This is a genomic window from Cutibacterium avidum ATCC 25577 (assembly GCF_000227295.1).
Lineage (GTDB): Bacteria > Actinomycetota > Actinomycetes > Propionibacteriales > Propionibacteriaceae > Cutibacterium > Cutibacterium avidum.
This window is the reverse complement of record NZ_JH165054.1, coordinates 388,269-445,274: the sequence shown is the minus strand read 5'-3', so window position 1 is coordinate 445,274 and position 57,006 is coordinate 388,269. Positions and strand designations below refer to the sequence as shown.

The window sequence follows — 57,006 nt, the reverse complement described above, 5'->3', positions numbered from 1 at the left end:
GACGTCCTGCGCGTGGGCGTCATCCCGACCCCGGCCGCGGCCTACCTCGTCAACGAGTACCGCACCGACCTCGGCGTCATGCTGTCGGCCTCTCACAACCCGATGCCTGACAACGGCATCAAGTTCTTCTCCCGCGGCGGTGTGAAGCTCCCCGACGATCTCGAGGACGCCATCGAGCAGCGCATGGGGGAGCCGTGGGCCCGACCCGTCGGCGACAAGGTCGGACGCATCCGTTACACCCCGCAAGCCGTCGACACCTACGTCGACCACTTGGTGCGTTCCCTGAGACAGCAGGACACCCTCAAGGGTCTGAAGATCGTCCTCGACACCGCCAACGGTGCCTCCTACTACACCGCCTCGGCCGCCTTCAAGGCCCAGAGTGCGGAGGTCGTTGCGATCCACGACCAGCCTGACGGCCTCAATATCAACGAGCGCTGCGGTTCCACTCACCCGGAGAAGTTGCAGGCCAAGGTTGTCGAGGTCGGGGCCGATATGGGCCTGGCCTTCGACGGCGATGCCGACCGCTGCCTGGCCGTCGACCACGATGGCAACATCATCGACGGCGACCACATCATCGCCATCCTCGCCCTGGCTCTGCAGGAGGACCATCGCTTGGCCTCCAACACCGTCGTCGCGACGATCATGAGCAACCTCGGCCTCATCCTGGCGATGCGTGAGCACGACATTCACGTCGACCAGACCAAGGTCGGTGACCGCTACGTCCTTGAGTCGATGAATGCGAACGGGTTCTCGCTTGGCGGCGAGCAGTCCGGTCACGTCATCATGAGCGAGTTCGCCACCACTGGTGACGGCGTCCTCACTGGTCTGCATCTGGCAGCCCGCGTCGCCCGCACCGGCAAGACCCTCAAGGAGCTCGCCTCGGTGATGACTCGTCTGCCGCAGGCCCTCGTCAACGTGCGCGGGGTCGACAAGCTGCGTGCCGGTATCGACCCTGACGTCAACAAGGCGGTTGCCGATGCCAACCAGAAGCTCGGTGACACCGGGCGCGTCGTGCTGCGCCCGTCGGGCACCGAGCCAGTCGTGCGCGTCATGGTCGAGGCCGCCACCCAGGAGGAGGCTGACCAGATCTGCTCCGAACTGGCCGAGACCGTCAAGAGCTGCCTGGCCCTGTGAGGCTCTGATCATGGCATTGTTCCGTCGCCGCCCTGATGCCGACCTACCCGGTCTGGACGTCGGGGCGGCGAGCCGTCTGCGTGGCATGGTCGAGGAGTCCTTGTCGGCCATGGGAATCGACGCGAGGGTCGAGGGTGATCATGCCGTGACCTCTGTTGGTGACATCCCCCTGGTTCCCATGGTCGACGAGCTCGACGGTCATGATCGCGGGGACTGGCAGCTGGTCGTCGACGAGCTCGTCACCCGCATGGTGCGCTCCCTCCTCGACGGGGCGACCCGTCTGACCGACGCCACCCTCGCTGGCTACGTCGTCGTGAGGATCCTGGGAGACCGGGAGCGAGCCGGACGCAGTTTCGACTACGCGCGTCCCCTGGTGTCCACCGCGACGGGGTCTCCTATCCCCGGACTTGTCGTCGCCCTGGCGTGGTTGGACGACGAGGTCGAGCTTCTCAACGACGCGGCTCTGGCTGAGATTGACGATCTGGACGCCGCTTACCGTCGCGGCTCGGAGAGGTTGGCGACCGTATTGGCCGACGGTCTCGACGTCACCCGTGAGGGGAACCTCGTCACCGTCAAAGGGTCGTCCTGGCTGGTGTCCTCCTGGCCTCTCGTGCCGGGGTTGGGGCAGCCCATCGTCGATGAAGTGGGAAATGACGTCCTCGTCGGGATTGAGTCCCCGGACAAGGTCTTCGTGTCGGCGATCGGCCACGCACACGAGCTGGATTGTGCCTTGTCGCCGTCACGGGTCGCAGACCCCTTCGCCTGGCGCATCGGCTGAACAGTCGTTCCGGTGGACCGTGGCCACGCGGTGTTGCTCAGACCTTCCGAATCCACACGTTGCGGACCTCGTGGTCGGGGCCCTTGTGGAGGATCGCGGTGGCGCGCCCGCGGGTGGGCAGCACGTTCTGCACCAGGTTCGGGCCGTTGATGGTGTCCCAGATCTCCGTGGCCACGGAGATGGCCTCGTCGTCGGGCATGCGCGCGTAGTCGCCGAAGAAGGAATCCGGATCGGTGAATGCGGTCTGACGTAGGGTCAGGAACCTGTTGATGTACCACCGAATGATGTCGGTCTCCTCGGCGTCGACGTACACCGAGAAGTCGAAGAAGTCGCTCAGCGCCAGCCCCATCGTCCCGCTGCTGCGGCGACGTGGTGGCTGCAGGACGTTGAGGCCCTCGATGATGAGGACGTCAGGCTGGCGGACGACGAGCTGCTGGCCAGGGACGATGTCATAGGTGACATGGGAGTACACCGGGGCAGTGACCTCGGGCATCCCGGACTTCACGTCGACGACGAATTTCAGCAGCGCCTTGCGGTCGTAGGACTCCGGGAACCCCTTTCGCGACAGTAAACCACGCTCTTCGAGGATCTTGTTGGGGTAGAGGAACCCGTCGGTCGTCACCAGATCGACGACCGGGCGACGGGGGGAGCGCCCCATCAATTCCTGCAGCAGACGGGCCACGGTCGACTTGCCTACCGCAACCGACCCCGCGATCCCGATGATGAACGGGGTACGTCGCATGCCATGGCGGGTGAGCTGTAGGAAGTTGTAGGAGGCGTCGAAAAGGGCGCCGGTGTGCATGCAGTACAGATGGATGAGCTGAGTCAGCGGCCGGTACACCTCGACGACGTCACGGTGGCTCGTGGGGTCGCCGAGACCACGGATGCGATCCAGGGTGGCCTCATCAATGTCGATCTCGGTGGAATCGGCAAGGGCGGCCCAGGACTCCCGCGATAACTCGATGAACGGACCGGGTTCGGTGTTGTCGTCGTCTGCGGGGGCGGGCGGGGTGAGATTCACGGTGGACACCTCATCGTGGCTGTACATGACGTCGAATGACTGTACTCATCTGAGGGCACCCTGCACAGCTGAATGCGCTGACGGCGCAGCCCCGCAGGGCCGCGCCGTCAGTGTTGAGGACGGACACGATTAGCCGAGGAAGGGCTGGGGGACGCAGACCACTGGCTTCGCCTGGTCAGGATCCAGGGCGTTGACGGCCATCTGGTACACGTTGGTGTCGTAGGTGAAGTTGACATGGCTGGCGTGGTCAGAGTGGCAGATGTTCTGAACGAGGATGTTCTTGACACCGGGCTCGTACAGGAAGGCGTTGGTGAACGGCACCACGACGTCGTCGTAGCGGCCTTCGATGACTGTGTACTTGACGCCGGGGCGGGTCACCGGGCCGTTGCCGTACAGTTCCTTCATGAAGCGGGAGGAACCGAGCTGTTGCTCGTAGCTGGCGATGTGGGCCTTGTTGAAGGCATCCTCGATCTGCTCGTGAGTGGCCTCGTCAACGGCCTTGTTGACGAACTTGGAGACGGCCTTCGGACCGACGCCGTGGTTCGAAGGGGCGAGGGCGATGAGTTTGTCGACCTTCTTGTCCCCGCCGAGCTTGGTGATGTAGTAGTTCGGCAGTGGGCCGCCACCCTGGGACCACCCGATGAGGTCGACCTTCTTGGATCCGGTGGCTGTGAGGACGCGGTCGACGAAGCCGGAGACGGCCTTGGCGGAGACTCGGATGTCACCGGTGTAGGCGAAGTTCGGCAGCAGCTTCAGCCCGTTGAAGTTCGGGGAGAAGACGCAGTACCCGGCCTTGGTGAGCTTCGGGGAGTACATCGACCAGGATGCGTAGGCGTCGGAGTTCGTGCCGGGCAGCAGGACGACGGGGTTATGCCCCTCACGCGGTTTGCAGCTGAAGTTGTTGGCTCCCTGGGGATTGGTACCAGGGTGGGCCAGGGCGTAGATGGAGGCCGGGTAGGTGAACAGCTTGCGGGGTCCGTCGCCAGCAGACGGAATGCCATCCGGGCTGCCGGGCATGGTGATCTCGGGTGGAACCGAGGTATCGGTTTCGACGGCATGTGCCGGGGCAGCCGAAATGGCCGCGAAGGCAGTGGCCACGACGGTGGTCAGGGAGGTCAGGACTGCTGCGAACTTTTTTGATCTCATGCTTTTCCTCAATCTTGACGTCGGTGCATGATGTGAGAGAATCTATGAATCGGCAGGGTCATGATGGGCTGTACATCCGTGAAATCAGGCCTTTCGTGCAGGTGGCATTGTCGTTGAGTGTTCAAATGGTCAGGCGTTTCGGTTCGCTAGAACGCTCATGATTCATGTACGTTTCTTGTCATGTGCGGAATTGTTGGGTATTGCGGCCATCGACAGGCTGAACGTGTCATCATCGACGGGCTGCGACGTCTTGAGTACCGAGGATATGACTCAGCTGGACTGGCGGTCATGGCGGATGGAAGCCTGCATCGGGCCAAGAAATCAGGCAAGTTGACCAATCTTGAGGAGGAGCTCGCTGCTCATCCGCTCCCTGAGTCCAACCAGGGCATCGGCCACACCCGCTGGGCGACCCACGGTGCCCCGACCGACGAGAACGCCCACCCCCACCTGTCCTTCGACGGCCGGGTCGCGGTCGTCCACAATGGCATCATCGAGAACTTCGCCTCCCTGCGCGCCGAGCTCGAGGGGCATGGCGTCACCTTCGCCTCGGAGACGGACAGCGAGACTGCCGCTCACATGCTTGCCTTGCAGATGCAGCAGGGTTCCTCGTTGGCCGAGGCCATGGGTGCCGTTGCCTCTCGTCTCGAGGGCGCCTTCACCCTCGTGGCCGTCAGCGCCGACGCCCCTGACACCGTCGTGGCAGCTCGTCGTAACTCCCCGCTGGTCGTCGGCCTGGGGCAGGGGGAGAACTTCCTCGCCTCCGACGTCGCCGCTTTCATCGAGCACACCCGTGAGGCCCTCGAGCTGGGTCAGGACCAGGTCGTCGTGCTGACGTCCGAGGACGTCACCGTCACCGACTTCGAGGGCAACCCCAGCCAGGCTCGCCCGTACCACGTCGACTGGGACCTGTCGGCGGCCGAGAAACAGGGCCACGACTGGTTCATGCGCAAGGAGATCTTCGAGCAGCCGCGTGCGGTCGCCGACACCCTGTTGGGTCGCTGGTCCGACCGTGGAGAATTGGTCCTCGACGAGATTCGCATCTCCCCGGAAGACCTGCGACGCATCACCAAGATCGTCGTAGTGGCCTGTGGATCGTCCTACTACGCCGGGATGGTCGCCAAGTACGCCATCGAGCACTGGACCCGAGTGGCCTGCGAGGTCGATTTGGCCAGCGAGTTCCGCTACCGCGACCCGATCATCGACCCGACGACCCTGATCGTGACGATCTCCCAGTCCGGCGAGACCGCCGACACCCTCATGGCCATTCGGCACGCCCGGGAGCAGCACGCCAAGGTCATCGCGATTTGCAACACCAATGGTGCGACGATTCCGCGCGAGTCCGACGCCGTCATCTACACCCATGCCGGCCCGGAGATCGGCGTCGCGTCGACCAAGGGATTCCTCACCCAGGTCGTCGCCTGCTACCTGCTGGGCCTCTACCTGGCCCAGGTGCGTGGCATGAAGTACGGCGACGAGATCCGTAGTGTCATGTCCGAGCTGGATCAGATGCCGAGCAAGATCCAGGAGGTCCTCGACGAGATCGAGCCGGTCTACGAGTTGGCGCGAGTCATGGCCAAGGAGGAGGAAGCCGTTTTCTTCCTCGGACGCCACGTCGGTTACCCGGTGGCTCTGGAGGGTGCCCTCAAGCTCAAGGAGATCGCCTACATGCACGCCGAGGGCTTCGCCGCCGGCGAGCTCAAGCACGGCCCGATTGCCGTCATCGAGGAGGACACCCCGGTCTTCGTCGTCGTGCCTCCGAAGGGTCGCGATCAGCTCCACGACAAGGTGGTTTCCAACATTCAGGAGATCCGGGCTCGTGGCGCCAAGACGATCGTGTTGGCCGAGAGGGGGGACGAGGACGTCAGGCCGTTCGCCGACACCTTCATCGGTCTGCCGCCGTGCTCGACCCTGCTGCAGCCCCTGGTGGCAGCGGTCCCGCTGCAGGCCTTCGCCTGTGAGCTGGCCACCGCCAAGGGTCACGACGTCGACCAGCCGCGCAATCTGGCCAAGTCCGTCACGGTGGAGTGATTTCTGCACGATTTCGCCCCCGGAATCCGAGGATTCCGGGGGCAATGCGCGTTCGGCGTCAGGGGTCAGTGGGATGACTGCTGCTGGTGATCGGCCTCGTCGAAGTTGAAGATCTGCAGGAAGGTCTTGGCGCGCTCGCTCGTCGGGTTCGTGAAGAACTGGTCCGGTTCCGAGATCTCGACGATCTGTCCGGCGTCCATGAAGACGATCCGGTCGGCGATCGCCCGTGCGAAATCCATCTCGTGGGTGACGAGGACGAGGGTCATGCCGTCCCGGGCGAGCTCGAGGACGACGTCGAGGACTTCACGGACCATCTCGGGATCGAGGGATGCCGTCACCTCATCGAGAAGGACGACTTCTGGCTCCATCATGAGTGCTCGCACGATGGCCGCGCGCTGCTTCTGGCCGCCCGAGAGCTGACGGGGCAGGGCGGAAGCTCGGTTGAGCAGCCCGACGCGGTCAAGTAGTCGACGGGCGCGTTCCCGCGAGACCTCGTTGGGTTCGTGCTTGACGAGCCGCGGGGCCAGCAGCAGGTTGTCCTCGACGCTCAGATGCGGGAACAGTTCGTAATTCTGGAAGACCATGCCGACTCGTTCGCGCATCTGGCGCAGTCCTGACGGGGTGTACTCGAGGGCCTTGCCGTCGAAGGTGATGGTGCCCGAGTCGATCGTCTCGAGGCCGTTGATGGTACGCAGCAGGGTGGACTTGCCACAGCCAGAAGGGCCGACGATCACGACGACCTCGGACCGGGCGACGTTGAGGGAGACATCGCGCAGGGCCGTCACACCGTTGGGATAGGTCTTGGTGACCCCCTCGAGGGTCAGGTGATGATCTGTCATGACAGCGTCATCCTCCTTTCGAGGTGACGGGAGTACAGGGAAATGACGAAGCAGACGATGAAGTACAGGCAGAAGACCGTCCCGTAGATCCACAGCGCGGCGTCCGGGTGGTCGAAGCGATTGCGGTCGATGATCGCCTGGGCCACCTTGAGGATCTCGACGACACCGATGAGGGAGACGAGGGCGGTCGTCTTGATCATGCGGGTGACGAGATTGACCGTCAGTGGCACGAGCTGGCGAAGTGCCAGCGGCATGACGATGTGTCGTCGTACCGCACGGTCGGACATGCCCAGGGCCTGGGCACTGACGATCTGGTGGTGGGGTACGGTCGCGATGGCTCCACGCACGAGGTCTCCCATCTCCGCAGTGCCCCACAGGGTGAAGACGATGATCGCAGCTGCCTCGCCACTGACATCGAGGCCGGCCACTTGCGCCATGTCAAAGTAGACGACGAAGAGCAGCACGAGTTGTGGAAGAAGTCTCAACGTCTCGACGTAACCGCGAGTCAGAATTCGCACCCACAGACGCCGGGAGTCCATGACGAGGCCGAGTGGGATCGCGAGCACGATGGACAACACCATCGAGACGAGGGCGATACGTACCGAGACCCACAGTCCCTGCAGCAGCAGGATCCAGGTCTGGGGATCAAGCAGTGGCTGCATGACGACGCGTCCTCCTTTCCAAGTACCGGCCCAGCAGGGCGACCGGGATGAGGATGAGCAGGTAGAACACGACGAGGAGGAAGAGCGCCTCGGTCGTCGTGTAGGAGTTGCCGATCTGTTCCTTGGCTCGATAAACGAGGTCGGGCAGGGCGACGACGGACACCATCGAGGTCTCCTTGATGAGAAAGATGGTGTTGGCGGTGAGAGCCGGCATCGCGGTGGCCACGCCCTGGGGGACCAGGACGTGGATGAAGGTCTGGCGACGGTTCAGTCCGAGGGCTGCGGCGCTCATGCGATGGATCTGGGGAATCTCGTCGAGCCCGGAGCGCAGCGCCTCCGCCATGTAGGAACCGTCCAGGAAGGTCAGCCCGATGATGGCGCAGGTCTCGCCGGACATGATGACGCCGACCTTGGGCAGGCCGTAAAACAGGAAGAACAACTGGACCAGCAGTGGGGTGTTGCGCGACAACTCGACGTACCCGGTGACGATCTGGCGTACCACCGGGATACGGAAGTACTGCACAGCCGCGCAGAGTGCGCCGAGGACGAGTGACGCGAGGACACCGATGATGCCGATGCGAGCAGTGAGGGCGGCCGCCTCCGCGTAGAGCGGAAGCGACCGTCCGATGACGTCGAAATCCATGCGATCTGACGTAGGGGTGAGCCCTACTTCCTTCCACCTTCGATGACGAGCTGGTCGGGCTTGATGGTGTCGCCGTAGACCGGTTCCAGGGTTTTCCTGAAGTTCTGGTGGAAGAAATCTTCCTTGCCAAGCTTGACGAGGTCGTCGTTGATCCAGGTGCGCAGCGGGTCATTGCCCTTGTGGACGGCAGGAGCGATGGTCGCCTTGTCACCGAAGGAGGTGATTCCGGTGATGAACTTCTTGTTCTGGCGCGTGAACGCCACGGCCTCGGTGTTGTCGGTGATCCAAACGTCGCCGCGACCGTCGGCCAGGGCGCTGGTGACCTCGGCGTATTCCTCGAACTTCGTCACCTTCCACTCGGGATGGTGCTCCTGGATCCAGGCGTCCTGGCTGGTGCCCTTGACGACGAGGATCTTGGCGTGGTCGAGGTCGGAGACCTTCTTGACTGGATGGTCCGTCGGGGAGACGGCGCCGAAAGCCACCTGCATGTACGGGTTTGCGAAGTCGACCTTCTTGGCGCGGTCCTTGGTGACGGTGAAGTTGGCAAGGATGATGTCGACCTTGCCCGACTCGAGGAACTCGACCCGGGATGCGGCGTCGACGGGCACCCATTCGAGCTTGACGCCCATGTCCTTGGCGAGACGCTCACCGTAGGTGATGTCGTAGCCCTTGTAGCTGTTCTTGCCGGTGAGGGATCCGAAGGGAGCCTTGTCGGCGAAGGTGCCGATGTGAATGGTGCCGTCCTTCTTGATCTGCTCGGGGGTGCGAGTGCCGACGTTGCTTGCGGTCTCTGCGGAACCTCCGGAGTCGCCTCCCACGTCGGGGGATCCACACCCGGCAGTGGCGCTTACGGTCATCAGTCCGCAGAGCATGGCAGCGACGACTGCCTTGGTGCGGGACCTGAGAGCGATGCGCGGGCTCGTGGCCCGGCCGTGACGCGTGATGCGGGACATGGGAATCTCCTGTTGTTGATGTGTCCTCCGTGCTTGGAATATCACATCGGTCTCGGGTGACGCCGTCGTTGTTTACGGCGTGAAGTTTGCGTATGAGCGCGCCGCGAAGCCAAAATCTGGGCCCTGGTGGCCTTAGGGAATTTTTTGAAAGTGTCTTCTATGGCGATATGGCGTCTCAAACACTGAGAACACGCGGACCGTGGTTCAGCGTCAGAAGCTGCTCGATGCAACGGTGTGCAGCGTGGAACGCATACCCTTGACGGGTGATCAAGGGAATCGGGGTCGACGTCTGTGATGTCTCCAGGTGGGAGGCCGCCGTTCGGCGTCATCCGGGGATGGTTCGCAAGGTTTTGACCGAGGCCGAAGCTGCGACGCCGTCACGCTCCCAAGCTGCCCGATTTGCCGCCAAGGAAGCCTTGTACAAGGCATTGGGCGGGAGGGACGGGCTGTCCTGGCAAGACTGCGAAGTGGTCTCCGATAGCGGGGTCCCACGGTTTGAATTGCGCGGATCCTTGGCGCGACGGGCCTCGGAACACGGGGTGGCGCAGGTGCACCTTTCTCTCAGTCACGACGCTGGGGTTGCAGTGGCCATGGTGGTCTGCGAGGGGTGAGAGGGGCGGCCGTGCATCCGCGACCACCTGAGTTCGGTGGGGTCCCGGTCGCTGTCCCAGCGGTCTCTGCGTCGCAACGTGCGACCTCCCGGATGCGCCTTGTCGGCTCAGCCGTCCCACCGTGGTTGAATGAGAGTCAGTCCGCAGCGAGAACCCCATCGGGGTTGGAGGGATCGTCATGGCAATTGTCTGCACCGCCGGGGCCATCCGAGCCGCTGAGCAGAGGTGGTTCGACGCCCACCCCGGACAGGACCTCATGAACGTCGCCGCCCACGCCGTCGCACACAAGGCCCAAGAACTGCTCCTGGGTGGAGCCGTCGGTGACGTCGTACCGGACTGGGCGGCGACACAGTGTGTCCTCGTGCTCGTCGGCGGGGGAAACAACGGCGGTGACGGACTCTTTGCGGCCGCTGCGCTGGCCCAGCGAGGCTGGCGGGTCGAATTGGTCCAGGTCATGGGCCGCCCTCATGAAGCCGGCATGGAAGCCGCTCTCGCCGCTGGTTGTATTCGTACTCCGCTCGGGGAGGTCACCAGTCACTCCTACGATCTCGCCATCGACGCCGTCCTCGGAATCGGTGGACGCCCCGGCATCCCGCAGTCCCTGGAGAGGATCGACGGCTGGCTCCGCGAGCGTCAGGTCCCGGTGCTTGCGGTTGACCTCCCGTCAGGCCTGGATGCCAACTCCGGCGAGGTGGAGTCCTGTGTCCACGCCACTCACACCCTGACCTTCTCCAGCCTCAAGTGGTGTCACATCGCGTATCCGGCCGCGAAGTTCTGCGGTGAGTTGGAGGTTCATGACATCGGTCTGGATCTCGTCGATGACGAGGGAAAGACACTCAACGGGGTCGACGAGTACTGCGATCTGGCCGAGATGGCCGCGCTCTGGCCGGTACCAGGTGCCCTCGACGACAAGTACTCCCGCGGAGTCGTCGGTGTCGACACCGGTTCCGAACGATTCCCCGGGGCGGCGGTGCTGGGCGTCCTCGGAGCGCTGCGCAGTGGCCCGGGGATGGTGCGATTCGCCGGACCGGCCGCGATCATGGCCTTCATCCTCAGTCGGGCCCCGTCGGTCGTCGTTGGGGAAGGGCGCGTCCAGGCTTGGGTGCTGGGCTCTGGCTGGGGCCCCGACGACGGCAACGTCGGCCGGTTCATCCAACGAGCCTCCGACGGCGTTCCCATGGTCATCGACGCCGACGCCCTGGGCCTGTTGCCTGCTGAATTGCCGGAAGGATGTCTGCTCACCCCGCACGCCGGTGAACTGGCCCGGATGCTGCGGATTGAGCGCAGCCAGGTGGAGGCTGACCCGCAGGCGGCAGCCGTCCGCGCGGCTCAGCGTTTCGGTGCCACGGTCCTGTTGAAGGGTTCGATCCAGTGGGTCGCGCATCCCGACGGGACCGTCCGGGCTGCGCTACCGGGCCCGGCATGGACGGCTCAGGCAGGTTCCGGTGACGTGCTGGCAGGGATGTGCGGCACTCTCTTGGCTGCGGGGCTGAGTGCTGCCGACGCGGCTGTGTGCGCTGCCGGGATGCAGGCTGCCACGGCGATTTCCATGCCTGGCCCGTACGCTCCCGACCAGATTGCCGAGTTGCTCCCTGGCGTCGTGACGACAGTCGTGGGCCGCTGACCAGACGCGCTGCGCGGGCAACTCCCCGAGGAGTTCCAGGGCGCTGGACTCCTCCGGGCAGGATCTCTTCTCAGAGGGCGGCGCGAGCTCTCGTGGAGTGTCCGGACAGCCGGATGGCGTCCTCATAGTGCTCGACGAGTTCGCTGCACAGGTTCTCCCAGGTGCGGTTCTCGATCGAGGCTCGGGCGGCCACACCCATGGCGCGCCTCTTGTAGTCGTCACCAACGAGGTCGACGACTCGAGAGCGGAAGTCGGCCATGTCGCCGGGTTCGTAGAGCCATCCGGTATGTGACGGGTCAATGAGGTCGATCGGCCCGCCCTTGCGGGGGCTGATGACCGGGACGCCGCAAGCCTTGGCCTCCTGGACGGCCTGGCAGAAGGTTTCCAGCTCTCCGGTGGAGCAGAAAACGTCCATGCTGGCGACCGCGCGTGGAAGATCCTCTCCCCCCAGACCACCGGTGAAGATGGCGTCGGGAAGTTGCTTCTCCAGCTCGGATCGGGCGGGACCATTTCCGACGATGACGAGTTTGGTGTTGGGGATGTCCGCGAGGTGAGCCATGTCGGCGACGCGCTTCTCGGCGGCGAGCCGCCCCATGTATCCGACGACGACCTCACCGTTGGGGGCCCACTCGTCATGGAGTTCCTGGGAGCGCTTGGATGGGTTGAAACGCACCTTGTCGACCCCACGGCCCCAGATGCCGACTCGCGGCACCCCGTGCCTGACGAGTTGATCGCGGGAGAAAGTGGACGGGGCGTAGGTCGCCACGGCCAAGGAGTGGATCTGACGGACGCGGTACCAACCGTAGAACTCCAGCTTGCCGAGGCCATAACGTCCGGCGTAGGAGGGGATGTCGGTCTGGTAGATCGCCACGACAGGGACGCCGAGGGAGGCTGCAGCGAGTGCGCCCTTGTATCCGATCATGAAGGGGCCGGCCAGGTGGACGACGTCAGGCTCGAACTCGGCGAGGTAGCGCTCCATGGCCCACTGGGGGCTGGTGGAGACGCGGACGTCCTGGTAGCCCGGCCAGTGCAGGGAGGCCAGCGGAATGACGGGGAATCCGGCGTACTCGCGGGGGGTCTGAGCATCGCCAGGAGCAAGCACGAGGGCGTCGTGGCCGTTGTCGCGCAGGTGCTCCAGGACTCGCAAGACCGAGTTCGTCACTCCATTGACGAGGGGCAGGAATGACTCCGTGATGATCGCAACGCGCACAAATCAATAGTAACCGGGGTATGTGACGAGTCAGCAGGGCCGCGTTGTCGAGGTGGTGAACAAGAGGTGACGGCGTTCCCATCTCGATTTTCGTCACCGTGGCGATCTCGGGTAGAGTGCGCGTGTTGGCAACGGCCCGACTCGCTTGGGCCCATGATGCGTTTCAGTTGCTCGATGTGCCCCCGGGGCACGGCGGAGCCATCGGCTCCGGGATTGACTCACTGCATTCACCTGCACAGCAGCTATTCGCCCGGCCATCGAGACAGACAAGAAACCCAGGATTCCATCACCGAGACCCGCTGGGTCCGGTGCGTCGTGGCCAGATCCCGCGACCCCGTGCAGTGACGCCGCGCCTTCATGCGCGGTGACGTGGGCCGCCCGCGCCCGAGGAGTCCGCCCATCGTGAGGGATGACGCCATTGAGCAACAAGAAACACAACCCCAAGTCGTTCAAGGCCGACGGCACCCCGAAGCGTCGCTGGACGGCCGCCGAGCGCGCCGCTCGCGGCCACAAGCCGCGCACCAGGGGAGGGGCCCGGGACGGTCGCACCGATTCGCAAGGCCGCAACTTCGAGGCGTGGACTCCCCGGGAGAACTCGCGTCGTGACGAGGGTGGGGCTGGCAAGGACCGTCGCTACTCCCAGGATCGACGCGGCCGTGGCGAGTGGTCCGATCGTCGTGACGACCGCCGCTACGACCGTCGGGACGGCGACCGACGTCGTGACAACCGCTGGGATCGTCGCGATGACCGTCGGTGGTCTGACGATGGCGAGTTCCGCCCCCACAAGTCCCGTCGCCCCAACAACCACGCCAGTCGTGACTGGAAGCGTGACGATCGTCGCGGCTCGAAGTGGGATCGTGACGACTGGCGCGATGACCGTCGTGGTCAGCGTCGCAATGACCGCTGGGATCGCCGTGATGGCAGCCGTGACTTCGATCGTCGCGAGTCCCGGGATTGGCGAGAAGATCGCAATGACTGGCGCGACGACCGTCGTCGCGATGACCGTGGGGATCACGGAAAGCGCGATGATCGCGGCTACCGCAGCGACCGTGACCGTCGGGACTTCCAGAAGAACCGCGACTTCCGCGAGGACCGTCGCCGCGACGACCGCTGGTCCGATCGCCGTGACGATCGTCGTCGCGAGGACCGCAGCGACTGGCACGCCGATCACGACGACGCCGACAACATGAACTGGAAGGCCACTGAGCTGACCGATCTGGACGTCTCCGGTATCGATCACGAGGGTGGATTCTCGGCCCTCGGTGTTCCTGACGAGATCGTCGCCGCCCTGGCCGCCACGGGCATCACCGAGCCCTTCCGGATCCAGATTGCCGCCATCCCGGACGCCATCGCCGGGCGTGACGTGCTGGGTCGTGCGTCGACGGGTTCGGGCAAGACCCTGGCCTTCGGTGTTCCGCTGCTGTCGCGTCTGTCCACCGAGCCGCGCGAGGACAAGCGTCCGCGCGCCCTCATCCTCTCGCCCACCCGCGAGCTGGCCATGCAGATCGCCGACGTGCTGTCGCCGCTGGCCTCGTCAATGGGTCTGTCAACCATCCTCATCGCCGGTGGCATGAGCTACGGCCCGCAGACCAAGGCCTTCAAGAAGGGTGTTGACCTCGTCGTCGCCACCCCGGGTCGCCTCGTAGACCTGCTCGAGACCGGCGACGCTGACCTGTCCGGCGTCACCGTGACGGTCCTCGACGAGGCCGATCACATGGCCGACCTGGGATTCATGGAGGCGGTCGGGGCGATCCTCGACGCCGTCCCCTCCGAGGGCCAGCGCCTGCTGTTCTCGGCAACCCTCGACGGTGCCGTCAACAAGCTGGTTAAGCGCTACATGCACGACCCGGTCACCCATGAGATCGACCCCGACAAGGGATCGGTCTCGACGATGACCCACCACGCCTTCCAGATCAAGCCGCACGAGAAGGTTGGGCTCATGTGCGAGATCACCAACCGCGACGGTCACACCATCGTCTTCGCCCGCACTCAGCGGGGCGCATCCCGGATGGCCGAGCAGATGCGTGAGGCCGGCGTCATGGCCGGTGCCCTGCACGGTGGTCTGACCCAGGGGGCCCGTGCCCGCGTGCTGGCGGCCTTCAAGGACGGCTCCCTGCCGGTCCTGGTCGCCACTGACGTCGCGGCTCGAGGGATTGACGTCGACGACGTCACCCTGGTGCTGCAGGTTGACCCGCCGATGAACTCCAAGGACTACCTGCACCGTTCCGGTCGTACTGCTCGCGCCGGGCACGACGGCGCCGTCGTCTCGCTCATCCTGCCGCATCAGCGCCGCAGCATGTCGCGTCTGTACCGTCAGGCCGGTGTCAAGCCGGTCGAGGCCCAGGTCATGATTGGTGACGACCACGTCGCCGAGGTCGCCGGTTGCAGCCCGACCCTGGGCGCGCCGATCGACGAGAAGGACTACGAGGCCCTCGTCGCCCCCAAGCAGCAGCGCGGCAAGAAGTCCCGTGACGGCAGGCCGGGGCGCGGCAAGGGCGGACGCAACCGCGGTGGTCGCGGTTACGACCGGGATCGTCGTGGTCACGGCCATGATCGTGGACACGATTCTCGCGGTCACAATTCCCGTGGACATGACGGACGTCGTCGCGACATCGAGACCAGGTACGGCCGCTCCGGCAACGACACCTGGTGATCCGACGCCTGGCGAGTCGAGGCGGAATCACCTCGCGGGCAACGGCTGGTTCGGGCACGTCGACAGTGCCCGAACCATCGCGTTGCGTTCCGCCGAGGTGACCCACAGGCGATACTTCTTCTTCACCGCGATCTGACGAGACACGTAGTCACAGCGGTAGGACTTGTTCGGCGGTAGCCACGTCGCCGCATCCCCGGCTCCTTTCTGCTGGTTGGCCCCTCCCTCGACGGCCAGCAGGTTGAGGGGGTCGTTCGCCAGCGCCTGACGTCGGTCCATCGGCAACTGTTGGGCCCCGGTGACCCAGGCGTTTCCCAGTGCGACGACGTGGTCGATCTGTACGACGGCCGATGTTTCGCGCCCACGTTTCCACCTGATCGTCCGGCCGGTGTAGGGATCGTGCAATTCCCCGGAGACCACGCGGCACCGGCTGCCGGATTTCAGCTTCGCCCCGACGAGGTCGCGGGCCAGGGCGTCATCCCGGGTGCCGCAGCCGTTGTGCCCCCACGGGCTCGTCAGGACGGGGTCGGAGTTGTCGCTCCATGCCTGTCCGAACTGTTCGCGGGAGTACCCCGTCATGGGCGCGCGCCCTTTGACGGGAAGCTGTCCGAGAACTTCGGCTGCCTGTCCGTAGGCCGTCGATCCCTCGTGAGGAGCGGCCCGGCGATAGACGCCGATGAGGACCAATGATGCGACGATGATCAGCACCAACCAAAGCCACCGTCGACGTGTCCGCGTCGCCATGTCATCACCCTCGCAATCCCGACAGCCGCCCCACTCCCACCAAGGGACGGGGCCTGACAGTACTCCCGACCACAGACTCGGCAGAAGGGTTGAGGCGAACACGTTTGCCACGCCTGTGGAGCGGCGCTGGGATGACGAAGACCGAGCGCGTTTCGGGGACTATCCTGATCCCTTGTGGATGAACAGACGAGCCCGCAGGACGTGACCCCGGAACTCGCGGTCGCAGCTCCCGAGGAAGCCGCTGACCTGGCGCGCGCTCTCGACCTTGACGAGACGACCGTGTCCACCTGGTTGACCCGGGGCATCGGAATTACGGCACGCCGTGGCGCCGCGACCGCCGGCCTGGCCCATCTCGTCGACGACGGTGGTCATGCCGAGGTCGCTGATCTCGTCCTGGCCGTTCCCGACGACGACATCGCCGCGGCCCTCGTCCAGGGAGCCGAGCAGATCGCCACCGACCTGGAGTCGCGCATCCTCGTCGTCTCCTGCATGCAGTCCGCTCCCAGCCCCGCCTATCAGCGTGACGGTGACGACTGGGTGCGTGTGCTGCCCACCCGCCTCGTCGTCTCCACCGCCGAGGCCATGCACTCCCTCGGAGCCACGCTGGCCACCGAGCTCCACGCCGGTGACATCGTGTTGGCCTCCGGAGACCTTGGAGCCGGCAAGACCACCCTGGCCCAGGGAATCGGTCTGGGCCTGGGGGTGGAGGGTCCGGTCATTTCCCCGACCTTCGTGCTGGCCCGACGCCACGCCGGAGTCGACGGGCGCCCGGGACTTGTCCACGTTGACGCCTACCGACTCGGTTCGGCGGCAGAACTGGTTGACCTGGACCTCGACGAGACCATGGACCGGGCCGTCACCTTGATCGAGTGGGGAGCCGGTATCGCCGAGGACCTCGGCGGCTCTCACCTCGACATCGACATTCGTCGCAGCGGGGATCCCGCCGACGAGACCCGCGTGGTCTACCTGGAAGGTTTCGGCCCCCGCTGGCAGGACGTCGACCTGTCGCCACTGTCCGAACTTCTCCTTGGCGCCACCCCCGACGAGACCGGAGACAACAACTGATGAACACAATCGTTCTGGGAATCGACACCTCGACGGCCGTCAGCGTCGGTCTGGCGCGCGGGTCCGAGGTGCTCGTCAGCCTGCACCACGACGACCCCCGCGCCCATGCCGAACAGCTCATGCCGCTCATCCATCAGGCCTGCGATCAGGCCGGGATCGCCCTGACAGACATCGGCGAAGTGGTCATTGGGGTCGGCCCCGGCCCCTACACCGGACTGCGCGTCGGGGTGGCCACCGGGCGGGTACTCGCCCACCTGGCCGACCTCACCCCGCACCCGGTCTGCTCCCTCGACGTCCTGGCCCGCCAGTGGGCTGACGACGGCGTCGACGGCGAGTTCTTGGTGTGCACCGACGCTCGTCGCCACGAGCTGTACTGGGCTCGTTACGACGCCTCCGGCAACCGTCTCGACGGCCCCAACGTCACCCGGCCCGAGGAACTGCCCGAGGGTATTCCGGTCGGCGGTCCGGGATGCCCGGTTCGCGGTCTGACGCCCACCCCCGGATCCCCGGAGCGTCTGGACGCCGGGGTGCTCGCCGCGTCCTGGCAGACCATGCCCGACGTCGGTCTGGAGCCGCTCTACCTGCGCGACCCCGACGCCACCGTCCCGACGACGCGCAAGGCCACCCTGACCCCGACTCGCCTGACCCTGCCCGGCATTAAGCGATGACCAGAGTCGCCAGCCCGGCCGATCTCGATGCCGTCATGGCCGTTGAGCAGGCCAGCTTCGACACGTCCCGGCAGTGGTCCCGGACCTCCTGGGCCGAGGAGATATCGCCGGCCGACCACCGCCTCACGCTGGTCGCCGGGGAGGACGAGGTCGCGGCCGTCGCCACCTTTCACGGCTTCGACGTCGCCGACTTGGACCGGATCATGGTCACGCCCGCGGCACGAGGGCATGGACTGGCCGTCGAACTGCTCTCCCGTGGCATCGACTGGGCACGCTCCCGGGGATGCCACACCATGATGCTCGAGGTGCGCCGCGACAATGACCCGGCCATCTCCCTGTACCGACGCTTCGGATTCGAGACGATTTCCCAGCGACCCAACTACTACGGCGGCGGGGTTGACGCCCTCGTCATGTCCGTGACCACAACCGAGGAGAACCATGTCTGAACCGCTCATCCTGGGCATCGAGTCGTCCTGCGACGAGACCGGAGTCGGCATCGTCTGTGGCAATGACCTGCTCGCCAACGAGGTCGCTTCCTCGATGGAGCAGCACGTGCGCTTCGGCGGGGTCGTCCCTGAGGTGGCGTCACGGGCTCACCTGGAGGTGATCGTCCCGGTGCTGGAGAAGGCCACTGACACCGCGGGGGTGGACCTGTCCGAGCTCGACGGCATCGCAGTGACGGCTGGTCCAGGTCTGGCCGGGGCTCTGGTCGTCGGTCTGTCGGCTGCCAAGGCGCTGGCAAGCTGGCTCAACAAGCCGTTCTACGGCGTCAACCACCTGGCCGGACACGTCGCCGTCGACCTTCTCGAGCACGGGGACCTGCCGATGCCCTGTGGCGCTCTGCTGGTCTCGGGCGGCCACACCAGCCTGTTGCGGGTCAATGGCATCGCGACCGACGTCGTCGAGGTGGGTTCGACGATTGACGACGCCGCTGGCGAGGCCTACGACAAGGTTGCGCGAGTGCTCGGCCTGCCGTACCCGGGAGGTCCGGTCATCGACAAGGCCGCTGCCAAGGGAGATCCCAGGGCCATCCGGTTCCCGCGCGGACTGACGGCCCGTCACGACATGGTCGAGCACCGCTTCGACTACTCCTTCTCCGGCCTCAAGACGGCGGTGAGTCGTTGGGTCGAGACCCAGCAGCGTGACGGGGTCGCGTTCCGGGTGGAGGACGTCGCCGCCAGCTTCCAGGAGGCCGTTGCCGACGTGCTGACCGCCAAGGCCGTCGACATGTGCCAGGAGTACGACCTCAAGCACTTCCTCATCGGTGGGGGAGTGGCGGCCAACTCGCGGCTGCGCACCCTGCTCGCCGAGCGGATGGAGGCTGCTGGAGTCGAGCTGCGACGCCCGCGTCCGGGGCTGTGCACCGACAATGGCGCGATGATCGCTGCCCTCGGTGTGCAGGTCGTCAAGGCTGGCCTGTCACCGTCGTCGATGGACATCTCCGCTGATTCCGGGCTGCCCATTGAAAAGGTGATTGTCTGAGGTGGTGGATGTCGGCGGTCTTCTGGGGACGTGAACGCGAAGCCGCTTGAATACTGCTGGTCAGAACCTGCTCGTCGTTTGCCCCGCTGTGCCATTCTGTGGGGCATCAGTAATCGACAGGAATGGATGAGGAATGAGTGAACCCTTCGTTCTCGATGCCAGTTTCAGCGCCTTTCGCGCCGAGTCCTTCGCCAACGACGTCACCGGGCGGCTGGTTCAGAATGCGGTGACCGGCACCGGAGCCGACACCGTCAGCCTAGATCGCACCTTGGTCAACGGCATCGACGAGACGACTTCCGAGCGGTTGGATTCCTGGAAGGTGACCGACCAGAAGCACTCCGGACGGTGCTGGGAATTCGCGGGGCTCAACGTCCTGCGTGCCAAAGTCATCGACGAGCTCAAGGTCGACGACCTCGAGTTCTCGCAGAATTACATCGCCTTCTTCGACAAGCTCGAGAAGGCCAACCACACCCTTGCTCGCGCCATCGCCACGGCATCGCGTGACGCTGATGAGGAAGAGGTGCGCGCCATCATGGACTACCCGGCCGAGGACGGCGGATGGTGGATGGAGTTCACCGACCTTGTCGCCAAGTACGGCGTGGTGCCCTCATGGACCATGCCCGACACCGAGTCGGCCGGCAACACCTTGCAGATGAACCGTGCCCTGTCGACGGTGCTGCGTCGAGGCATCGGAAGGATCCGTGACGCCGCGACCAATTCTGACGTGGCTGGGGGAGCCGCTCAGATGGAGGCAGCCCGAAGCGAGGCCCTGAGCGCCGTGTGGCGGATCCTCGCGATTCACCTGGGTACCCCGCCCACCAGCTTCACCTGGCAGTACCGCGACAAGGACAAGGTCTTCCACCGCAAGGGCACCTACACCCCGCTGGAGTTCGCCCATGAGATCGTGCCGCAGGCCTTCGAGCCGTGGATCAGTCTGGCCCATGACCCGCGCGAGGAGCACCCGGTCGGTCGCACCTACGTCTACGAGCACACCCCGTACATGGAGGGTGGCACCCCTTACTGGCACCTGTCGGTGGAGCTGGACGTCATGAAGAAGGCGGTCATCGACTCCATCGCAGCAGGCGAGCCGGTCTGGTTCGCCTGCGACGTCAAGAAGCAGTTCGACAAGGACCTGGGCGTCTGGGATGCGAAGCTGCATGACTACGAGGCCCTCTACGGCATCGACATGGAAATGTCCAAGGCCGAGAGGTTGCGCTTGCGCGAGTCTGGTGGCACCCACGCCATGACCGTTGTCGGTGTGGACCTCGTTGACGGCGTCCCGGTGCGCTGGCGAGTTGAGAACTCCTGGGGTGACGAGGTGGGCCGCAAGGGGTTCTTCACGATGAACGACTCGTGGTTCGACGAGTACGTCTACAACGTTATCGTGCCTCGCTCCCGGGTGTCCGAGGAGATTGCCGAGGCGTGCGACCAGGAGCCGATCGTTCTACCGGAGCACGACATGATGTGAGTCCTCTGACGACACTGAGCTGCCCGTCCGCTTTTCTGCGGGCGGGCAGCTCTGCGTGTGAGCACTCTCACCGCGCGTGCGGAATCCGTTAACTCAGGGAACGGCTACCATCTGTGGTGGTAGGGCGGTGCTGTTTTACCGGGAGTACCACGGGCGAGCGGTGGGAGTGCTCACAGATGCGCACGAACAACGTGAGGATTCCGCGAGATTCACCGGGGGTCGTCATCCTGCGTCGAAGGCGACGGGGAGGATCCGTACTGCCCGGGGCTGCAAAATGTCGATTCTCGCAGCGAGCACGTCGGATCGTGGCGGCCCTGCGTCCCACTTAGCGTCCTGTCCTGCGCCCTGAGAGGATGGCCCCATGATGACCCCGATCCTCACCACCCTTGGCTTCGTCATGCATCCGGACGGCGACCGCGTCCTCATGGTGCATCGCATCGCCCGTCCTGGCGACGAGCAGCTCGGCAAGTACAACGGGCTGGGCGGGAAGGTTGAGCCAGGGGAGGATGTCGTCGCTGGCATGAAGCGCGAATTGCGCGAGGAGGCTGCGATTGAGGTTGATGCCATGCGCCTACGTGGCACTGTCTCGTGGCCAGGGTTCGGTCGTCACGGTGAGGATCACTTCGGCTTCATCTTCGTCGTCGACGCATGGCATCCCATTACCGACGCCATCCCTGACGCGAACGAGGAAGGTCCGCTCACCTGGGAGCGCGTCGACTCCCTCGACGAGCTACCGATGTGGGAGGGGGACCGCTACTTCCTGCCGCTGGTCTTCGACCCCGAGGTCACCCAGTTCCACGGCTGCCTGCCGTACTCCGACGGGCGTCCCACGGGGTGGTCCTACTCGACGTTGTGACGACGCCCCACGGCGAGAACTCAGCCGGCCAGTCCCACGATCCACAACATCAGGCAGACGACCGGGGCGACCCAGCGAGAGCTCCACGCCCCGTAGTGGGTCTCGGCGAACATGCTGTCAGCACGCGGATTACTGCCCGGCAAGCTGTACGGTGCAAGAATCGTCAGCGCAAGGCTCACGGGCAGCAGGGTCGAGAACGGTATCGGCGTCGTGACGATCGGTGTCGCCGCAAGAACTCCCATGGCGGTGATGCCGCCCAAGCCCAGCATCAGGGTCACCGCAGTGACGGCGTCCTGGCCGCTGCCGTCCGGCTTCACGAAGGACTCCGCAAAGGTCAGCAGACCGGGAATCACGATGACTGCCACGAAGAGCAGCGCCCAGCTGACATTGGTGTGGGCATCCATGCTGAGGGGTTCCGTGCGCGACGCATAGTAGGTCGTCGCCATGGCTCCGAGCTGGAAGGCTGAACCGATGAAGTGATGGACGTACCACCCTGCAGAACGGCGCGAAGGATCGTCCTCAGGGGTCACGTTCCTGGACCCCCAGGATTGTAGGCGCTGGGTGAATCTCGATCGATTCTCGTAAGTGGTGATGGCCACGACGGTACTGATTGCTCCTCGTACGGAAAACAGTGCAAAGCGATGTCTCGACCGAAGATTGTACCCAAACGGTTCGAAAGTACCTCTATGGTGGCAACGTGGATCTCACCGTGGCACGCCGTCTGGCCAGCGATGAAGGGATCGACGCCCTCGGCCTCGCCGGCGCCGAGTCTGATCCAGATTCGCTGTCCGCCGCGACCAGATTGCGTCGTCACATGGATGCCGATCTGGCAGCCGCAGCCCTTGACCAAATCAGTCTGAGACGTCGAGCCGTCAGCAAGGTCGGCCCGGTCGGGGCAGACATGTTGTGGACCCGTGACGGACTCGAGCAGGCCACCCGTGGTGACGTCTCTCGGTGGCGTGCAAAATGCCTGGTCTCGGCAGGTTTCACGGACGTCGTGGACCTGGGCTGCGCATGTGGTGCAGACTCCCGGGCTTACCTCGATGCCGGGTTGAGGGTGACGGCCGTCGAGATCGACCCGGCGACCGCTGAACTGGCCCGTCACAATTTGCCCGGAGTCAACGTGCTGTGCGCCGATGCCGCAGATGTCGTTGATGACCTGCTCAAGGACGCGTCAGACTCCACGGTCGTCATGCTCGACCCTGCTCGACGCACTGATCGAGGGCGGACCTGGCGCCTGGCGGACGTGCAGCCGCCATGGTCCTTCGTCGAAAAGGTGATTGCCCTGACGCCTAGTGTCGTCAAGCTCGGGCCAGGCGTCGATCGTTCTCGACTGCCTGACCTGCCCGTCACCTACGTGGGTCATCGTGGGGATCTGGTTGAGGCGACGTTGTGGTCCGGGTTTGGCGACCTTTGGTCAGGGGATCGTGCCATTCTCGTCAGCCCCGAGACGACCCTTGAGCTGCCCGGTGCACTACCTGATCCGGACGTTGGTGATCTGGGCCCCTTCGTGGCTGAGCCTCACCCGGCAGCCATTCGGGCAGGCAGTCTCTCGGCGATTGACGACTCGCTGCACACGGTGTCTGACGGCATCGCCTACCTCACTGCGGACGCCCCGGTGAATTCTCCGTGGTTGACGTGGTTTGCCGTCAAGGAGGTACTCCCTCTCGACGTCAAGACGCTGCGTTCCTGGGTGCGTGATCACCGCGTCGGAACCCTCGAGATCAAGAAGCGCGGTGTTGACGTCGATCCCGTCGCATGGCGACGAAAGCTCAAGCCCTCTGGACCACGTCCCGTCACTCTCATTTGCACTCCGACAAGGCAAAACGCCAAGATTTTGGTGTGCGATCGAATGCGCTGATCCTCCAGCCGTATCCAGAATCAGCCTATCTGTGATGTCATGTGCTCATGGTGGCCACTCGGCACTCGGCAAGATACCTCACTGCACTGCTGTTGACTCCACTCCTCCTACTGTCGGGGTGCGGAAAGTTCAACGCTGGTTTCGTCATCAAGGACGAAAACCATGTTGATGCAACCTTGACCGTCGGAGTTCTCAAGTCGGTCCTCGACGAGTTCGCGGGAAGTGAGGCCGAGGAAGTCGCGAAAGAGCTTCGCGATTGCTCAGAACTCAAGAAATCCTATGAGTTGGATGAGAACGCTGCCGACAAGATGACGGTCAAACCCTTTGACGACGACAAGTATTTGGGCTGCACGGTGACCGGCACGATGACGGTCGCTGAGCTGACGGGCCAGTCATCCTCGTCCTCGAGTAGTGCGAAACCGTCGACCACACCTTCGAAGGGTTTTGCGGGCGACGGTCCTATCTTCATCGCCTTTGATAACGACAAGGTCCGGTTCCGTCTTGATGGTTCTGGTCTCCAGGACGCCATCTCTGGGTTTGGCCCCTCGGAACTGGGTGGCTCAGCCAAGGGCTTTGATTTCAAGGTCTCTGTGACCTTCCCCGGCAAGGTCCTCAGTCACTCGGGGGCGAGCAAGGTCGACGGCAAGACCGTGACCTGGACTGACATCGAGGACCTCGAATCGTATTCGGGCCTGGAGGCCTCAGGCGAGCGCGGAGGTGGATTACCCGGCTGGACATGGGTGGTTCTCGCGGTGGTCGTCGTCGCCATTGGTGGTGCCATCGCAGCCGTGGTCGTGGACAAGAGGAAGGCTGCCCAGGGAGGCCGTCGGCCACCCCATGCTCCTGGCGTTGAGCTTGGTCCAAACTCACACTGACCGCGAGCTCGTACGAGGCCTGGAAACCATATGGTTTCCAGGGCTCCGTTTCATTGGTTGCACATGTGGGCCTACCGCCAGGCCCCATGCCTGTGATTCCATGTGGGCATGCTGAGTGTTTCGCACCATATGAGACGCCATCTGGTTTTGCTTCTGGCACCCCTGTTGTTGCTCGCCGGGTGCGTCAAATTCGACACGGCAATGGAGATCAAGGACGAGGATCACATCCACGTCAAGGCCACGGTTGGTATCTCCAAGTCGATGGCCGACATGTCGGGGGAGGATCTCACCTCCCAGTTCTCCAACTGCAGTGACGTCAAGGGCATGGGCGGCGGGGCCTCGAGCGCGAAGGGCGAAAAGTTCGAGGACGATCAGTACATCGGTTGCACCTATTCGGGCGACATCACGGCAGCCGAGTACAACAAGAAGGATGACGGCAGCAAGATCACCTTCGACAAGGACAAGGTGACCTTCAAGATGAATGCGGGTTATTTCAATGACGCAGGTGGTTCCACCGAGTCCCTCGACGCGAGCATGCTCAGCGACTTCAAGGTCTCCATCATCTTCCCCGGCAAGGTGTTGAGCCACTCGGGATCGAGCAAGGTCGACGGGAACACCGTCACCTGGACCGATCCCAAGGACGTGTTCTCGAGCGAGGGGCTCAGCGCCACCGGTGAGCGCAACGATGGTGTGCCGGCGTGGGTCTGGATCGTCGTCGCGGTGGCAGCCTTGGCGATCATCGGGATCGTTGTGGCTGTCGTGCTCAAGAAGAAGGGTCCGAAGGCGAGCGAGCCGGAGAACGGTGATGCCCCGTGGGCGATGCAATATCCGGGGCAACCGCAGGGACAACAGCCTCAGCAGGGGAACAGCCAGACCCCACAGTGGGGCAGTCAACCCGACCGGGGCAATCCCCAGGCACAACAGTCGCCCTACCAGAACCCGAGCCAGAGTCAGCCAGGTCAGCCATGGGGGCACCTCCCGGGGAATGCGACCGGGGCTCCTCGGCCTGATCAGCAGCCGCCCTCAAACCCTGATGACTTCTGGAAGAACCACGGATCCAACTGATTGGTGCCGATATTTGGAGGGCCGTTTCTGGCACTCCCGTTGCCTGAGTGCCAACCACGGGTGTACTTTCGTGGTTGGCACTCTCGTGGTGAGTGTGCCAACGGACCTGAAGCACCCGCGACGCCGATGGTTCGTCGCGCTCGGGGCTCGCAACCCCTGGCGAGAGACAACGACACAATCCGTCTTCAGTAGAAAGGGGTCTTGACGTGGCAACCACGATCAAGCCGCTCGAGGACCGCGTCCTCGTCCAGCCTCTCGAGGCCGAGCAGACCACCGCTTCCGGACTCGTCATTCCAGACACCGCCAAGGAGAAGCCGCAGGAGGGCAGGATCGTCTCCGCCGGCCCCGGTCGTGTTGACGACAAGGGCACCCGCATTCCCATGGATGTCAAGGAGGGTGACGTCGTCATCTTCTCCAAGTACGGCGGCACCGACGTCAAGTACGACGGCCAGGAGTACCTGCTCCTCAACGCTCGCGACATCCTCGCCGTCGTCGAGAAGTGAGGCGCTGATACATGGCAGCCAAGCAGCTTCAGTTTGACGAGGAGGCCCGTCGCTCCCTCGAGCGCGGCGTCGACACCCTCGCCAACACCGTCAAGGTGACCCTCGGCCCCAAGGGTCGCTACGTCGTTCTCGACAAGAAGTGGGGAGCCCCGACCATCACCAACGACGGCGTGACCGTCGCCAAGGAGGTCGACCTCACCGATCCTTACGAGAACCTCGGCGCCCAGCTCGCCAAGGAAGTCGCCACCAAGACCAACGACGTGGCCGGCGATGGAACCACCACCGCCACCGTGCTCGCCCAGGCCCTCGTTCACGAGGGACTGCGCGCCGTGGCTTCCGGGGCCAACCCGGTCGGTCTCAAGCACGGTATCGAGAAGGCCGTCGACGCCGTCGTGGAGGAGCTTCGCTCTATCTCGCGCGCCATCGACACCACCTCGGACATGGCTAGCGTCGCCACCATCTCCAGCCGTGACGAGAAGATCGGTGAGCTCATCGCCGAGGCTTTCGACAAGGTTGGCAAGGACGGCGTCATCACCGTCGACGAGTCCCAGACCTTCGGCACCGAGCTCGACTTCACCGAGGGCATGCAGTTCGACAAGGGTTACCTGTCGCCCTACATGGTCACCGACCAGGACCGCATGGAGGCCGTGATCGAGGATCCTTACATCCTCGTCCACTCCGGCAAGATCTCGTCGATGAACGACCTGCTCCCGCTGTTGGAGAAGGTCATCGCCGCCCACGGCAGCCTGTTCATCGTGGCCGAGGACGTCGACGGGGAGGCTCTGAGCACCCTCGTCGTCAACAAGATCCGCGGCACCTTCAACTCGGTGGCCGTCAAAGCTCCGGCCTTCGGTGACCGCCGCAAGGCCATGCTGCAGGACATCGCCACCCTCACCGGTGGTCAGGTCGTCGCTCCCGAGGTCGGGCTCAAGCTCGACCAGGTGGGCCTCGAGGTCCTGGGTCGCGCCAAGAAGGTTGTCGTCACCAAGGACAACACCACCATCGTCGACGGCGCCGGCTCCAAGGCCGACGTTGAGGGACGCGTCGCCCAGCTGCGTGCTGAGTACGACAACTCCGACTCCGAGTGGGACCGCGAGAAGCTCCAGGAGCGTATTGCCAAGCTCGCCGGCGGTGTGTGTGTCATTCGCGTGGGTGCGGCCACCGAGGTCGAGCTCAACGAGAAGAAGCACCGCATCGAGGATGCTGTCTCCGCGACTCGTGCAGCTATCGAGGAGGGCATCGTCGCCGGTGGTGGCTCCGCCCTCATCCATGCCGCGCACGTGCTTGACGGGAACCTTCACCTCGAGGGTGACGAGAAGGCCGGTGTCCAGATCGTCGCCAAGGCCGTTCGCGAGCCGCTGCGCTGGATTGCCGAGAACGGTGGCGAGCCCGGCTATGTCATCGTCTCCAAGGTTGCCGAGATGGAGCCCGGACACGGCTACAACGGTAAGACTGGTCAGTACGTGGACCTCATCGCCGACGGTGTCATCGACCCTGTCAAGGTGACCCGCTCCGCGCTGGCCAACGCCGCCTCCATCGCCGCTCTGCTGCTCACCACCGAGACCCTCGTGGTGGACAAGCCGGAGGACGAGGACGACGACAAGTGAGTCACTGATCCTCGCTGATCACTGCGGGCCCCGGAACCGTTTGGTTCCGGGGCCCGTTGCTGTTGTTGGCTGGTGCTGTTGCTCCGGGGAAGGGCCAGGCTCCTCTCGCCTGAGGACGGCCTCCAGGCGGACATGGGAAGTGCGGACGCGTGAGGCGCCGGCATGCGATCGCGTCGGGTGGCCCGGCGCGCGTGTGGACATCCCGATAAGACAGGGGAGGGGTGCCACGTGGGGTGGCACGCGCCCACGAACTTATCGCGGATTCCACGGGCGTCGTGGATGCCGGTGCGGAGTCGGCAAGGTCGCCGCGTCGTTCGGCGTAACCCGGCCTCGAAGGCCCCACGATGCAACAGGGCCCGGGGAGCATTCCCCGGGCCCCGTGCACTCACGACGCGATGGCGTCAGTCCTTGAGCGGCTTGCCGTCACGGTCCATGGTGTTGAACAACTCATGGTCCTCGGGCAGGTGATCCAGGTAGTCACGCTCGGTGTCTGGGGCCGTGTGTCCCAGATCGAGCTCTTCACTACGAGCGTCCATGGCTGCCGCACGCAGGGCGTACTCCTCGTCAGCAGTCTCGAGCTGCTCAGGAGTGGCCTCGTTGGCGACGATCATGCCGGCCTGGGCATCCTCAGGTACCTGAGGAATGACGCCGGCGTCCACACGCTCCCGATGACCCTTGATCTCGCGAGCCACGACTCGAGCGAGGAAGTACATGCCGATCACGTTCGGAACAGCCATGAGGAAGAGCATGGCGTCGGCCAGAGCGAGGATCGAGGCCATGTTCGTGGCCGCACCGACAACCAGCAGGAGCAGGAAGATACCGTTGTAGATGCGCTCGGCGGTGGCCGAGTTCCCGAACAGGAAGCCAACAGCCTTCTTGCCGTAGAAGGAGTACGACAGCATCGTCGAGAAAGCGAAGAGGACGACGGCCAGGGTCAGCAGGGAGCTGAACCACGGGGCAACCGTCTTGAGTGCGTGAGCGGTCATCTGAACACCATCGGCGTCGTGATCCTTGTAGACACCGGTGATGATGATGGTGATGGCCGTCATGGTGCAGATGACGACGGAGTCGATGAACGGCTCCCACATCGCTACGAAGCCCTCCTGGGCCGGGCGACGGGTCTTCACGGCAGAGTGGGCGATGCCCGCGGTACCGACACCGGCGGCGTTCGAGAAGGCAGCGCGCTGAACGCCGACGATGAGCACGCCGAGGACGCCTCCGGCAATGCCATGGCCGGTGAAGGCGCCCGACCAGATGGCCTTGAAGGCGTCACCAACTTCGGTGATGTTCGCGCCGATCACGGCCAGACACATGATGACGTAGAGGATGCCCATGAAGGGGACGATCTTGGAGGTGGCAGCGCCAATCTTGGAGGCACCGCCGACGATGACGACGCCGACGAGGATTGCGAACACCAGTCCGACAACCCACATGTGGGTGCCGATCCAGGAGTCCTTGCCACCGGCGAACATCGCCAGCTGGTAGGCGGCCTGGTTGGACTGGAACATGTTGCCCGCGCCGATGACGCCGAAGGCGGTGCAGACGGCGAATAGGGTGGCGAGGACGCGACCGAGCTTGGGCTTGTCGATCGAGGCCAGGCCGTCCCGGAGGTAGTACATCGGACCGCCGGAGGTGGTTCCGTCCTCATTGACGACGCGGAATTTCACGCCGAGGGTCGCCTCGGACATCTTGACGCTCATGCCGACCAGACCGGCAACAGCGATCCAGAAGGATGCGCCTGGTCCGCCAGTTGCGATGGCGATGGCGACACCGGCGATGTTTCCCAGGCCGACGGTGCCCGACAACTCGGTGGCAAGGGCCTGGAAGCTGGTGACGTCACCAGGATCGGTGTGACGGGAGAAGTGTCCTCGCACCACATGGCTGGAATGGCGAATTGAGGCTGGGCGCAATTGTTGGAAGCCCAGGTAGATCGTGAAGAAGACTCCAGCTGCCAACAGCCACGCGAGGATAAGCGGGAATTCATTGCCTCCGGGCAACGGGATGGCCCAGAACACCGCGTCAGAAATGGCGGTGGCGATGGGGGAGAAGAATTTGTCGATGGCCTGGTCCAAGCTCAGCGGAGCTGGAATCGGGGCCTCGAGAATTGCGGAAACGGGCGATGACATGATGCCAGGTGGCACGAACGGTCCTATCCGTTGACGACGTTGGACACCGAGCCCGGCGACACCGCAGTGCGGTACCGGTCTTTTCTCGACCGATCTCAACACGCACAGGGACCAGAGACCCGGTGGGCACGACCACACCACACTCCCGTGTCAGGGGGCAGGGCCGCACCTGTGGCGGAGCACAACCGCCTCATGCACCTTAGCGGGTGGGGGTGACAATTGGCCCGAAACGCTCGACACCGGTGCCTTCTCGCATCGTCTGGCTGTGTGGTTCCCCTACGCTGAATGCTGATGACCACGACGACCCACTTCCATGATCGTCAGCCTGCGCTGGCCCATTCCCATCCCGATCGACGCCGCCTCCTCGAGGTGCTCGTGATGGGATTTGTCGGCTCCGTCATGATGGTGGTGTGGGGATGGGGTTCCCCCCATGCCGGAATGCCGGAGCAGGTGCGTCCCATCGGGGTGGCCGTGGTTGCCAGCAGTGTCGTCGGCCTGAGCGCCATGATCATCGCGTGGTTGCGTTCCCGGAAGCTTGTCGGCACTCGCCTCCTCGCCCTCGTCACGTGGTCGCTACCGCTGTTGTTCGGTCCGCCGCTGCTCAGCCGGGATGGTTGGGCCTATGCCGCTCAGGGGTGGATCCTGGCTCAGGGCCTGGACCCCTACGTGGTTCCCCAGGGTTTGGCAGGCGTGCTTGGTCAGGCCGTCGGCACTCCATGGGGGGGTACGACGGCGGTGTATCCGCCGGGATCGCTGTGGATCCAGGCAGCGATGGTGACGATCGCTCACGCCGATCCGTTGTGGTCGGTGCTGCTGATGCGCGTGCCGGCCATCATCGGCATCGCTCTGATGTTCTGGGCGATGCCGCAGCTGGCGCGGTATGCCGGCGCCGACCCCGATCATGCCCTCTGGCTGGGGGTTTGCTGCCCCCTGACGACCCTGAGCATCATCGGCGGCATGCACAATGACGGGCTCCAGATCGGCCTGTCCCTTGCGGCGCTGATCGTGGCGATCCACCTGGTCTTGTCCGGACGTGGATGGTTGGGACTCGTCGCTGGTGGGGCGATCGTCGGTCTGGCCGGCACCATCAAGCAGCCGGGCGTGCTGGCCGGGGTAGGCGTCGTCACCCTGGCCCATGCCCATGCGGTGCGTCATGGCAGCCACCGCTGGACGAACCGGAATTGCTGGTCGGCCCTCCTCGCCCGCACCGCTGCTGGAGCCATTCCGGCTCTGGCGGTCTTCGGCGGGATCTCCGCCATCCGTGGTCTGGGACTGGGATGGCTCAACCCGACGGCAGGCAGTCCCGTCTCCGTGACGAGCGACTCACCGATCGCCCTGGTGGTTCAGATCCTGCGGGGAAGTGGTGGAATCCCGCTGGACAAGCTGGTCGGCCCGGCCATCATCGTCAGCCTGGTCCTCACCTTGGTCGCGATGGTGTGGTGCTGGGCCCGATGGGGCCCTGTACCATCCTTGCGACGCCTGGACGACTCCATCGGCCAGCTGGGCAGTCCGCTGCGACTGCAGGCCGGGGTCATGATCGCCTTCGCCGTCTTCGGAGCTTCCCTGCAACCCTGGTACCTCATTGGGCCGCTTGCCCTGGTCGCCTCGATTCCATTGCGTCGCACCCACCGCGACATCGTCATCGTCGGAGTGGTGGCCATCAGTATCCTGGCCCATCTGCAGTGGTACTGGTCGCCTTACGTGTGCCTGCCGCTGGTCATCGTCGGATGTCTCATCGTCCGGCGGATCCCGAGGGCGTGGGCCTTCGTGACGGCCACGACCTGACGACGACCAGCGTTCCCGGCCAGCTCGGGGCGATCGGCTGGGCGACCTCGACGCCCGCGGCGATAGGATGACGTTTATCCCGGCGAAAGGTGGCTCATGACCTCGGATTCCCGCCCGACCACGATTGAGGAGCTGGCACCACTGGCCCTCACTTTTGACGACGTCCTGCTCCAGCCTGTTGAGAGCAACGTCATCCCCTCCCAGGTCGACACGACGACCAAGGTTTCCCGCAACATCGACATCGCAATCCCGCTTGTCAGCGCAGCGATGGACACCGTCACGGAGACTCGGATGGCAGTGGCGATGGCCCGTGAGGGTGGCCTCGGCATCCTGCACCGCAACCTGTCCATCGAGGACCAGGCCGCGATGGTCGATCAGGTGAAGCGCTCGGAGGCCGGCATGGTCGACGAACCCATCACCATCTCCCCGGACGCCACCCTGGCCGATGCCGAGGAGCTCTGCCACACTTACCGCATCTCCGGTGTTCCGGTCGTGGACGAGGAGGAGAACCTCGTCGGCATCATCACCAACCGCGACATGCGCTTCGAGGAGAACCCGCGGCGCCTCATCCGCGAGGTCATGACCCAGGCCCCGCTGGTCACGGCTCCGGTGGGCACCAGTCCGTCCGACGCCCTTTCCCTGCTGGCCGCGCACAAGATCGAGAAGCTGCCGTTGATCGATGCCGACGGCAAGCTGCGCGGCCTGTTTACCCTCAAGGACTTCGTCAAGGCCGACAAGTACCCCAACGCCACCAAGGATCCTCAGGGACGTCTGCGCGTGGGTGCTGCCATCGGTTTCTTCGGCAACTCGTGGGAACGCGCCATGGCACTGGTGGAGGAGGGGGTCGATCTCATCATCGTCGACACCGCTCACGGCCACACCCAGGGCGTTCTCGACATGATAGCCAAGCTCAAGGCCGAGCCTGCTGCCAAGGGGGTAGACGTCGTCGGCGGCAACATCGCCACCTACGAGGCCGCCAAGGCGCTCTGCGAGGCCGGAGCCGACGGCATCAAGGTCGGCATCGGGCCGGGCTCGATCTGCACCACTCGCGTGGTTGCCGGTGTCGGCGTCCCCCAGGTGACTGCCATCTTCGAGGCATCCCGCGCTGCTCGCCAGTACGGCGTGCCGGTCATCGGGGACGGTGGCCTGCAATACTCCGGCGACATCGCCAAGGCCATGGTCGCCGGTGCCGATTCCGTCATGCTCGGATCCCTGCTGGCCGGTTGCGAGGAGTCCCCGGGTGAGCTCGCCTTCATCAACGGCAAGCAGTTCAAGACCTACCGTGGCATGGGATCGATGGGTGCCATGTCAGCGCGTGGCGAGAAGCTGTCCTACTCCAAGGACCGCTACTTCCAAGGTGACGTCACCACGAATGACAAGATCATCCCGGAAGGCATTGAGGGTCAGGTTGCCTACCGTGGCCCGCTGGGCGCGGTGGCCTACCAGCTTGTTGGCGGTCTGCGTCAGTCGATGTTCTACACCGGCGCCCGCACCATCGGCCAGCTGCACGAGCGTGGTCGTTTCGTGCGCATCACCTCGGCTGGTCTGCGGGAGTCTCATCCGCACGACATTCAGATGACGGTCGAGGCCCCCAACTACTCCGCCCACTGACGGGCGGGCCGGAGAATCCGGCAGGAAAGGAATTATGTACGACATCGGACGCAGCAAGCGTGCCACCCGGGCGTACAGCCTGGATGACATCGCTCTCATCCCTTCCCGGCGCACCCGCGGCACCGAGATGGTGAACCTGGAGTGGCGCATCGACGCTCTCACCTTCGACTTCCCGATCATGGCCGCGCCAATGGACTCGGTGATGAGCCCGGCGACGGCCATCGAGTTCGGGCGCTTGGGTGGCCTCGGTGTGCTCAACCTCGAGGGATTGTGGACCCGTTACGAGGATCCCACGCCGTACCTCGAGGAGCTGGCCGGGCTGGGTGACGACGTCGCCACCACCCGCCGCATGCAGGAGATCTACTCCGAGCCGATCAAGGCCGAGCTCATCACCGCCAGGATGGCCGAGATTCGGGCCGCCGGAGTGCCGGTGGCCGGGTCCTTGTCGCCGAAGAATGCGTCTCGGTTCTCCGAGACCGTCGTCAACACCGGGGCTGATTTCTTCGTCATTCGTGGCACGACGGTGTCGGCTGAGCATGTCGGTAGTGGGGACGACGTCCTCGACTTGCGCAAGTTCATCTACGAGCTCGACGTCCCGGTCATCGTCGGTGGATGCGCGACCTACCAGACGGCCCTGCACCTCATGCGGACCGGCGCGGCTGGCGTGCTCGTCGGCTTCGGTGGGGGAGCGGCCCACACCACCCGTCAGGTCCTTGGCATCGAGGTGTCGATGGCGTCAGCGATCGCTGACGTCGCCGAGGCCCGTCGCGACTACATGGACGAGTCGGGGGGACGCTACGTCCACGTCATCGCCGATGGCTCGGTGGGACATTCCGGCGACATCGCCAAGGCCATCGCTTGCGGCGCTGACGCAGTCATGGTCGGATCCCCACTGGCCCGGGCCACCGAGGCCCCTGGCCGGGGATGGCACTGGGGTGCCGAGGCATGGCACGCTGATCTGCCGCGTGGTTCTCGGGTGCACTTCGAGCCGGTGGGTACCCTCGCGGAGGTGCTCAGCGGGCCTTCGCGCGTCCCGGATGGCACCATGAACCTCGTCGGTGGGCTGCGTCAGGCCATGGCCACCACCGGCTATTCGGAGGTCAAGGAGTTCCAGCGCATCGAGCTGACGATTCGCTGATCGTCCCATCAATCAGGACACCGTCCCGGCGAGCGGGATGGCTGGCTAACCTTCGGGCATGAGCGAAGTGCCCGAAGAATTGATCGTGTTGCGCGGCGCGATTGACAACATGGACGCCGCCCTCATCCATCTGCTCGCCGAGAGGTTCCGGATCACCCGCGAGGTGGGCCGCCTCAAGGCTGAGCGCGGCCTGCCGCCGGCAGATCCGGCCCGTGAGGCCGAGCAGATCGCACGGTTGCGTCAGCTCGCCGTCGAGTCGAACCTTGATCCCGAGTTCGCCCAGAAGGTCATCACCTTCATCGTTGCCGAGGTGGTGCGTCACCACGAGGCCATTGCCGACGAGTCCCAGGACGACCCTGCGAGCACCCCCGAAACGGATGTGTCCACCTCGGAGGCATTCGACAACTGATGGGTCAGGCGATGACGTCGCCCTGGTGAACCTTCGACGGGATACCGACGACGACCGTTCCGGGGGCGACGTCCTTGATGACCAGCGCGTTGGCGCCGATCTTGCAGTCGTCACCGACGGTGATGTCACCAATGATCTTGGCACCGGCGCCGATGAGGACACGATTGCCAATCGTGGGGTGACGCTTGAAGTGCCCGCGCGCGCGTCCGCCGAGGGTGACCTGGTGGTACATCAGCACGTCGTCACCCACGACCGCTGTCTCCCCGATAACCACCCCCATGCCGTGGTCAATGAAGAACCGACGCCCGATCGTCGCTCCCGGATGGATCTCGATTCCGGTGAGATTGCGGGAGATCTGGGACAGCAGACGAGCCAGTGGGCGCAGCGCCGGATACTTCACCCAGATGGCATGGGCGAGACGGTGTGCCCAGATGGCATGGACGCCCTGGTATGCGATGGCGACCATGAGTTTCGACGTGGCGGCGGGGTCCTCACGCATGGCGGCGTCGAGGTCCTCCATGGCGCGTTCCTTCCATCGCTTGAGGGTCTGGAGGAGTTCCGTCGTCTCATTCGTCATGGCCAACCTCAGTTCTGCTGCAGTGAGTGGTACCGGTGCATGAACCATATCGAGCCCAGACCTGTCGACCAATGGAAAGGGCGGGCGGAGTTCCACTTCGTCGTCATCTGACGACATTCCGACGCTCATCGGCGGATGTTCGCGCAGTCGGGGACCGGTCGAGTGGCGCGACAGGGGGCTCTGGGCCATAGACTCGGCCTCATGGAACAACTCCACGACGTCGTTCTGGTGGTCGACTTCGGGGCGCAGTACGCCCAGCTCATTGCCCGCCGGGTGCGTGAGGTGAACGTTTACTCCGAAATCGTCCCGCACAACATGCCAGTCCGCGAGATGCTCGCCAAGGAACCAGCCGCGATCATCCTTTCCGGAGGTCCGGCCTCGGTCTACGTGGATGGGGCACCGAGCGTCGACCCGGCCCTGTTCAACGCCGGTGTGCCGGTGATGGGCATCTGTTACGGCTTCCAGGCCATGGCTCAGGCCCTCGGTGGTCAGGTCGCCCACACCGGAGCCTCTGAGTACGGACGCACCAGCCTGTGCATCACATCCCCAGGTCAGCTGCTCTCCCGCATCCCGCACACCATCAGCGTGTGGATGAGTCACGGTGACTCCGTCTCCCGTGCTCCGGAGGGGTTCTCGACCCTCGCTCGTACCGCAGGTGCCCCGGTGGCCGCCTTTGAGAACGTAGAGCGCAAGCTCGTCGGTGTGCAGTGGCATCCGGAGGTACAGCACTCCGAATCCGGTCAGACGGTTCTGGAGCACTTCCTCTTTGACATCGCCGGATGCCGTCCGGACTGGAACGCCAGCTCGATCGTCGGCGACCAGATCGCTCAGATCCGCGGCCAGGTCGGTGACCGTCGTGTCATCTGTGGACTGTCTGGCGGCGTCGACTCCGCGGTCGCGGCCGCTCTGGTGCAGCGCGCCGTCGGCGACCAGCTCACTTGCGTCTTCGTCGATCACGGTCTGCTGCGCCAGGGAGAGGCCGAGCAGGTCAAGCACGACTTCGTCGAGGCCACTGGCGCCGACCTCGTGGTGGCAGACGAGTCCCAGCGCTTCCTGGACGCCCTGGCCGGAGTCACCGATCCCGAGGCCAAGCGCAAGATCATTGGTCGTGAGTTCATTCGCACCTTCGAGGACGTCGCCAAACGGCTCAACGCCGATCAGACGATCGACTTCCTGGTGCAGGGGACCCTTTACCCCGACGTCGTCGAGTCCGGCGGTGGCGAGGGAGCCGCCAACATCAAGAGCCACCACAATGTCGGAGGCCTTCCCGACGATCTGCAGTTCAGCCTCGTCGAGCCGCTGCGCACCCTCTTCAAGGACGAGGTGCGAACCGTCGGCCTGGAGCTGGGCCTGCCCGAGGACATCGTGTGGCGTCAGCCCTTCCCAGGCCCGGGCCTGGGTATTCGCGTCATCGGCGAGGTGACCAAGGAGCGTCTCGAGGTGCTGCGTACCGCCGATGCCATCACCCGCGAGGAGATGAGCGCGGCTGGTCTGGACCGCAAGGTCTGGCAGTGCCCGGTGGTCCTGCTCGGTGACGTCCACTCGGTGGGTGTACAGGGTGATGGACGTACCTACGGCTCGCCGATTGTGCTGCGCCCGGTGACCAGTGAGGACGCCATGACTGCTGACTGGGCCCGCATTCCTTATGACGTGCTGGAGAAGATCTCCACCCGGATCACCAACGCCTGCCCGCAGATCAACCGGGTGGTTCTCGACATCACCTCGAAGCCGCCGGCCACCATTGAGTGGGAGTGATACGGCTCCATGACATGACAGGGCCCGTACCGATCGATCGGTACGGGCCCTGTCATGTGGTTGAAGGTCAGTCCTCCTTGTACGGGTTGAAGGTCTCGTCGGGACGATGGGGAGCTGTCGTCTGATTGAAGTTCCAGGTATTTCCTGAGCGACGCGATTCCTGCTTGTCCCGTGCCTTTCGGGCGGCATCACCAGCCATGCTCGCGCCGCTGCGCTCATCCGGGATGATTACCCACAACACGAGGTAGATGAGTGGTCCCGAGCCGGCAGCGAGAATCAAGACCGCTGTGACGATGCGGACAATGGTCGGGTCCAGATCGAAGGCGTTGGCAATGCCTTGGCAGACGCCGCCGACGATGCGGCCCTCCTCGGGCCGGGTGATCTTGGTGGCCATAGGTCGGTCCTCCTGACTAGTGGCTTACATCCATCGTGCCATGTGTCTGTGAGGCGCACTAGAGACATCAATGAGCACGGGGTGTCCCGGAGGTGCCCATACATGCAGCGAGGCCCCGTCCAAGGACGGGGCCTCGCTGGAGAGAGGATGAGAGATCAGTAGGTCACTGGCTCTTCTTCTTGGTGATGACACCCCAGATCCACAGGACGATGAGGGCACCGACGATTGAGATGAGCCAGGTCCAGAGGTTCCAGAAGTCGCCAAGGGGCTTGTTGAAGATGAGGGAGCCGAGCCAGCCACCAAGAACCGCGCCCACGACGCCGAGAAGGAGGGTGACGAGGATGCCGCCGCCCTGCTTGCCCGGCATGATGGCCTTGGCGATGGCGCCGGCGATGAGCCCGAGAACAATCCATGCAAAAAATCCCATGCGTCTAGTGTCGTTGACGATGGGTCAAAACGTCCAGTAACGATCACGGATCGTAGCCGAGTACTTAACCAAAAGTACGTATTGTTACCAGCGACAACAGTTGCCTGGCTAGGCAATACGTCATTTTTTTACGCTGGCGACGGAATCTTAGAAAAATGGTCGCCATGGGGACAACAGCGCCTCGGTGAATTTTGCGACGTTGGATCGCGACTGCCATTCGTCGAGGGTGAGCTCCACGCAGTTCGCCATGTCGATCTCGAATATTTCAGCCATCCGCTCGGCGACAGTGGGATCAGTGATGGCGACGTTGACCTCATAGTTGCCCTGGAGGGACAACCTGTCGAGGTTGGCCGTGCCGATCGTCGACCAGATGCCGTCAATGGTGCAGGTCTTGGCATGCACCATGGCCCCCTGGTAGAGAAAGAGTCGTACTCCCTGATGAAGGAGCCGGTCGTAGTAGCCACGGCTCAGCCAGTCGGCGATGACGTGATTCGACTCGGCGGGAATGACGATACGCACGTCAACCCCGCGGGAGGTCGCCTGGTGAAGGGCAGCGACGACGTCGTCGTCCGGAATGAGATAACCCTGGGTCATCCAGATCCGCTCACTGGCGCGGTCAATGGCCTCGAGGTACATGTTCCGAATGGGATAGACGGCCATCCGCGGGGAGTTGCGGTGTACCACGAAGGGGGTGTCCCAGTAGCGCACCCCGGGGGAGGGCAGCACCGGCTGATTGCGTCGCGAGACCAGCGCTCCCTTGGGGCGCTGGTTCCACATGTCGACGAAGGTGTTCTCCAATTCCCCGACGGCCGGGCCGGTGATACGGGCGTGAGTGTCACGCCACCGATCCGCGTAGAGGGACCCGATGTTGTACCCACCGATGTAGGCGACGCCGGAGTCGACGACGAGGAGCTTGCGGTGGTCGCGGCCCATGTTGCGGATGGTTGGCATCCATGACGGGGTGACGAGCGGTTGGGCGCGCACATGGACGCCGTGCAGTTCGCGGAAGAAGCGCGGATCGACGACGAGGTTGGCGAAGGTGTCCCACATCGCATAGACCTCGACGCCTCGGGCAGCGGCGGTGACGAGGGCCTGGCGGAACTGTCGCCCGACCTCGTCGTTCTTCCAGATGAAGGTTTCGAGATAAATGGTGTGCTGAGCCGCCTCGATGTCGGCGATCATCGCAGCGTAGAGGTCACGTCCGAAGGTGAAGATCTCGACCTGGTGATCGCCCACCTCGAGGGATTCCACCGGGGCGGTGGGGAAGCGGTAGGGGCGGCGACCCCGTCTCCTGACGCCGTTGAAGACGACGAGTCCTGCCATCGTGGCCATCTGGGCGGCAACCGTTCCGCCCGCTACCCAGTGCAGGACGCGGCGAAGGGTGGTTTTCTGGCGAGGGGCCCGGGTCATGTGCTCAGGGTACCGGCCCCCGAACACCGGCTGCGAGGCAGTCGGCGTCGAGGGCCCGGAAGCGCTGTGTCATGACGACTGGTTGATCACCGGCGCAGTGCCCGTCGCGCCAACCAATTGCCCAGGAACTGGGCCAGCTGGACGACGATGATGATCGTCACGACGGCAACGGCCGTCACCGTCCAGTCGTACCGCTGATAACCGTAAGTGATGGCGAACTGGCCCAGGCCGCCACCGCCCAGAGCACCGGCGATGGCCGTCATGTCGACGATCGCGATGAGGATGTAGGTGTATCCGAGAATCAGCGGGCCCAGGGCCTCACGGGCCACGACGTCGAAGAGGATCCGCCACGGACCGGCGCCCATGGCGCGCGCAGCCTCGATGACACCGGGCTCGACGGTGACGAGGTTCTGCTCGACGATTCGGGAGATCGCGAAGGTGGCCGCGATGCACAGTGGGAAGGTGGCGGCACGAACGCCGATCGTCGTTCCGACGACCTTGAGTGTCAGTGGAGCGATCGCCGTCATGAAGATGATGAACGGTATCGGCCGGATGATGTTGACGATGACGTTGAGAATGGTGTGGACGACCTTGTTGGCGAGCAGCCCACCGCGACGGGTGGCGTAGAGCAGGATGCCCATCACCAGTCCACAGATACCACCGATCACCAGGGTGATCAGGGCCATGAAGAGGGTCTCCCAGATGGACTGCAGATATATCGGACGCAGGTAATCACTCATCAGTGGTCCTCCTGACTGGTGGTCGTGGTGGCAGCCGTGTCGGAGGCGTCGGTCAGGATCCGGGCAGCCTTCTCGACGGCCTCGTCGGAGCCCGACAAGGCCACGGTGTAATTGCCCAGCGAGCCGCCGTGGACCTCGATGACCCCACCGTGGACGATCCGGAAGGAAGCCCCGGTCTGGCTGATACGAGCCAGCGCGTCCCCGAAGGCGTCACTGGACACCGAGCTGACGTCGACCAGGCGAGTGCCAGGGTTCTCCGAGCGCAGCCGGGCCTCTTCCTCCCCACTGGGATGCTGACCGATGATCGTCGAGAGGAAGCGCTGGGTGGTCTCGGACTGTGGATGGGCGAAGACCTGTCGGGCGCTCCCGGTCTCGACGAGGTGTCCGGCTTCCAGCACCGAGACCTGCTGAGCGATGGAACGGACGACCTCCATCTCGTGGGTGATGACGACAACCGTCACCCCGAGAACCTCGTTGACCCGCTTGAGCAGGGAGAGGACGTCAGCCGTCGTCTCCGGGTCGAGGGCGGAGGTGGATTCGTCAGCCAACAGGATCGACGGCTTGGTGGCCAGCGCCCTGGCGATTCCGACTCGCTGCATCTGTCCGCCGGAGAGCTGGTTGGGATGATCCCATGCCTTGCTCGTCAGCCCGACGAAGCTCAGCAGCTCGGTGACGCGCTCCTTCTCCTGGGCCTTCTTCCAGCGAGCCAGCTTGAGTGGGTAGGCGACGTTGTCGTAGATGGTCCGGGACCCGAACAGGTTGAACTGCTGGAAGATCATCCCGATGTCGGTCCGCAGCGGGCGCATCGCCTTGTCGGAGAGCTGGGAGACGTCGGTGCCGTCAACCAGCACCCGCCCGCTCGTCGGGGATTCCAACCCGTTGATGAGGCGCACCAGGGTGGATTTTCCAGCGCCGGAATGTCCGATGACCGCTGAGATGGAACCTTTCTTGATCGCCAGGCTCACGTCGTCCAAGGCTCGCACCGACCCGGTACGGGTCTGGAAGTCCTTGGTGACGTGTTCGAAGACGATGTGGTCAGGACACTGCGGCGCCGAAGCAGGCGCGACATCTGTTGCCATGGGGAGCCTCGCTGGAAAATCGGATAGAGATCAGGAATTCGACTTCTTGATTTCGGTGGTCAGATCGCCCAAGATCTTGTCGAGATCGGCCTGGGAACGATCAGAAACGACCTTGGCAGTGCCGCCCGACTGCTTGATGATCGACTTCTGAACCTCGGGGTCCGACCACAGCTTGGCGACCTTCTTGTAGGTCTCGTTGTTCTTGTCAGCGGCCTTGGCAGCAATGATGTTGACGTAGGGGTCGGCCGACTTGCCGGTGGCGTTGTCCTTGTAGAGAACCTTGTTGAGATCCAGGCCGGCGTCGGCGGCGAAGTTGTTGTTGATGACCGCAGCATCGACACCGTCGAGGGAGGCAGCCGTCTGGGCGGCGTCAATGGCCTTGACCTTCACCTTGGACTGGTTGGCGATGACGTCGGCAGGGGTCGACAGGGCCGACCCGCCGTTGCGTAGCTTGAGCAATCCGGCCTTCTGCAGCACGAGAAGGGCACGTCCCTGATTGGTGGCGTCGTTCGGAATGGCAACGGTGACCCCGGCCGGAAGTTGGGAGACCTGCTGGTACTTCTTGGAGTAGATGTTCAACGGGACGACGTAGGTCGCGGAGATCGCGGTGAGGTTGTCGTGGTTCTTGACGTTGTAGTCAGCCAGGAAGAGCAGGTGCTGGAAGACGTTGAGGTCGACCTGCCCCTGGGACAGGGCGACGTTGGGCTGGGTGTAATCGTTGAAGTTGACGACCTCAATGTTGATGCCCTCGGCGGAGGCCTTCTTCTTGAGGACCTTCCAGTAGTCGTTGGCGGCCTCGGTGGTGCCGATCTTGACGGTCGTCGTGCCGCCAGCTGCTGAGTCGTCACCCTTGTTCTTGTTCACCGCGAAGATGATGCCGGCGATGATCGCCAGCACGACGATGATGATGCCGACGATGAGGCCGGTGTGGTGGCCACCGGGCTTTTCGGGAAGAGCCTCGGGGGTCGACGCCGAGGGGGTGGATGCGCTCATGAGTTGGTCTCCTGGATATGTCTTGAGTGGATTCGGGTGAAGATGCGATCGGGTACGGCACGTCGGTCTGCGTGAGTGTGCAGATGTGGGCATAGATCGACCACTGGCATGAATCAGTGGGAGAGAGGGGCCGGAAGTCCTGCCGGCGGAATTAGTCCGCCGTCAGCAGGTGCCGAGCATTCGCAGGTAGCACGAGCGGCACATCATCATCGAGGCCGCGCGAAGGTCGGCGTCGATGGTGTGGCTGAAGGCCGCAGTCATAGCAGTGCTCCTGAATTCTGGTGGCGGCCCTGACCGGGCCGAGCTTTCCCAGAATTTACGGCCATTCATCCGATGCTGTCAATACGTGAGCGCCTGTTTCACTGGGTGAACGCCAGTGAGTCATGGGATCAGCGCCCTGTGGAGGGCCCTGACGGGCCGGTAAGCTGTGAGCCGCCATGACGACACCGGATCTGTTTTCGTTCTTCGAGTCGACCAATGAGAGGCGCCACCCGGTCGAGCCGGGGGTCTTGCCGACGCATGCCGCGATGACTACGGCAGGAGTCTCTTCCGCCGATCTGCTGGCCGACCTCAACGAGCCCCAGCGTGAGGCTGTCCTGCATGCGGGGGCCCCGGTCCTCGTGGTGGCCGGTGCTGGTTCGGGCAAGACCCGTGTCCTGACCCGTCGTATCGCGCACCTGGTGGGGGAGCGCGGTGTCCATCCCGGTTCCATTCTGGCCATCACCTTCACCAACAAGGCTGCGGCTGAGATGAAGGCGCGCGTCGTCGATCTGGTAGGTAACCGGGCCAAGCCGATGTGGGTGTCGACCTTCCATTCCGCTGCGGTGAGAATGCTGCGGACCGACATTGATCGCCTGGACATCTCGCGCAATTTCTCCATTTATGACGACACCGACGCGAAACGACTCATCACCCTGGTGGCCCGCGATCAGAATCTGGACCCGAAGAAGTTCCAGCCACGGGCGATCATGAACTGGATCTCGAACCAGAAGAACGAGCTCATCACTCCCGATCAGGCTCTTGAGAATGCCAGTAGCGGAAACGATCGAACGAATGCTGAGGTCTATGCCGAGTACCAGCGTCGCCTTCGTGCTGCGAACGCCCTGGACTTCGACGACCTCATCATGTGCACCGTCACCCTGCTGAGGCAGTTCCCAGATGTGCGTGAACAGTACCGTCGCCGGTTCCGCCACGTCCTCGTCGATGAGTATCAGGACACCAACACTGCTCAGTATCAGTTCATCCGGGAGCTGTGCGGGGACGATCCGGTGCCATTGGATGACGGGGCACGCAGCGTCGATTCGCCCGAGCTCATGGTCGTGGGTGACTCGGATCAGTCGATTTACGCCTTCCGTGGCGCGACAATTCGTAACATCCTTGATTTCGAGAAGGATTTCCCCGGCGCTCGGACGATCCTGTTGGAACAGAATTACCGCTCCACGCAGACGATTCTCACCGCCGCGAACAATCTCATCAAGGTCAACCCGAACCGTCCGGCCAAGAATCTGTGGACCGATCAGGGTGACGGCGACAAGATCGTCGGATATGTCGCTGACACCGAACATGACGAAGCGGCTTGGGTGGCGCGACGCACCGACGAGCTCGTGGACGAGGGACGCACCAGTTACGGACAGGTCGCGGTGTTCTACCGCACCAACGCCCAGTCGCGAGCTTTTGAGGATGTCTTCATTCGCACCGGTCTGCCGTACCGGGTCGTCGGAGGCGTGAAGTTCTACGAGCGTAAGGAGGTTCGCGACGCGGTGAGTTACCTGCGCACCATCGCCAACCCCTCCGACGACGTCTCGCTGCGACGCATCCTCAACACCCCACGTCGCGGAATCGGCGCGCGGGCCGAGGCCGCCGTCGAGATGTTCGCCACTGCTCGACGGATCAGCTTCTGGGAGGCCCTCAGGCGGATCGACGAGATCAATGGACTGGCAACGAGATCGGTCAACCAGATCCGAGCCTTCGTCAGCTTGATGGAGGACCACGTCGCGATGGTCGAGCAGGGCAGGCGAGCTGATGAGATCACCAGCTCCATCCTCAAGGAATCCGGCTACATCGCCGAGCTCGAGAACTCCAAGGACCCCCAGGACGAGACGAGGCTGGAGAACCTCGTCGAGCTGGTCTCGGTGGCCCAGGAATTCGTGGCCAGGGTCCACGCCATCGACATCGATGCCGCAGCGGAAGGCGATGTCGAGGACCTCGAGTTGTCGGCCGACGACTCCCTGCCGGCCTTCCTGGAACAGATCGCCCTGGTCGCCGATTCGGACCAGTTGCCGACCGGTTCCGACGGGGTCGTCACCCTGATGACCCTGCACACCGCCAAGGGCTTGGAGTTCGACACCGTCTTCATCACTGGATTCGAGGACGGCGTCTTCCCCCACATGAGGTCCCTGGCAGACGCCACCGAACTAGCGGAGGAGAGACGGCTGGCCTATGTGGGCATCACCCGTGCTCGCAAACAGTTGTTCCTGTCCCGGGCGGCGGTACGGACGATGTGGGGGCAGGCCCAGTACAACCCGCCGAGCCGATTCGTCGACGAGATCCCCGAGCGCCTCATCGAGTGGGAGAGGCTCGGCCAGGTCTCGGTGGGATGGTCGACCTCCGCGAGTGGTCGCTCACATTCGGCACGCGGATCCTTGCATGACGGCTCCCCTGCCTTCGGGTCCGGACGGGGACCTGCGAATGCTCCCAGGAGCAAGTCCCTCTCGCTGTCCGTGGGGGACAAGGTGCTGCACTCCACCTTCGGACTCGGCACCGTCAAAGCCACTTCTGGTCAGGGTGAGAACGCCAAGGCTGACGTCGATTTCGGGTCGGCTGGTCTCAAGAGATTGGCGCTGAAATTCGCTCCGCTCGAGAAGCTGTGAGCACGGCCTCAGGGGTTTTCCCACGTCAGATCGCTCGACGTCGTGACACCGGGTGGGCACTGGACCGTCGGGGTTGTTAATCTGTTCTCGGTGGGCAAACGACCAACCGCGTCGACCTCATTGTGAACATTCTTGTGTTCGAGATGGCAGGTTGCCGTCAGCCCCGTTCCCGGCCCGGCAACGGCCGGTCGACTCGCAGAGTGGAGAGATTGTGGACCTGTACGAATACCAAGCCCGCGACCTGTTTGAGAAGCACGGTGTGCCTGTGCTTCGAGGCGTCGTCGCGGAGATTCCCGAGCAGGCGTCCGAGGCCGCAGTGAAGCTCGGCACCCCCGTCGTCGCCGTCAAGGCGCAGGTCAAGGTGGGTGGCCGTGGCAAGGCTGGTGGCGTGAAGATCGCCAAGTCCCCTCAGGAGGCGGCCGAGCACGCCAAGGCCATCCTGGGCATGGACATCAAGGGTCACACCGTTCACAAGGTGATGATCGCCGAGGGAGCTGACATTGCCGAGGAGTACTACTTCTCGATCCTGCTCGACCGTGGTGAGCGTCGCTACCTGGCGATGTGCTCTCGTGAGGGCGGCATGGACATCGAGACCCTCGCCAAGGAGCGGCCCGAGGCCCTGGCCAAGGTGCCGGTCGACCCGATCGACGGCATCGACGAGGCCAAGGCTCGTGAGATCCTCACCGAGGCTGGCTTCCCCGAGGGCGAGCAGGACGCCATCGTCCCGGCTGTCGTCAAGCTGTGGGAGACCTACCGGGACGAGGACGCCACCCTCGTCGAGGTCAACCCGATGATCAAGACCGGTGACGGACGCATCCTCGCCATCGACGGCAAGATGACCGTCGACAACAACGCTTCCTTCCGTCAGCCCGAGCATGCAGCCCTGGTGGACCGCGCCACCACCGACCCGTTGGAGCTGCGCGCCGGTGAGCTCGGCCTCAACTACGTCAAGCTCGACGGCAATGTCGGCGTCATCGGAAACGGCGCCGGCCTCGTTATGAGCACCCTGGACTGCGTCGCCTACGCCGGCGAGGAGTTCCCGGGATCCCCGAAGCCTGCCAACTTCCTCGACATCGGCGGTGGCGCCTCGGCCGAAATCATGGCCAACGGCCTTGACCTCATCATGGGCGACGAGCAGGTCCGTTCCGTCTTCGTCAACGTCTTCGGCGGCATCACCGCCTGCGACCAGGTGGCGCTGGGAATCAAGGGCGCTCTCGAGAAGCTGGGCGAGAAGGCCTCCAAGCCGCTCGTCGTCCGTCTTGACGGCAACAACGTGGCCGAGGGCCGCAAGATTCTCGAGGAATTCAACCACCCGCTCGTGACCATGGTCCCGACCATGGACGAGGCCGCCAGCAAGGCCGCCGAGCTCGCATCCAAGGAGGCCTGAGACATGGCGATCATTCTCGACCAGAACTCCAAGATCATCGTCCAGGGCATGACCGGCTCGGAGGGCATGAAGCACACCCAGCGCATGCTCGACTCCGGCACCGCCGTCGTCGGTGGCGTCAACCCGCGCAAGGCGGGCACCACCGTGTCCTTCAACGGTGGCATCACCGTCCCGGTCTACGGCAGCGTCAAGGAGGCCGTCGAGGCCACCGGCGCCAACGTGTCCGTGATCTTCGTCCCGGCCAAGTTCACCAAGTCGGCCGTCATGGAGGCCATCGAGGCCGAGGTCCCGCTGGTTGTCTGCATCACCGAGGGTGTCGCCGTCAAGGACACCGCGGAGTTCTTCACCGCCGCCCAGCGTTCCGGCAAGACCCGCATCATCGGCCCGAACTGCCCGGGCATCATCAGCCCCGGGAAGTCCAACGCCGGCATCATTCCCGCCGACATCTCCGGTCCGGGACGCGTGGGCCTGGTCTCCAAGTCCGGCACCCTGACCTACCAGCTCATGTACGAGGTGCGTGACCTGGGCATCTCGACGGCCATCGGCATCGGCGGCGACCCGATCATCGGGACCACCCACATCGATGCCCTGCAGGCCTTCGAGGACGACCCGGAGACCGACATCATCGTCATGATCGGTGAGATCGGTGGCGACGCAGAGGAGCGCGCAGCTAAGTACATCTCTGAGCATGTCACGAAGCCGGTTGTGGCTTACGTGGCTGGCTTCACCGCTCCTGAAGGAAAGACGATGGGTCACGCGGGCGCCATCGTGTCCGGTTCCTCGGGCACCGCGGCTGCCAAGAAGGAGGCTCTCGAGGCTGTTGGCGTTCGCGTCGGCAAGACCCCGACCGAGACCGCCAAGCTGGCTCACGAGGCGATGGACTCACTCAAGAAGTGACGCCCTGATCCTGTGTTCGCACGGAACCCGGCCCCCTTGTGGAGCCGGGTTCCGTGCGTTGCGTCGTGCTCCCAGGTGTGGTGACTCAGAATCGTCGCCGGTGGAAGGTAGGGTTCCAGATGATCTTCTTCCCCGAACCGAACAGGACTCCCACATGGGCACATCTGGCTCGACATCGACCTCGGCGAGGTTCGTCGTTGAGTCCTCCGAGGCCGACGAGCCTCGTGAGCCTCGCGTCCCGTGGCCATGGCCGGTCGTCGTCCTGGCGGCCGCAGCAGCGGCCATCCTGGCCCAATGGCTCGCCCTGGCCGGGATCATCGTCCCGGAGTGGTTGTCCAGTAACGGTCGGTCCTTCCCGAGCATGCTCGTTGCGGCGTCGAGCCTCTGGCTGAGTGGCCACGGTGTGCCCATCGACATCATCGGGATCCACGTCGGCCTCATCCCGCTGGGGCTCACCTGCGTCAGCCTGCTGCTCGGTGAGGAAGCCTGCCGCTATGGCACCCGCGTCCTGTGGCATCGCCACGGCGGACACCCGCCACGTCGACATGTCGGTGAGGCGATTGCCCTCCACACCACCATCGAGCTTCTCGCGGCAATCATCATGACGGCTGCCGCCGGAACGTCCCACTGGGTGACGGCCATGGTTGGTGCCCTTCTCATTGGACTGTGCTCAGGTCTCGTCGGGGCTAGTCGCGGTGCACGCGTCAACCTGTTTGGCGGCTTGCCCCGCTGGGCTCGTGGACTGCCGAAAGCTGTTGGGTCGACCGTTGCCATCTGCCTGGCAGGCGGATCAGCCGCACTAGCCGTCGCCCTGCTCGTGCACGCGAGCAACGTGGTCCACCTGCACCAACAGATCGGGGCCACCGGATGGGGGGGAGTCTGCCTCGTCCTGCTGCAACTGGCCTGGTTGCCCACCATGGCACTGTGGGGAACCGCATGGACGGTCGGCCCGGGGTTTGCCCTTGGAACTGAGACCTTCGTCTCCCCGCTCGGAACACACCTCGGGATCGTCCCGGCGTTGCCAGTGCTTGGGGCCTTGCCCTCCAACGGTCCGTTGAGCCCGGCTGCCTGTGCCTGGTTTGCCGTCCCGGTGACTGCCGGAATCGTCGGTGGCATTCTTGTCATGAAGTCCCTGCCGGAGGCCGGGTTCGAGATCGGAGCGGGTATCGGTGCTCTTTCTGGTCTGCTGTCCGGGCTCGTGTTGGCCATCCTGGGCCTGCTGAGTCGTGGCAGCCTGGGTGACGGACGCCTCAGTGAGGTCGGCACGATCATGCCGGCTATGGCTGGATGCGCGGTCGGCATCCTCACCCTGGTGACGATGCTGTGCGGGTTCGCCGTCGGTATGACTCGCCAGCTGCAATCCGAGGAGTCGCGTCAGGGGCGTGCAGAGCGTCGCGAGGCACACAAGGAAGCCCACGCAGCCAAGTCCGAGGAGCGGGCCCGGAGCCGGGCTGCCAGGAAACAGGCTAAGGCCGAGAAGAAAGCTGCTGCGGAAGCGGCTGACGCGGAGGAGACCTGCGCCGTTCAGGCCGAGGACCTAGATGCTGGTGAGGGTGCGACCTCGGTCGGGAATGAGTCGTCGTGGAAGGACACCGGGTCGAGGAGGATCACCCGTCCCACGGCTGCGTCCAAGGACATCAAGGCGGTCGAGGAAGAGATCATCGGCCACGGCATCTACGACTCCATTCAGAACGATCACGGGAACCCCGACAACGGGGACACCACCCACCATTCTTGAGCCGGGCGAGATCGCCTTCAGGGGTGACGTCGTGCCCCCTTGCCGACGTGAACCCCTAGGGTGACGCCACACGCCGTGGCAAATGGGTGCATACTTGTCCGCAAGCACACGTGCTCCGGGGTCGGTGAAAGTCCGAACCGGCGGTGACAGTCCGCGACCCGAGCCGTCCTCGTGACGGTGAGGTTGAACCGGTGGAATTCCGGTACCGACGGTTAAAGTCCGGATGGGAGGCAGCACGGCAGGTGGCTGGCGTCGTCAGCCCCGTGTGTCGTCCTTGCGCACCCCGGAGTCGCAACGGCCCGGGAGGACAGATGGACCAGCGGTGGGGCGACGCCATGACGCTCGCCCTGAACTTGGCAGCGAACTCGCCATGCCCTGACCCGAATCCGCGTGTCGGCTGCGTCATCGTCGCCGATGGTCAGGTTGTCGGGCAGGGATGGCATCACGGGGCGGGAACCTCACACGCCGAGGTGGAGGCACTGCATCAGGCTGGCGACGCTGCCCGGGGAGCAACTGCCGTCGTCACCCTGGAACCGTGCAATCACACCGGACGCACCGGTCCATGCAGCCATGCCCTGCGCGAGGCCGGGGTTTCCCGCGTCGTCATCGCTCAGTCCGACCCCAACCCGGTGGCAGTTGGGGGAGAACAGTTCCTGCGCACCAACGGGGTCGAAGTCATCACGGGTGTTCTTTCCGAGGCTGCCATGGCTCTCAACGCCGACTGGACGTTCAGCCAGACCCACCGACGCCCCCGGGTGTGCTGGAAGTACGCCGCCACCCTCGACGGACGCAGCGCCGCTCCCGACGGCACAAGTCAGTGGATCACCGGGGAAGAGGCGCGTCACCAAGTGCAGATCGGCCGCTCCCGGTGCGGGGCGATCGTCGTCGGTACCGGAACAGCTCTGGCTGACGATCCTCGACTGACGGTCCGGCTGTCCGAAGCCACCTGTCAGCCGCTGCGCGTCGTGGTGGGGATGAGGGACCTGCCTGCCGGTTGCCATCTCCACGACGATTCCGCCGAGACCTTGCAGATTCGCAGCCACGACCCCGTCGAGGTGCTTGACGTGTTGTGGCATCGCGGCATCCACCGGGTCTGGCTCGAGGGCGGTCCACGCCTGGCCGGAGCATTCCTGGCCGCCGACCTCGTTGACGAGGTCATCGCCCACATCGCACCGACGGTGTTGGGAGACGGTCGGGCAGCCGTCATCGATCCCACCGTCACCACCTTGGCCTTGGCCCACCACTTCGTCATCGACGACGTGTGCCGGCTGGGTCCTGACATCCAAATCCGCGCACACCACGAGTGAGGAGACCCATGTTCACCGGAATCATCGAGGAGATTGGCGAGGTCGTCGCCATCGACAAGGGACAGGAGTCGGCTCGGCTGTCCATCTGCGGACCCGTGGTCTGTTCCGACGCCCGGCTCGGTGCGTCCATCGCCGTCAACGGCACCTGCCTGACGGTCACCGACCTTGACGAGGTGACCTTCGGCTGTGACGTCATGGCCGAGACCCTCAACCGCACTGCCCTGGGGTGGTTGGCCCCGGGGAGCAGGGTCAATCTGGAGCGCCCGGTGGCCGTGGCGGGACGCCTCGGTGGACACATCGTCCAGGGGCATGTCGATGGGGTCACCGAACTCGTCTCCCGTACTCCCGGCGACCACTGGGAGGTCTTCCGATTCAGCCTTCCCACCACGCTGGCCAGGTACGTCGTCGAGAAGGGGTCGATCGCGATCAACGGCACATCCCTGACGGTCTGCGAGGTCAGTTCCGAGTGGTTCGAGGTGAGCCTCATCCCGACCACCCTCACCGGCACGGTCCTCGGTGGTCTCGAACCTGGCGAACCCGTGAACATCGAGGTCGACGTCATCGCGAAATACCTGGAATCCCTCGTGAACAAGGAGAAGTCATGCTGAACACCATCGAGGAGGCGCTGGCCGAGCTGCGCGCCGGACGTCCGGTGCTGGTTGCCGACGACGCCGACCGGGAGAACGAGGGAGACGCCATCCTCGCCGCTGAGCTGGCTGATCCACGCTGGGTCGGATGGATGGTCCGCCACACTTCCGGGTACCTGTGCGCACCCATGACCGACGAGCACGCTGACCAACTCGGTCTGCCCCTCATGTGGCCCGCCAACCAGGACCCGCTGCGAACCCGCTACACCGTCGCCGTCGACGCGGCATCCGGGATAACGACCGGTATCGATGCCGCCCAGCGTGCCCGCACCGCTCGAGTTCTCGCAAGCGCCACCTCGACCTCCGCTGACCTCGTCCGTCCCGGCCACGTCCTGCCGCTACGGGCCCGCGCCGGGGGAGTGCTGGAGAGGCGCGGTCACACCGAGGCCGCCGTCGACCTCGCCCGGCTGGCCGGCTTGGAACCCGTCGGTCTCATTGGTGAACTCGTGGGGGATGACGGTATGTGTCTGCGTACCGACTCCATAGCCGAGCTGGCCCGCACCGAGGACCTGGCCTTCGTCACCATCGATCAACTGGCGCAGTGGCGGCTTTCCCATGATCCGGCTGACACCACTGCGGCACCTCGCGTGACGGCCCTTGCCAGCGCGGAATTGCCGACCCGGCACGGCCAATTCACGATGACCGGTTACCGGGACAACCTCACCGGGGCCGAACACGTCTTGCTCATGTCTGACAAGGGGATCTACGCCGACGACGGTGGCCCAGCCTGGGTGAGGGTGCACTCGGAATGCCTCACCGGCGACGCCCTGGGATCCCTGCGCTGCGATTGCGGGGACCAGCTGGCGGCTGCCCAGGCTCACGTCAACGAGCACGGCGGGGCCATCATCCTGCTTCGTGGCCACGAGGGTCGAGCGACCGGTCTGCTCAACAAGATTGCGGCCTACCGGGCTCAGGATGGTGGGCTCGACACCGTCGACGCCCAGACCCACCTCGGCCTGCCCGTCGACGCTCGCGAGTACGGCGCGGCCGTGGCGATCCTGGCTGATGCCGGTGTTTCTGCCGTCCGCCTGCTCACGAACAACCCTGCCAAGGTGGATGCTCTGCGTGAAGGAGGACTTGAGGTGACGATGTCGCCTCTCGAGATTCCGGCCCGTCCCGAGGACGAGCGGTACCTGCGTACGAAACGCGATCGGATGGGACATCTGCTGGCACTCGACCACGACATGCCCGAGATCACCACGCCCGACCTGAACCATCCTGAACCCGCCCGGAGCACCCAAGGAGAATGATCATGAGCTCTCGTACCAATGTGGGACCTGCTGCCCCTGACCTCAGCAACCTCGACGGCAGTGGCCTTCAGGTCGCCGTCGTCGCATCGCAATGGCATGACAAGGTCATGAATGGCCTGCTTGCCGGTGCCCTGCGTGGCCTGGCCGACGCAGGGGTGGACGATCCCGTCGTCGTCAGAGTGCCGGGATCCTTCGAACTCCCGGTGGCCTGTGCCGCCCTCGCCGGCCGCTTCGACGCCCTCGTTGCCCTCGGCGTGGTCATCCGGGGAGGAACCCCGCACTTCGACTACGTCTGCGACGCCGCCACGCGGGGCATCACGGATGTCGCCGTACGCACCAGGACCCCCATCGGATTTGGCGTCCTGACCTGCGATGACGATGCCCAGGCTCTCGACCGCGCGGGGCTGGAAGGATCCCACGAGGACAAGGGACATGAGGCCGCTCAAGCCGCAGTCGCCACCTTCACGGCCCTGTCCGCCGTCACAGCCTCGCGCCCCACACAGGCCTTGAGGGCTTAGGGTGGGGGCGTGACCGTTCGTGTTGTCGTGCTCGTCTCGGGCACCGGAACCCTGTTGCAATCCCTCATCGACAACCTGCCCGAAGAGGTGACCATCGTCGCCGTCGGCTCCGACCAGCCTGGCGCCGTCGCCCTGCAACGAGCCGAGAAGGCCGGCATCCCCACCTTTGCCGAGCCCCTCCCCAGGGCCGACGCCGACCAGCGGGTCACCATGAGGGAGGCCTGGGACGCGCGACTGACCGACGACGTCTCCCGGTTCGATCCTGACCTGGTCGTCTGTGCTGGCTTCATGAAGCTGCTCGGGACGACCTTCCTGGATCGTTTCGGGGGCCGCACCATCAATTCCCATCCGGCCTTGCTGCCGTCCTTCCCCGGGATCCACGGTCCCCGCGATGCTCTGGACTACGGAGTCAAGATCACCGGTGCCACCGTCTTCGTAGTCGACGCCGGGGTCGACACCGGTCGGATCCTTGCCCAGCGGGCCGTGCCCGTCCGGGCCGACGACACCGTCGAGTCCCTCCATGAACGTATCAAGGTGGAGGAACGAGAGATGCTCGTCGAAGTCGTCACAGAACTTGCCGGGGCTCGCCCCGGTACGCAAGAACTCGGCACCGAACCGTCCCGGAAGGATCCACAGTGAGTGAACGTCAACCCGTCCGTCGAGCCCTCGTCTCCGTCTATGACAAGTCTGGCCTTGGCCAGTTGGCCAAGGCCCTCATCGACGCCAAGGTCGAGGTCGTCTCGACCGGCTCGACCGCCAAGGAGCTGGCCTCCCACGGGGTGACGGTGACCGAGGTCAGTGAGGTCACCGGATTCTCGGAGTGCCTCGACGGTCGCGTCAAGACCCTCCACCCGAAGATTCACGCCGGCATCCTTGCTGATCGCCGACTGGAGTCCCATCGTGATCAGCTGGCCGAGCTCGACGTCAAACCTTTCGACCTCGTGGTGTGCAACCTCTACCCCTTCTCCGAGACTGTGGCGCGCGGGGGAGATTTCGACGAGTGCATCGAGAAGATCGACATCGGTGGCCCGTCGATGGTCCGCGCGGCCGCCAAGAATCACGCGAGCGTTGCCGTCGTCACCAACCCTGACCAGTACGAGGACCTCGCCCGAGCCCTGTCCGAGGGCGGCTACACCGGCGAGGAGCGTCGCGTCCTGGCAGCCCGAGCATTCGCCCACACCGCTGCCTACGACGTCGCGGTGGCCACCTGGTTCGCCACTCGCAACGGGGTCTCCGGCGAGGGAGTGCCGGCCTTCGTCGGCATGACTGGTGAGCTTATCCATCCGCTGCGCTACGGCGAGAACTCCCACCAAGCTGCTGCGGTCTACCAGAGCCCCGGCGAGCCCGGTCTGGCCGGAGCTCGGCAGCTGCATGGCAAGGCCATGAGCTACAACAACTACGTTGACACCAACTCGGCCCGTCGCGCCGCCTTCGACTTCGAGGAGCCGTGCGTCGCCGTCATCAAGCACTCCAATCCGTGCGGCATCGCCACCGGTTCGGACATTGCCGAGGCCCATCGCAAGGCCCACGCCTGTGACTCGCTGAGCGCCTTCGGCGGCGTCATCGCCACCAACCGCCCAGTCAGTGTCGCGATGGCCGAGCAGGTCGCCGAGATCTTCACCGAGGTTGTCGTCGCTCCCGGATACGATGACGGGGCCGTGGAGATCCTGTCCCGCAAGAAGAACATCCGCCTGCTGGAGGCACCCGCGCCCGAGGTGGCCTGCTGGGAGCTGCGCCAGATCGACGGTGGGCTGCTGGCCATGGAGGCGGACGTCTTCCAGGCCGAGGGTGACGACCCGAGCCAGTGGACCCTCGCGGCTGGTGAGGCCGTCGACGATGCCACCCTGGCCGATCTGCTCTTCGCGTGGAAGGCCTGCCGCTCGGTGAAGTCCAACGCCATCCTCCTGGCCCATGGCGGAGCCTCGGTCGGCGTCGGCATGGGTCAGGTCAACCGCGTCGACTCATGCCGTCTGGCCGTGGAGCGGGCCGGTGATCGCGCCGCCGGATCGGTGGCCGCATCCGACGCCTTCTTCCCCTTTGCCGACGGTCCTCAGGTCCTCATCGATGCCAATGTCAAGGCCATCGTCGAGCCGGGCGGATCGATTCGTGACGACGAGACCATCGAGGCCTGCCGTAAGGCTGGCGTCGCTCTCTACCTCACTGGAACGAGGCACTTCTTCCACTGATCCCGGCTCCTCGAGCTGACCCTTACACCGAGATGTCTGTCTCGGTGTAAGGGTCAGCTCGAGGACCAACGACACGTGAAGGGGCCCGGACCATGATGGTCCGGGCCCCGCGTGGTTCTTCGGGAAGGTCAGTCGAGCTCAGCGATGTAATCCCACAGGGCGACGACGCGCTTGCCGTCAGGTGCCCAGCGAACCATGCCCTCGCCCGAGGAGGCAATGGCGTGGATCTTGAAGGTCACCTTCTGTCCCTTGTCGATCTTGGTGGGAATCGTCGATCCCTTGACCGGCTGTGCCCAGTGGTACTCACCGGCTTCGTCCTGGACGTTGAACTGCTTGACCGACAGCGGAACCGTCCCGGTCGCCTCGGAGACCGTCACCGTCCACGTGAGGTCTGCTTCCTCCGCGCCAACCTTCGTTCCAGGCGGGGCAGTGGGACCGTTGACGTTCATGACCACCGAGTTGCCACGGTCAAGGTTCACCTTGACCTCGACTCCCTGATAGGAGAGGGCCGGCTTCTGGACGGTTCCGACGACGGTTCCCGGGACGCTCTGCGAGGGCAACCAGGAAGGCATGGACTGGGTAGCCAGCTGCTCGGCGGGGCTGCCAGCCTCGGCCGAGGTCGACGGCGCGGGCGAAGCAGCGTCGTGACCAGACGCCGAGCATCCCGAGATCAGGACGACACCTGAGCACAGACCGACGACGACAGCCCTGCGAAGGTCCGTGGCGATTGCGTGACGATTACTCATTCCCGACCTCTCAGCGTCGTTTGCGGCGGATGGCCCAGGCGGAGACGGCGGCACCGACAACGACCAGACCGGCAATTGCGGACTCCGTGGCAGCCGGGTCGGAAACCTCGCCATTACCGGTGCGCGGCAGGCTGGGGCGCGAACCGTTGCCGTCGTCACCAGGAGCAGCGCCGGGGGCAGTGCTCCTGGTGGCGGTGGCAGTCGGGGCAGCGGACGGGGTCGTGGATGCACTGGCCGAGGCGGACGGGTTCGGCTCAGTCGGCAGGTTGTTGAAGACGTCCTTGCCGAAGGTCCCCAGACCAGCCTGAGCAGCGAAACCGAGGTGGCCGTCTCCATCGAGACCGGTGGAGACAGTGCCAGCCTCGAGCTCGCGGGTGTCATTGCCCTTGGAGACCTCGAAGAGATCCTCCATGGTGCGCAGCCATGAGAAGTGGTTGTAGTAGGTGTTCGAGACGGTTCCCGGCTTGATGTACGGGGAGATGAGCACTGAACCGGTGGCGCCGCCGCCAGGGGTGGCGTCCTGGGCGTTGAAGGTGGCCAGCGGGGACTCGTCGTCAGCCAGATGGCCGGGGACACCAGTTGCCGACAAGGTCACCGAGGTGACGTCGGTGGTGGTCTTCAGAGGCTTGTCGTTGGCATCGACGATGACGAAGGAGGAGTTCGTCACACCATCCTTGGGATCGGCGACCATGTTCGGGCCCTGGTTGGCGACCTTGCCGACGTGGGCACCGTCGGGGATGCCCTCGCCGGTGACCTTGCGACCCAGATCGGTGACGGTGACCTTGCCGGTCAGCTTGGAGGTGCCAGCAGTGTTGCTGACGTCAATCGTCTTGGCCTTGGAGTAGCCCCAGCCGGCACCGGTGTTCTTGGCGCCGTGCACGCAGTTGGACTTGTCGGCGTTCACCAGATCGGTGTCCTGCTCACAGGACGGCGGGCGGGTGATGTAACCGTTGTCACCCGGTCCCGGGAACAACTGGTTGCCGTGCTCGTCGGTCTCGAGGGTCGAGTTCGGGCCGGTCGGCTCCCAGTCGACGTTCTCACCGTTGATGTTCTGTCCGGCGAGGTCGGCCTTGACGTAGTTCTTCGACATCTTGGACGGCTTCGGGAAGGTGTTGGCATCGTACTTCTTGTACCCCTCCGCGAGATCCTTGATGGTCTGCGGGGAGTAGTTGTACAGCTCCTCCTTGCGAGCGGCCTTCGCGACGTCGGTGTCATCGGTGGCGTTGTTGAACGACATGTTCGTGAAGGGTGGGTTGGCCTCGTCGAAGGTGACGTCGATGAGTCCACCGTCCTTGAAGGCATCCGACTTCTCGATGAGCGGAATGTAGTAGCGCAGCCACAGATCAGCGGCGTAGAGGCCACCGGTGTGGTTCTTCGGCGGGGTGCTCAGCGGCTTGGAGTAGTCCGGCTTGCCGTCGGCGTCGAAGAGACCAGAAAGGTTGTTGCCCTTACAGGTGGCGTCGTGGGCGTCCGAGCAGTTGTTCGGGGTGATCCAGCTGAAGGCCGGCACCTCGTCCGCGGGC

General features: G+C 64.5%; 51 protein-coding genes, 1 pseudogene and 1 riboswitch (2 of these 53 running past the window's edge). Of the genes and pseudogenes, 33 read left to right on the top strand and 19 right to left on the bottom strand.

The features are described from left to right. Together glmM and HMPREF9153_RS01950 are read left to right on the top strand one after the other, a co-directional pair. Window positions 1-1,134: the 3' portion of a phosphoglucosamine mutase gene (glmM, locus tag HMPREF9153_RS01955; RefSeq protein WP_015582191.1), read on the top strand. The gene continues 219 nt to the left of window position 1, outside the view; the window shows 1,134 of its 1,353 coding nt (coding positions 220-1,353); its start codon lies off the left edge, out of view; it ends in the stop codon at window positions 1,132-1,134. Between the two features lie 109 nt (window positions 1,135-1,243). Next, window positions 1,244-1,912, top strand: a complete 669-nt coding sequence (locus tag HMPREF9153_RS01950) for a hypothetical protein (RefSeq protein WP_237726263.1) — start codon at window positions 1,244-1,246, stop codon at window positions 1,910-1,912. Window positions 1,913-1,949: 37 nt separating this feature from the next. On the opposite strand, the gene coaA is transcribed toward HMPREF9153_RS01950, so the two are convergent. Both coaA and HMPREF9153_RS01940 read right to left on the bottom strand, forming a co-directional pair. After that, the gene (gene coaA, locus HMPREF9153_RS01945) at window positions 1,950-2,933 is read right to left on the bottom strand and encodes a type I pantothenate kinase (protein ID WP_015582193.1); all 984 of its coding nucleotides are present in this window, start codon (window positions 2,931-2,933) and stop codon (window positions 1,950-1,952) included. A gap of 129 nt (window positions 2,934-3,062) precedes the next feature. Further along, entirely contained in the window at window positions 3,063-4,079 is a 1,017-nt protein-coding gene (locus HMPREF9153_RS01940; RefSeq protein ID WP_004808966.1) for an esterase/lipase family protein, read from the bottom strand. A 180-nt stretch (window positions 4,080-4,259) separates the two neighbouring features. On the opposite strand from HMPREF9153_RS01940, the gene glmS reads away from it, so the two are divergent. Continuing rightward, the gene (gene glmS, locus HMPREF9153_RS01935; protein WP_004808965.1) at window positions 4,260-6,107 is read left to right on the top strand and encodes a glutamine--fructose-6-phosphate transaminase (isomerizing); all 1,848 of its coding nucleotides are present in this window, start codon (window positions 4,260-4,262) and stop codon (window positions 6,105-6,107) included. Between the two features lie 65 nt (window positions 6,108-6,172). On the opposite strand, the gene HMPREF9153_RS01930 is transcribed toward glmS, so the two are convergent. From HMPREF9153_RS01930 to HMPREF9153_RS01915, 4 genes are read right to left on the bottom strand one after another with little or no spacing between them, the layout of a single operon-like run. Then, window positions 6,173-6,946 (bottom strand): amino acid ABC transporter ATP-binding protein, encoded by a 774-nt coding sequence (locus HMPREF9153_RS01930; RefSeq protein WP_004808964.1) that lies wholly within the window; start codon window positions 6,944-6,946, stop codon window positions 6,173-6,175. Then, window positions 6,943-7,608, bottom strand: coding sequence for an amino acid ABC transporter permease (locus HMPREF9153_RS01925; RefSeq protein ID WP_004808963.1), 666 nt, complete (start codon window positions 7,606-7,608; stop codon window positions 6,943-6,945). The genes HMPREF9153_RS01930 and HMPREF9153_RS01925 overlap by 4 nt, the downstream gene beginning before the upstream one ends. Continuing rightward, on the bottom strand, window positions 7,592-8,251 hold the full coding sequence (locus HMPREF9153_RS01920) for an amino acid ABC transporter permease (RefSeq protein WP_004808962.1): 660 nt from the start codon (window positions 8,249-8,251) through the stop codon (window positions 7,592-7,594). The genes HMPREF9153_RS01925 and HMPREF9153_RS01920 overlap by 17 nt, the downstream gene beginning before the upstream one ends. Before the next feature lie 23 nt (window positions 8,252-8,274). Next, window positions 8,275-9,204 (bottom strand): transporter substrate-binding domain-containing protein, encoded by a 930-nt coding sequence (locus HMPREF9153_RS01915; RefSeq protein ID WP_004808961.1) that lies wholly within the window; start codon window positions 9,202-9,204, stop codon window positions 8,275-8,277. A gap of 263 nt (window positions 9,205-9,467) precedes the next feature. Here HMPREF9153_RS01915 and HMPREF9153_RS01910 point away from each other — a divergent pair, with 263 nt between their 5' ends. Both HMPREF9153_RS01910 and HMPREF9153_RS01905 read left to right on the top strand, forming a co-directional pair. Next, a complete protein-coding gene (locus HMPREF9153_RS01910) occupies window positions 9,468-9,815 on the top strand; it encodes a holo-ACP synthase (RefSeq protein ID WP_004808960.1) in 348 nt (115 codons plus the stop codon). A 178-nt stretch (window positions 9,816-9,993) separates the two neighbouring features. After that, window positions 9,994-11,439, top strand: coding sequence for an NAD(P)H-hydrate epimerase (locus HMPREF9153_RS01905; protein WP_004808959.1), 1,446 nt, complete (start codon window positions 9,994-9,996; stop codon window positions 11,437-11,439). Between the two features lie 70 nt (window positions 11,440-11,509). Here the strand turns inward: HMPREF9153_RS01905 and HMPREF9153_RS01900 are convergent, their stop codons facing one another. Then, a complete protein-coding gene (locus tag HMPREF9153_RS01900; RefSeq protein WP_004808958.1) occupies window positions 11,510-12,649 on the bottom strand; it encodes a glycosyltransferase family 4 protein in 1,140 nt (379 codons plus the stop codon). Between the two features lie 418 nt (window positions 12,650-13,067). On the opposite strand from HMPREF9153_RS01900, the gene HMPREF9153_RS01895 reads away from it, so the two are divergent. After that, complete coding sequence (locus tag HMPREF9153_RS01895) at window positions 13,068-15,302, top strand: DEAD/DEAH box helicase (RefSeq protein WP_370882823.1); 2,235 nt, start codon at window positions 13,068-13,070, stop codon at window positions 15,300-15,302. A 27-nt stretch (window positions 15,303-15,329) separates the two neighbouring features. On the opposite strand, the gene HMPREF9153_RS01890 is transcribed toward HMPREF9153_RS01895, so the two are convergent. After that, complete coding sequence (locus tag HMPREF9153_RS01890) at window positions 15,330-16,010, bottom strand: HNH endonuclease family protein (protein WP_174266650.1); 681 nt, start codon at window positions 16,008-16,010, stop codon at window positions 15,330-15,332. A gap of 207 nt (window positions 16,011-16,217) precedes the next feature. Between HMPREF9153_RS01890 and tsaE the strand changes: the two genes are divergently transcribed. The 6 genes from tsaE (at window position 16,218) to HMPREF9153_RS01860 (ending at window position 21,582) form a co-directional block, all read left to right on the top strand. Then, the gene (gene tsaE / locus HMPREF9153_RS01885; protein ID WP_004808955.1) at window positions 16,218-17,108 is read left to right on the top strand and encodes a tRNA (adenosine(37)-N6)-threonylcarbamoyltransferase complex ATPase subunit type 1 TsaE; all 891 of its coding nucleotides are present in this window, start codon (window positions 16,218-16,220) and stop codon (window positions 17,106-17,108) included. Further along, complete coding sequence (gene tsaB / locus HMPREF9153_RS01880; RefSeq protein ID WP_004808954.1) at window positions 17,108-17,776, top strand: tRNA (adenosine(37)-N6)-threonylcarbamoyltransferase complex dimerization subunit type 1 TsaB; 669 nt, start codon at window positions 17,108-17,110, stop codon at window positions 17,774-17,776. Before tsaE ends, tsaB begins: the two co-directional genes overlap by 1 nt. Then, on the top strand, window positions 17,773-18,222 hold the full coding sequence (rimI, locus tag HMPREF9153_RS01875; RefSeq protein WP_004808953.1) for a ribosomal protein S18-alanine N-acetyltransferase: 450 nt from the start codon (window positions 17,773-17,775) through the stop codon (window positions 18,220-18,222). Before tsaB ends, rimI begins: the two co-directional genes overlap by 4 nt. Next, window positions 18,215-19,258, top strand: coding sequence for a tRNA (adenosine(37)-N6)-threonylcarbamoyltransferase complex transferase subunit TsaD (tsaD, locus tag HMPREF9153_RS01870; RefSeq protein ID WP_004808952.1), 1,044 nt, complete (start codon window positions 18,215-18,217; stop codon window positions 19,256-19,258). The genes rimI and tsaD overlap by 8 nt, the downstream gene beginning before the upstream one ends. A 133-nt stretch (window positions 19,259-19,391) precedes the next feature. Continuing rightward, window positions 19,392-20,726 (top strand): C1 family peptidase, encoded by a 1,335-nt coding sequence (locus HMPREF9153_RS01865; RefSeq protein WP_004808951.1) that lies wholly within the window; start codon window positions 19,392-19,394, stop codon window positions 20,724-20,726. A 361-nt stretch (window positions 20,727-21,087) separates the two neighbouring features. Continuing rightward, on the top strand, window positions 21,088-21,582 hold the full coding sequence (locus HMPREF9153_RS01860; RefSeq protein WP_004808949.1) for an NUDIX hydrolase: 495 nt from the start codon (window positions 21,088-21,090) through the stop codon (window positions 21,580-21,582). Between the two features lie 20 nt (window positions 21,583-21,602). Here the strand turns inward: HMPREF9153_RS01860 and HMPREF9153_RS01855 are convergent, their stop codons facing one another. Next, window positions 21,603-22,028 (bottom strand): hypothetical protein, encoded by a 426-nt coding sequence (locus tag HMPREF9153_RS01855; protein ID WP_036902009.1) that lies wholly within the window; start codon window positions 22,026-22,028, stop codon window positions 21,603-21,605. 251 nt (window positions 22,029-22,279) lie between these two features. Here HMPREF9153_RS01855 and HMPREF9153_RS01850 point away from each other — a divergent pair, with 251 nt between their 5' ends. From HMPREF9153_RS01850 to groL, 5 genes are all read left to right on the top strand, one after another. After that, window positions 22,280-23,443, top strand: coding sequence for a THUMP-like domain-containing protein (locus HMPREF9153_RS01850; protein WP_036979542.1), 1,164 nt, complete (start codon window positions 22,280-22,282; stop codon window positions 23,441-23,443). Between the two features lie 47 nt (window positions 23,444-23,490). Further along, window positions 23,491-24,318 (top strand): LppM family (lipo)protein, encoded by an 828-nt coding sequence (locus HMPREF9153_RS01845; RefSeq protein WP_015582210.1) that lies wholly within the window; start codon window positions 23,491-23,493, stop codon window positions 24,316-24,318. Between the two features lie 129 nt (window positions 24,319-24,447). Then, the gene (locus HMPREF9153_RS01840) at window positions 24,448-25,383 is read left to right on the top strand and encodes an LppM family (lipo)protein (RefSeq protein ID WP_004808945.1); all 936 of its coding nucleotides are present in this window, start codon (window positions 24,448-24,450) and stop codon (window positions 25,381-25,383) included. A 206-nt stretch (window positions 25,384-25,589) separates the two neighbouring features. Then, window positions 25,590-25,886: a co-chaperone GroES gene (groES, locus tag HMPREF9153_RS01835; protein WP_004808944.1), complete on the top strand. Its 297-nt coding sequence runs from the start codon at window positions 25,590-25,592 to the stop codon at window positions 25,884-25,886. An 11-nt stretch (window positions 25,887-25,897) separates the two neighbouring features. Continuing rightward, window positions 25,898-27,493 (top strand): chaperonin GroEL, encoded by a 1,596-nt coding sequence (groL, locus tag HMPREF9153_RS01830; protein WP_004808943.1) that lies wholly within the window; start codon window positions 25,898-25,900, stop codon window positions 27,491-27,493. 401 nt (window positions 27,494-27,894) lie between these two features. Here the strand turns inward: groL and HMPREF9153_RS01825 are convergent, their stop codons facing one another. After that, complete coding sequence (locus HMPREF9153_RS01825) at window positions 27,895-29,619, bottom strand: alanine/glycine:cation symporter family protein (RefSeq protein ID WP_050796905.1); 1,725 nt, start codon at window positions 29,617-29,619, stop codon at window positions 27,895-27,897. Window positions 29,620-29,904: 285 nt separating this feature from the next. Between HMPREF9153_RS01825 and mptB the strand changes: the two genes are divergently transcribed. The 4 genes from mptB (at window position 29,905) to HMPREF9153_RS01805 (ending at window position 34,562) form a co-directional block, all read left to right on the top strand. After that, window positions 29,905-31,404 carry a polyprenol phosphomannose-dependent alpha 1,6 mannosyltransferase MptB gene (gene mptB / locus HMPREF9153_RS01820; protein WP_004808941.1) on the top strand — a complete coding sequence of 500 codons (1,500 nt, stop codon included), beginning with the start codon at window positions 29,905-29,907 and terminating at the stop codon, window positions 31,402-31,404. A 96-nt stretch (window positions 31,405-31,500) separates the two neighbouring features. Continuing rightward, a complete protein-coding gene (gene guaB, locus HMPREF9153_RS01815; protein WP_004808940.1) occupies window positions 31,501-33,015 on the top strand; it encodes an IMP dehydrogenase in 1,515 nt (504 codons plus the stop codon). A 34-nt stretch (window positions 33,016-33,049) separates the two neighbouring features. Then, window positions 33,050-34,153 (top strand): GuaB3 family IMP dehydrogenase-related protein, encoded by a 1,104-nt coding sequence (locus tag HMPREF9153_RS01810; protein WP_004808939.1) that lies wholly within the window; start codon window positions 33,050-33,052, stop codon window positions 34,151-34,153. 58 nt (window positions 34,154-34,211) lie between these two features. Continuing rightward, the gene (locus tag HMPREF9153_RS01805) at window positions 34,212-34,562 is read left to right on the top strand and encodes a chorismate mutase (RefSeq protein ID WP_004808938.1); all 351 of its coding nucleotides are present in this window, start codon (window positions 34,212-34,214) and stop codon (window positions 34,560-34,562) included. A 4-nt stretch (window positions 34,563-34,566) separates the two neighbouring features. Here HMPREF9153_RS01805 and cysE read toward each other — a convergent pair whose 3' ends face one another. After that, window positions 34,567-35,139, bottom strand: coding sequence for a serine O-acetyltransferase (gene cysE, locus HMPREF9153_RS01800; protein WP_015582217.1), 573 nt, complete (start codon window positions 35,137-35,139; stop codon window positions 34,567-34,569). 201 nt (window positions 35,140-35,340) lie between these two features. Here cysE and guaA point away from each other — a divergent pair, with 201 nt between their 5' ends. Then, complete coding sequence (guaA, locus tag HMPREF9153_RS01795) at window positions 35,341-36,894, top strand: glutamine-hydrolyzing GMP synthase (protein WP_036979540.1); 1,554 nt, start codon at window positions 35,341-35,343, stop codon at window positions 36,892-36,894. Window positions 36,895-36,961: 67 nt separating this feature from the next. On the opposite strand, the gene HMPREF9153_RS01790 is transcribed toward guaA, so the two are convergent. From HMPREF9153_RS01790 to HMPREF9153_RS01765, 6 genes are all read right to left on the bottom strand, one after another. Next, the gene (locus tag HMPREF9153_RS01790) at window positions 36,962-37,288 is read right to left on the bottom strand and encodes a PspC domain-containing protein (protein ID WP_004808935.1); all 327 of its coding nucleotides are present in this window, start codon (window positions 37,286-37,288) and stop codon (window positions 36,962-36,964) included. A 163-nt stretch (window positions 37,289-37,451) separates the two neighbouring features. After that, window positions 37,452-37,715 carry a GlsB/YeaQ/YmgE family stress response membrane protein gene (locus HMPREF9153_RS01785; RefSeq protein WP_004808934.1) on the bottom strand — a complete coding sequence of 88 codons (264 nt, stop codon included), beginning with the start codon at window positions 37,713-37,715 and terminating at the stop codon, window positions 37,452-37,454. A gap of 147 nt (window positions 37,716-37,862) precedes the next feature. Beyond that, window positions 37,863-39,125 carry a phospholipase D-like domain-containing protein gene (locus tag HMPREF9153_RS01780; RefSeq protein ID WP_004808933.1) on the bottom strand — a complete coding sequence of 421 codons (1,263 nt, stop codon included), beginning with the start codon at window positions 39,123-39,125 and terminating at the stop codon, window positions 37,863-37,865. A gap of 86 nt (window positions 39,126-39,211) precedes the next feature. After that, entirely contained in the window at window positions 39,212-39,865 is a 654-nt protein-coding gene (locus HMPREF9153_RS01775; protein ID WP_004808932.1) for a methionine ABC transporter permease, read from the bottom strand. Next, window positions 39,865-40,944, bottom strand: coding sequence for a methionine ABC transporter ATP-binding protein (locus tag HMPREF9153_RS01770; RefSeq protein WP_004808931.1), 1,080 nt, complete (start codon window positions 40,942-40,944; stop codon window positions 39,865-39,867). The genes HMPREF9153_RS01775 and HMPREF9153_RS01770 overlap by 1 nt, the downstream gene beginning before the upstream one ends. 30 nt (window positions 40,945-40,974) lie before the next feature. Then, window positions 40,975-41,937 (bottom strand): MetQ/NlpA family ABC transporter substrate-binding protein, encoded by a 963-nt coding sequence (locus HMPREF9153_RS01765; RefSeq protein ID WP_004808930.1) that lies wholly within the window; start codon window positions 41,935-41,937, stop codon window positions 40,975-40,977. Window positions 41,938-42,049: 112 nt separating this feature from the next. Between HMPREF9153_RS01765 and HMPREF9153_RS12860 the strand changes: the two are divergent. The 11 genes and pseudogenes from HMPREF9153_RS12860 to purH all read left to right on the top strand — a co-directional run bounded on the left by HMPREF9153_RS12860 (window position 42,050) and on the right by purH (window position 54,737). Next, window positions 42,050-42,307 (top strand): annotated as a pseudogene (locus HMPREF9153_RS12860) (hypothetical protein). Between the two features lie 67 nt (window positions 42,308-42,374). Further along, window positions 42,375-44,807: a DNA helicase PcrA gene (gene pcrA, locus HMPREF9153_RS01760; RefSeq protein WP_004808929.1), complete on the top strand. Its 2,433-nt coding sequence runs from the start codon at window positions 42,375-42,377 to the stop codon at window positions 44,805-44,807. Window positions 44,808-45,018: 211 nt separating this feature from the next. Then, window positions 45,019-46,194, top strand: coding sequence for an ADP-forming succinate--CoA ligase subunit beta (gene sucC / locus HMPREF9153_RS01755; protein ID WP_004808928.1), 1,176 nt, complete (start codon window positions 45,019-45,021; stop codon window positions 46,192-46,194). Between the two features lie 3 nt (window positions 46,195-46,197). Continuing rightward, window positions 46,198-47,091, top strand: a complete 894-nt coding sequence (gene sucD, locus HMPREF9153_RS01750) for a succinate--CoA ligase subunit alpha (protein ID WP_004808927.1) — start codon at window positions 46,198-46,200, stop codon at window positions 47,089-47,091. A 154-nt stretch (window positions 47,092-47,245) separates the two neighbouring features. After that, window positions 47,246-48,829, top strand: coding sequence for a cell division protein PerM (locus HMPREF9153_RS01745; protein WP_004808926.1), 1,584 nt, complete (start codon window positions 47,246-47,248; stop codon window positions 48,827-48,829). 106 nt (window positions 48,830-48,935) lie between these two features. Further along, window positions 48,936-49,070: riboswitch (FMN riboswitch) on the top strand. A gap of 70 nt (window positions 49,071-49,140) precedes the next feature. Then, entirely contained in the window at window positions 49,141-50,136 is a 996-nt protein-coding gene (gene ribD, locus HMPREF9153_RS01740) for a bifunctional diaminohydroxyphosphoribosylaminopyrimidine deaminase/5-amino-6-(5-phosphoribosylamino)uracil reductase RibD (protein ID WP_004808925.1), read from the top strand. A gap of 8 nt (window positions 50,137-50,144) precedes the next feature. Continuing rightward, the gene (locus HMPREF9153_RS01735; protein ID WP_004808924.1) at window positions 50,145-50,744 is read left to right on the top strand and encodes a riboflavin synthase; all 600 of its coding nucleotides are present in this window, start codon (window positions 50,145-50,147) and stop codon (window positions 50,742-50,744) included. Then, the gene (ribB, locus tag HMPREF9153_RS01730; RefSeq protein ID WP_004808923.1) at window positions 50,738-52,033 is read left to right on the top strand and encodes a 3,4-dihydroxy-2-butanone-4-phosphate synthase; all 1,296 of its coding nucleotides are present in this window, start codon (window positions 50,738-50,740) and stop codon (window positions 52,031-52,033) included. The genes HMPREF9153_RS01735 and ribB overlap by 7 nt, the downstream gene beginning before the upstream one ends. Window positions 52,034-52,035: 2 nt before the next feature. Continuing rightward, window positions 52,036-52,551, top strand: a complete 516-nt coding sequence (gene ribH, locus HMPREF9153_RS01725) for a 6,7-dimethyl-8-ribityllumazine synthase (RefSeq protein WP_023031841.1) — start codon at window positions 52,036-52,038, stop codon at window positions 52,549-52,551. Between the two features lie 9 nt (window positions 52,552-52,560). After that, on the top strand, window positions 52,561-53,190 hold the full coding sequence (gene purN, locus HMPREF9153_RS01720) for a phosphoribosylglycinamide formyltransferase (protein ID WP_015582231.1): 630 nt from the start codon (window positions 52,561-52,563) through the stop codon (window positions 53,188-53,190). Then, on the top strand, window positions 53,187-54,737 hold the full coding sequence (gene purH, locus HMPREF9153_RS01715) for a bifunctional phosphoribosylaminoimidazolecarboxamide formyltransferase/IMP cyclohydrolase (protein WP_004808920.1): 1,551 nt from the start codon (window positions 53,187-53,189) through the stop codon (window positions 54,735-54,737). Before purN ends, purH begins: the two co-directional genes overlap by 4 nt. 128 nt (window positions 54,738-54,865) lie before the next feature. On the opposite strand, the gene HMPREF9153_RS12380 is transcribed toward purH, so the two are convergent. Continuing rightward, complete coding sequence (locus HMPREF9153_RS12380; RefSeq protein WP_171023534.1) at window positions 54,866-55,186, bottom strand: hypothetical protein; 321 nt, start codon at window positions 55,184-55,186, stop codon at window positions 54,866-54,868. Between the two features lie 307 nt (window positions 55,187-55,493). After that, window positions 55,494-57,006: the 3' portion of an alkaline phosphatase family protein gene (locus HMPREF9153_RS01705; RefSeq protein ID WP_004808918.1), read on the bottom strand. The gene runs 929 nt beyond the window's last position; only the last 1,513 of its 2,442 coding nucleotides appear in the window; its start codon lies off the right edge, out of view; it ends in the stop codon at window positions 55,494-55,496.

Bases quoted from the DNA above. Each gene is read 5' to 3' on its own strand.
- HMPREF9153_RS01865 (WP_004808951.1), top strand. From the start codon at position 19,392: ATGAGTGAACCCTTCGTTCTCGATGCCAGTTTCAGCGCCTTTCGCGCC.
- HMPREF9153_RS12380 (WP_171023534.1), bottom strand. From the start codon at position 55,186: ATGAACGTCAACGGTCCCACTGCCCCGCCTGGAACGAAGGTTGGCGCG.
- HMPREF9153_RS01745 (WP_004808926.1), top strand. From the start codon at position 47,246: ATGGGCACATCTGGCTCGACATCGACCTCGGCGAGGTTCGTCGTTGAG.
- HMPREF9153_RS01785 (WP_004808934.1), bottom strand. From the start codon at position 37,715: ATGGGATTTTTTGCATGGATTGTTCTCGGGCTCATCGCCGGCGCCATC.
- ribH (WP_023031841.1), top strand. From the start codon at position 52,036: ATGAGCTCTCGTACCAATGTGGGACCTGCTGCCCCTGACCTCAGCAAC.
- HMPREF9153_RS01775 (WP_004808932.1), bottom strand. From the start codon at position 39,865: ATGAGTGATTACCTGCGTCCGATATATCTGCAGTCCATCTGGGAGACC.
- HMPREF9153_RS01925 (WP_004808963.1), bottom strand. From the start codon at position 7,608: ATGCAGCCACTGCTTGATCCCCAGACCTGGATCCTGCTGCTGCAGGGA.
- HMPREF9153_RS01860 (WP_004808949.1), top strand. From the start codon at position 21,088: ATGATGACCCCGATCCTCACCACCCTTGGCTTCGTCATGCATCCGGAC.
- HMPREF9153_RS01855 (WP_036902009.1), bottom strand. From the start codon at position 22,028: ATGGCGACGACCTACTATGCGTCGCGCACGGAACCCCTCAGCATGGAT.
- glmS (WP_004808965.1), top strand. From the start codon at position 4,260: ATGTGCGGAATTGTTGGGTATTGCGGCCATCGACAGGCTGAACGTGTC.
- HMPREF9153_RS01840 (WP_004808945.1), top strand. From the start codon at position 24,448: ATGAGACGCCATCTGGTTTTGCTTCTGGCACCCCTGTTGTTGCTCGCC.
- HMPREF9153_RS01930 (WP_004808964.1), bottom strand. From the start codon at position 6,946: ATGACAGATCATCACCTGACCCTCGAGGGGGTCACCAAGACCTATCCC.
- HMPREF9153_RS01780 (WP_004808933.1), bottom strand. From the start codon at position 39,125: ATGACCCGGGCCCCTCGCCAGAAAACCACCCTTCGCCGCGTCCTGCAC.
- ribB (WP_004808923.1), top strand. From the start codon at position 50,738: ATGCTGAACACCATCGAGGAGGCGCTGGCCGAGCTGCGCGCCGGACGT.
- HMPREF9153_RS01950 (WP_237726263.1), top strand. From the start codon at position 1,244: ATGGGAATCGACGCGAGGGTCGAGGGTGATCATGCCGTGACCTCTGTT.
- tsaD (WP_004808952.1), top strand. From the start codon at position 18,215: ATGTCTGAACCGCTCATCCTGGGCATCGAGTCGTCCTGCGACGAGACC.
- HMPREF9153_RS01940 (WP_004808966.1), bottom strand. From the start codon at position 4,079: ATGAGATCAAAAAAGTTCGCAGCAGTCCTGACCTCCCTGACCACCGTC.
- pcrA (WP_004808929.1), top strand. From the start codon at position 42,375: ATGACGACACCGGATCTGTTTTCGTTCTTCGAGTCGACCAATGAGAGG.
- tsaB (WP_004808954.1), top strand. From the start codon at position 17,108: ATGAACACAATCGTTCTGGGAATCGACACCTCGACGGCCGTCAGCGTC.
- HMPREF9153_RS01765 (WP_004808930.1), bottom strand. From the start codon at position 41,937: ATGAGCGCATCCACCCCCTCGGCGTCGACCCCCGAGGCTCTTCCCGAA.
- HMPREF9153_RS01905 (WP_004808959.1), top strand. From the start codon at position 9,994: ATGGCAATTGTCTGCACCGCCGGGGCCATCCGAGCCGCTGAGCAGAGG.
- HMPREF9153_RS01735 (WP_004808924.1), top strand. From the start codon at position 50,145: ATGTTCACCGGAATCATCGAGGAGATTGGCGAGGTCGTCGCCATCGAC.
- HMPREF9153_RS01770 (WP_004808931.1), bottom strand. From the start codon at position 40,944: ATGGCAACAGATGTCGCGCCTGCTTCGGCGCCGCAGTGTCCTGACCAC.
- HMPREF9153_RS01845 (WP_015582210.1), top strand. From the start codon at position 23,491: ATGGTGGCCACTCGGCACTCGGCAAGATACCTCACTGCACTGCTGTTG.
- guaA (WP_036979540.1), top strand. From the start codon at position 35,341: ATGGAACAACTCCACGACGTCGTTCTGGTGGTCGACTTCGGGGCGCAG.
- mptB (WP_004808941.1), top strand. From the start codon at position 29,905: ATGCTGATGACCACGACGACCCACTTCCATGATCGTCAGCCTGCGCTG.
- sucD (WP_004808927.1), top strand. From the start codon at position 46,198: ATGGCGATCATTCTCGACCAGAACTCCAAGATCATCGTCCAGGGCATG.
- guaB (WP_004808940.1), top strand. From the start codon at position 31,501: ATGACCTCGGATTCCCGCCCGACCACGATTGAGGAGCTGGCACCACTG.
- HMPREF9153_RS01805 (WP_004808938.1), top strand. From the start codon at position 34,212: ATGAGCGAAGTGCCCGAAGAATTGATCGTGTTGCGCGGCGCGATTGAC.
- HMPREF9153_RS01920 (WP_004808962.1), bottom strand. From the start codon at position 8,251: ATGGATTTCGACGTCATCGGACGGTCGCTTCCGCTCTACGCGGAGGCG.
- cysE (WP_015582217.1), bottom strand. From the start codon at position 35,139: ATGACGAATGAGACGACGGAACTCCTCCAGACCCTCAAGCGATGGAAG.
- HMPREF9153_RS01810 (WP_004808939.1), top strand. From the start codon at position 33,050: ATGTACGACATCGGACGCAGCAAGCGTGCCACCCGGGCGTACAGCCTG.
- HMPREF9153_RS01825 (WP_050796905.1), bottom strand. From the start codon at position 29,619: ATGTCATCGCCCGTTTCCGCAATTCTCGAGGCCCCGATTCCAGCTCCG.
- HMPREF9153_RS01915 (WP_004808961.1), bottom strand. From the start codon at position 9,204: ATGTCCCGCATCACGCGTCACGGCCGGGCCACGAGCCCGCGCATCGCT.
- ribD (WP_004808925.1), top strand. From the start codon at position 49,141: ATGGACCAGCGGTGGGGCGACGCCATGACGCTCGCCCTGAACTTGGCA.
- groL (WP_004808943.1), top strand. From the start codon at position 25,898: ATGGCAGCCAAGCAGCTTCAGTTTGACGAGGAGGCCCGTCGCTCCCTC.
- HMPREF9153_RS01790 (WP_004808935.1), bottom strand. From the start codon at position 37,288: ATGGCCACCAAGATCACCCGGCCCGAGGAGGGCCGCATCGTCGGCGGC.
- rimI (WP_004808953.1), top strand. From the start codon at position 17,773: ATGACCAGAGTCGCCAGCCCGGCCGATCTCGATGCCGTCATGGCCGTT.